57 protein-coding genes and 2 tRNA genes are annotated in these 56,270 nt (G+C 59.6%); 40 read left to right on the top strand and 19 right to left on the bottom strand.

The window, feature by feature from the left end:
* Positions 1–185 precede the first annotated feature (185 nt).
* Complete coding sequence (locus Q7C33_RS22815; RefSeq protein WP_030141460.1) at positions 186–2,636, bottom strand: glycogen/starch/alpha-glucan phosphorylase; 2,451 nt, start codon at positions 2,634–2,636, stop codon at positions 186–188.
* Positions 2,637–2,890: 254 nt separating this feature from the next.
* Here Q7C33_RS22815 and Q7C33_RS22810 point away from each other — a divergent pair, with 254 nt between their 5' ends.
* Entirely contained in the window at positions 2,891–3,328 is a 438-nt protein-coding gene (locus tag Q7C33_RS22810; RefSeq protein WP_024778075.1) for a YkgJ family cysteine cluster protein, read from the top strand.
* 219 nt (positions 3,329–3,547) lie between these two features.
* On the opposite strand, the gene typA is transcribed toward Q7C33_RS22810, so the two are convergent.
* Both typA and thiI read right to left on the bottom strand, forming a co-directional pair.
* Positions 3,548–5,368 carry a translational GTPase TypA gene (gene typA, locus Q7C33_RS22805; RefSeq protein WP_030141461.1) on the bottom strand — a complete coding sequence of 607 codons (1,821 nt, stop codon included), beginning with the start codon at positions 5,366–5,368 and terminating at the stop codon, positions 3,548–3,550.
* A 134-nt stretch (positions 5,369–5,502) separates the two neighbouring features.
* A complete protein-coding gene (gene thiI, locus Q7C33_RS22800) occupies positions 5,503–6,957 on the bottom strand; it encodes a tRNA uracil 4-sulfurtransferase ThiI (protein ID WP_407684207.1) in 1,455 nt (484 codons plus the stop codon).
* Positions 6,958–7,285: 328 nt separating this feature from the next.
* Here thiI and glnA point away from each other — a divergent pair, with 328 nt between their 5' ends.
* The 6 genes from glnA (at position 7,286) to ntrC (ending at position 13,480) form a co-directional block, all read left to right on the top strand.
* On the top strand, positions 7,286–8,692 hold the full coding sequence (gene glnA, locus Q7C33_RS22795; RefSeq protein ID WP_030141463.1) for a type I glutamate--ammonia ligase: 1,407 nt from the start codon (positions 7,286–7,288) through the stop codon (positions 8,690–8,692).
* 121 nt (positions 8,693–8,813) lie between these two features.
* Positions 8,814–9,371, top strand: coding sequence for a chorismate mutase (locus tag Q7C33_RS22790; protein ID WP_217861054.1), 558 nt, complete (start codon positions 8,814–8,816; stop codon positions 9,369–9,371).
* 194 nt (positions 9,372–9,565) lie between these two features.
* The gene (locus tag Q7C33_RS22785) at positions 9,566–10,084 is read left to right on the top strand and encodes a DUF4124 domain-containing protein (RefSeq protein ID WP_407684206.1); all 519 of its coding nucleotides are present in this window, start codon (positions 9,566–9,568) and stop codon (positions 10,082–10,084) included.
* The gene (locus Q7C33_RS22780) at positions 10,081–10,707 is read left to right on the top strand and encodes a DUF4124 domain-containing protein (protein WP_407684205.1); all 627 of its coding nucleotides are present in this window, start codon (positions 10,081–10,083) and stop codon (positions 10,705–10,707) included. Before Q7C33_RS22785 ends, Q7C33_RS22780 begins: the two co-directional genes overlap by 4 nt.
* A gap of 254 nt (positions 10,708–10,961) precedes the next feature.
* The gene (gene glnL / locus Q7C33_RS22775; protein ID WP_030141467.1) at positions 10,962–12,047 is read left to right on the top strand and encodes a nitrogen regulation protein NR(II); all 1,086 of its coding nucleotides are present in this window, start codon (positions 10,962–10,964) and stop codon (positions 12,045–12,047) included.
* Positions 12,044–13,480 (top strand): nitrogen regulation protein NR(I), encoded by a 1,437-nt coding sequence (ntrC, locus tag Q7C33_RS22770; protein ID WP_030141468.1) that lies wholly within the window; start codon positions 12,044–12,046, stop codon positions 13,478–13,480. Before glnL ends, ntrC begins: the two co-directional genes overlap by 4 nt.
* Before the next feature lie 530 nt (positions 13,481–14,010).
* Here ntrC and Q7C33_RS22765 read toward each other — a convergent pair.
* Entirely contained in the window at positions 14,011–14,451 is a 441-nt protein-coding gene (locus Q7C33_RS22765; protein ID WP_030141469.1) for a hypothetical protein, read from the bottom strand.
* Between Q7C33_RS22765 and trmL the strand changes: the two genes are divergently transcribed.
* Positions 14,450–14,905 (top strand): tRNA (uridine(34)/cytosine(34)/5-carboxymethylaminomethyluridine(34)-2'-O)-methyltransferase TrmL, encoded by a 456-nt coding sequence (gene trmL, locus Q7C33_RS22760; RefSeq protein WP_030141470.1) that lies wholly within the window; start codon positions 14,450–14,452, stop codon positions 14,903–14,905. The genes Q7C33_RS22765 and trmL overlap by 2 nt on opposite strands.
* A 122-nt stretch (positions 14,906–15,027) precedes the next feature.
* Here the strand turns inward: trmL and secB are convergent, their stop codons facing one another.
* The 3 genes from secB to Q7C33_RS22745 are packed head-to-tail and all read right to left on the bottom strand — an operon-like array spanning position 15,028 to position 16,217.
* On the bottom strand, positions 15,028–15,510 hold the full coding sequence (gene secB / locus Q7C33_RS22755; protein WP_030141471.1) for a protein-export chaperone SecB: 483 nt from the start codon (positions 15,508–15,510) through the stop codon (positions 15,028–15,030).
* Positions 15,511–15,547: 37 nt separating this feature from the next.
* The gene (gene grxC, locus Q7C33_RS22750) at positions 15,548–15,802 is read right to left on the bottom strand and encodes a glutaredoxin 3 (protein ID WP_030141472.1); all 255 of its coding nucleotides are present in this window, start codon (positions 15,800–15,802) and stop codon (positions 15,548–15,550) included.
* 1 nt (position 15,803) lies between these two features.
* Positions 15,804–16,217 carry a rhodanese-like domain-containing protein gene (locus Q7C33_RS22745; protein ID WP_030141473.1) on the bottom strand — a complete coding sequence of 138 codons (414 nt, stop codon included), beginning with the start codon at positions 16,215–16,217 and terminating at the stop codon, positions 15,804–15,806.
* A 152-nt stretch (positions 16,218–16,369) separates the two neighbouring features.
* On the opposite strand from Q7C33_RS22745, the gene gpmI reads away from it, so the two are divergent.
* The 4 genes from gpmI (at position 16,370) to Q7C33_RS22725 (ending at position 21,576) form a co-directional block, all read left to right on the top strand.
* Positions 16,370–17,899 (top strand): 2,3-bisphosphoglycerate-independent phosphoglycerate mutase, encoded by a 1,530-nt coding sequence (gene gpmI, locus Q7C33_RS22740; RefSeq protein ID WP_198797374.1) that lies wholly within the window; start codon positions 16,370–16,372, stop codon positions 17,897–17,899.
* Positions 17,900–18,153: 254 nt separating this feature from the next.
* Positions 18,154–19,446, top strand: coding sequence for a murein hydrolase activator EnvC family protein (locus Q7C33_RS22735; protein WP_198797373.1), 1,293 nt, complete (start codon positions 18,154–18,156; stop codon positions 19,444–19,446).
* Positions 19,447–19,478: 32 nt separating this feature from the next.
* On the top strand, positions 19,479–20,795 hold the full coding sequence (locus Q7C33_RS22730; RefSeq protein WP_030141475.1) for a S41 family peptidase: 1,317 nt from the start codon (positions 19,479–19,481) through the stop codon (positions 20,793–20,795).
* 1 nt (position 20,796) lies between these two features.
* Complete coding sequence (locus Q7C33_RS22725; RefSeq protein WP_030141476.1) at positions 20,797–21,576, top strand: divergent polysaccharide deacetylase family protein; 780 nt, start codon at positions 20,797–20,799, stop codon at positions 21,574–21,576.
* 258 nt (positions 21,577–21,834) lie between these two features.
* Here the strand turns inward: Q7C33_RS22725 and Q7C33_RS22720 are convergent, their stop codons facing one another.
* From Q7C33_RS22720 to Q7C33_RS22690, 7 genes are all read right to left on the bottom strand, one after another.
* Positions 21,835–22,581 (bottom strand): substrate-binding periplasmic protein, encoded by a 747-nt coding sequence (locus Q7C33_RS22720; protein WP_030141477.1) that lies wholly within the window; start codon positions 22,579–22,581, stop codon positions 21,835–21,837.
* Positions 22,582–22,644: 63 nt separating this feature from the next.
* The gene (gene hisF / locus Q7C33_RS22715; protein WP_407684204.1) at positions 22,645–23,415 is read right to left on the bottom strand and encodes an imidazole glycerol phosphate synthase subunit HisF; all 771 of its coding nucleotides are present in this window, start codon (positions 23,413–23,415) and stop codon (positions 22,645–22,647) included.
* A 91-nt stretch (positions 23,416–23,506) separates the two neighbouring features.
* Positions 23,507–24,256 carry a 1-(5-phosphoribosyl)-5-[(5-phosphoribosylamino)methylideneamino]imidazole-4-carboxamide isomerase gene (hisA, locus tag Q7C33_RS22710; protein WP_030141478.1) on the bottom strand — a complete coding sequence of 250 codons (750 nt, stop codon included), beginning with the start codon at positions 24,254–24,256 and terminating at the stop codon, positions 23,507–23,509.
* A 99-nt stretch (positions 24,257–24,355) separates the two neighbouring features.
* Positions 24,356–24,610: a DUF2164 domain-containing protein gene (locus Q7C33_RS22705; RefSeq protein WP_030141479.1), complete on the bottom strand. Its 255-nt coding sequence runs from the start codon at positions 24,608–24,610 to the stop codon at positions 24,356–24,358.
* Positions 24,610–25,248: an imidazole glycerol phosphate synthase subunit HisH gene (hisH, locus tag Q7C33_RS22700; RefSeq protein WP_030141480.1), complete on the bottom strand. Its 639-nt coding sequence runs from the start codon at positions 25,246–25,248 to the stop codon at positions 24,610–24,612. The genes Q7C33_RS22705 and hisH overlap by 1 nt, the downstream gene beginning before the upstream one ends.
* Positions 25,248–25,841, bottom strand: coding sequence for an imidazoleglycerol-phosphate dehydratase HisB (gene hisB / locus Q7C33_RS22695; RefSeq protein WP_003186751.1), 594 nt, complete (start codon positions 25,839–25,841; stop codon positions 25,248–25,250). The genes hisH and hisB overlap by 1 nt, the downstream gene beginning before the upstream one ends.
* Positions 25,842–26,131: 290 nt before the next feature.
* Entirely contained in the window at positions 26,132–27,793 is a 1,662-nt protein-coding gene (locus tag Q7C33_RS22690; protein ID WP_323155106.1) for an OFA family MFS transporter, read from the bottom strand.
* A gap of 262 nt (positions 27,794–28,055) precedes the next feature.
* Here Q7C33_RS22690 and panM point away from each other — a divergent pair, with 262 nt between their 5' ends.
* From panM to Q7C33_RS22635, 11 genes are all read left to right on the top strand, one after another.
* Complete coding sequence (gene panM / locus Q7C33_RS22685; RefSeq protein WP_407684203.1) at positions 28,056–28,454, top strand: aspartate 1-decarboxylase autocleavage activator PanM; 399 nt, start codon at positions 28,056–28,058, stop codon at positions 28,452–28,454.
* Positions 28,455–28,704: 250 nt separating this feature from the next.
* Positions 28,705–30,930, top strand: a complete 2,226-nt coding sequence (locus Q7C33_RS22680) for an AsmA family protein (protein WP_198797087.1) — start codon at positions 28,705–28,707, stop codon at positions 30,928–30,930.
* Complete coding sequence (gene mutY / locus Q7C33_RS22675) at positions 30,927–31,994, top strand: A/G-specific adenine glycosylase (protein ID WP_407684202.1); 1,068 nt, start codon at positions 30,927–30,929, stop codon at positions 31,992–31,994. The genes Q7C33_RS22680 and mutY overlap by 4 nt, the downstream gene beginning before the upstream one ends.
* Entirely contained in the window at positions 31,991–32,263 is a 273-nt protein-coding gene (locus tag Q7C33_RS22670; RefSeq protein WP_030141485.1) for an oxidative damage protection protein, read from the top strand. Before mutY ends, Q7C33_RS22670 begins: the two co-directional genes overlap by 4 nt.
* Before the next feature lie 102 nt (positions 32,264–32,365).
* A tRNA-Phe gene (locus Q7C33_RS22665) sits at positions 32,366–32,441 on the top strand.
* Between the two features lie 118 nt (positions 32,442–32,559).
* A complete protein-coding gene (locus Q7C33_RS22660) occupies positions 32,560–32,889 on the top strand; it encodes a DHCW motif cupin fold protein (protein ID WP_030141486.1) in 330 nt (109 codons plus the stop codon).
* A gap of 61 nt (positions 32,890–32,950) precedes the next feature.
* Positions 32,951–33,358: a hypothetical protein gene (locus Q7C33_RS22655; RefSeq protein WP_030141487.1), complete on the top strand. Its 408-nt coding sequence runs from the start codon at positions 32,951–32,953 to the stop codon at positions 33,356–33,358.
* Positions 33,359–33,581: 223 nt separating this feature from the next.
* The gene (locus Q7C33_RS22650) at positions 33,582–34,631 is read left to right on the top strand and encodes a PDDEXK nuclease domain-containing protein (protein ID WP_407684201.1); all 1,050 of its coding nucleotides are present in this window, start codon (positions 33,582–33,584) and stop codon (positions 34,629–34,631) included.
* Between the two features lie 98 nt (positions 34,632–34,729).
* Positions 34,730–35,335 (top strand): biliverdin-producing heme oxygenase, encoded by a 606-nt coding sequence (locus Q7C33_RS22645; RefSeq protein ID WP_407684200.1) that lies wholly within the window; start codon positions 34,730–34,732, stop codon positions 35,333–35,335.
* Positions 35,332–37,566 (top strand): ATP-binding protein, encoded by a 2,235-nt coding sequence (locus tag Q7C33_RS22640; RefSeq protein ID WP_407684199.1) that lies wholly within the window; start codon positions 35,332–35,334, stop codon positions 37,564–37,566. The genes Q7C33_RS22645 and Q7C33_RS22640 overlap by 4 nt, the downstream gene beginning before the upstream one ends.
* A 40-nt stretch (positions 37,567–37,606) precedes the next feature.
* Positions 37,607–38,053, top strand: a complete 447-nt coding sequence (locus Q7C33_RS22635) for a hypothetical protein (protein ID WP_030141491.1) — start codon at positions 37,607–37,609, stop codon at positions 38,051–38,053.
* 9 nt (positions 38,054–38,062) lie between these two features.
* On the opposite strand, the gene Q7C33_RS22630 is transcribed toward Q7C33_RS22635, so the two are convergent.
* Positions 38,063–38,512: a carboxypeptidase regulatory-like domain-containing protein gene (locus Q7C33_RS22630; RefSeq protein WP_407684198.1), complete on the bottom strand. Its 450-nt coding sequence runs from the start codon at positions 38,510–38,512 to the stop codon at positions 38,063–38,065.
* Between the two features lie 175 nt (positions 38,513–38,687).
* Between Q7C33_RS22630 and vapB the strand changes: the two genes are divergently transcribed.
* The 8 genes from vapB to Q7C33_RS22590 all read left to right on the top strand — a co-directional run bounded on the left by vapB (position 38,688) and on the right by Q7C33_RS22590 (position 44,405).
* Positions 38,688–38,918, top strand: coding sequence for a type II toxin-antitoxin system VapB family antitoxin (gene vapB / locus Q7C33_RS22625; protein ID WP_217861042.1), 231 nt, complete (start codon positions 38,688–38,690; stop codon positions 38,916–38,918).
* Positions 38,918–39,334: a type II toxin-antitoxin system tRNA(fMet)-specific endonuclease VapC gene (vapC, locus tag Q7C33_RS22620; protein ID WP_249876528.1), complete on the top strand. Its 417-nt coding sequence runs from the start codon at positions 38,918–38,920 to the stop codon at positions 39,332–39,334. Before vapB ends, vapC begins: the two co-directional genes overlap by 1 nt.
* Positions 39,335–39,694: 360 nt before the next feature.
* Positions 39,695–40,468: an ABC transporter ATP-binding protein gene (locus tag Q7C33_RS22615; RefSeq protein WP_030141495.1), complete on the top strand. Its 774-nt coding sequence runs from the start codon at positions 39,695–39,697 to the stop codon at positions 40,466–40,468.
* 13 nt (positions 40,469–40,481) lie between these two features.
* Positions 40,482–41,237: an ABC transporter substrate-binding protein gene (locus tag Q7C33_RS22610; protein WP_030141496.1), complete on the top strand. Its 756-nt coding sequence runs from the start codon at positions 40,482–40,484 to the stop codon at positions 41,235–41,237.
* A 79-nt stretch (positions 41,238–41,316) separates the two neighbouring features.
* A complete protein-coding gene (locus Q7C33_RS22605) occupies positions 41,317–42,012 on the top strand; it encodes an ABC transporter permease (protein WP_198797081.1) in 696 nt (231 codons plus the stop codon).
* Positions 42,009–42,698, top strand: a complete 690-nt coding sequence (locus Q7C33_RS22600; protein ID WP_249876532.1) for an ABC transporter permease — start codon at positions 42,009–42,011, stop codon at positions 42,696–42,698. The genes Q7C33_RS22605 and Q7C33_RS22600 overlap by 4 nt, the downstream gene beginning before the upstream one ends.
* Positions 42,679–43,908 carry a methyltransferase gene (locus Q7C33_RS22595; protein WP_407684197.1) on the top strand — a complete coding sequence of 410 codons (1,230 nt, stop codon included), beginning with the start codon at positions 42,679–42,681 and terminating at the stop codon, positions 43,906–43,908. Before Q7C33_RS22600 ends, Q7C33_RS22595 begins: the two co-directional genes overlap by 20 nt.
* Before the next feature lie 421 nt (positions 43,909–44,329).
* Positions 44,330–44,405: transfer RNA gene (locus Q7C33_RS22590), tRNA-Thr, on the top strand.
* Positions 44,406–44,524: 119 nt separating this feature from the next.
* Here Q7C33_RS22590 and Q7C33_RS22585 read toward each other — a convergent pair.
* Positions 44,525–45,586, bottom strand: coding sequence for a phage integrase (locus Q7C33_RS22585; protein ID WP_407684196.1), 1,062 nt, complete (start codon positions 45,584–45,586; stop codon positions 44,525–44,527).
* Between the two features lie 749 nt (positions 45,587–46,335).
* Here Q7C33_RS22585 and Q7C33_RS22580 point away from each other — a divergent pair.
* From Q7C33_RS22580 to Q7C33_RS22545, 8 genes are all read left to right on the top strand, one after another.
* Complete coding sequence (locus Q7C33_RS22580; protein ID WP_407684195.1) at positions 46,336–46,572, top strand: hypothetical protein; 237 nt, start codon at positions 46,336–46,338, stop codon at positions 46,570–46,572.
* The gene (locus tag Q7C33_RS22575; protein ID WP_407684194.1) at positions 46,572–49,244 is read left to right on the top strand and encodes a toprim domain-containing protein; all 2,673 of its coding nucleotides are present in this window, start codon (positions 46,572–46,574) and stop codon (positions 49,242–49,244) included. The genes Q7C33_RS22580 and Q7C33_RS22575 overlap by 1 nt, the downstream gene beginning before the upstream one ends.
* Positions 49,245–49,682: 438 nt before the next feature.
* Positions 49,683–50,168 carry a hypothetical protein gene (locus tag Q7C33_RS22570; protein WP_407684193.1) on the top strand — a complete coding sequence of 162 codons (486 nt, stop codon included), beginning with the start codon at positions 49,683–49,685 and terminating at the stop codon, positions 50,166–50,168.
* Positions 50,169–50,192: 24 nt separating this feature from the next.
* A complete protein-coding gene (locus tag Q7C33_RS22565; protein ID WP_407684192.1) occupies positions 50,193–50,546 on the top strand; it encodes a DUF7673 family protein in 354 nt (117 codons plus the stop codon).
* Positions 50,543–50,794, top strand: a complete 252-nt coding sequence (locus Q7C33_RS22560; RefSeq protein ID WP_407684191.1) for a hypothetical protein — start codon at positions 50,543–50,545, stop codon at positions 50,792–50,794. The genes Q7C33_RS22565 and Q7C33_RS22560 overlap by 4 nt, the downstream gene beginning before the upstream one ends.
* A 61-nt stretch (positions 50,795–50,855) precedes the next feature.
* Complete coding sequence (locus Q7C33_RS22555; protein ID WP_407684190.1) at positions 50,856–51,149, top strand: hypothetical protein; 294 nt, start codon at positions 50,856–50,858, stop codon at positions 51,147–51,149.
* Entirely contained in the window at positions 51,139–51,495 is a 357-nt protein-coding gene (locus Q7C33_RS22550; protein ID WP_407684189.1) for a hypothetical protein, read from the top strand. The genes Q7C33_RS22555 and Q7C33_RS22550 overlap by 11 nt, the downstream gene beginning before the upstream one ends.
* A 39-nt stretch (positions 51,496–51,534) precedes the next feature.
* Positions 51,535–51,768 (top strand): hypothetical protein, encoded by a 234-nt coding sequence (locus Q7C33_RS22545; RefSeq protein WP_407684188.1) that lies wholly within the window; start codon positions 51,535–51,537, stop codon positions 51,766–51,768.
* Between the two features lie 614 nt (positions 51,769–52,382).
* Here Q7C33_RS22545 and Q7C33_RS22540 read toward each other — a convergent pair.
* The 3 genes from Q7C33_RS22540 to Q7C33_RS22530 all read right to left on the bottom strand — a co-directional run bounded on the left by Q7C33_RS22540 (position 52,383) and on the right by Q7C33_RS22530 (position 55,537).
* Entirely contained in the window at positions 52,383–52,640 is a 258-nt protein-coding gene (locus Q7C33_RS22540) for an ogr/Delta-like zinc finger family protein (RefSeq protein ID WP_407684187.1), read from the bottom strand.
* A gap of 100 nt (positions 52,641–52,740) precedes the next feature.
* Positions 52,741–53,580, bottom strand: coding sequence for a phage portal protein (locus tag Q7C33_RS22535; protein ID WP_407684222.1), 840 nt, complete (start codon positions 53,578–53,580; stop codon positions 52,741–52,743).
* Positions 53,507–55,537, bottom strand: coding sequence for a terminase large subunit domain-containing protein (locus Q7C33_RS22530; protein ID WP_407684186.1), 2,031 nt, complete (start codon positions 55,535–55,537; stop codon positions 53,507–53,509). The genes Q7C33_RS22535 and Q7C33_RS22530 overlap by 74 nt, the downstream gene beginning before the upstream one ends.
* Before the next feature lie 161 nt (positions 55,538–55,698).
* Between Q7C33_RS22530 and Q7C33_RS22525 the strand changes: the two genes are divergently transcribed.
* Positions 55,699–56,270, top strand: a 572-nt coding sequence (locus Q7C33_RS22525) for a GPO family capsid scaffolding protein (protein ID WP_407684185.1), incomplete at its 3' end; no start/stop codon positions are given.

The following is a 56,270-nucleotide window of genomic DNA, read 5'->3' as shown; positions in this document are numbered from 1 at the left end:
CGATACAGTGTGTCAGGCGACATTGATGTTGCCTGACAGGCTGCTATCGCGAGCAAGCTCGCTCCCACATGGAATGGTTGGCATTTCCAGTACCAAGTCCGGCCGCACAACCCCGGCGAATCTGACGCTTAGTATATCGACGAAGCCCAACCGCCGTTGGGCTTCGCTCACATTTCTTGCAACGTTTACTCCAGCGCCTTCCAGATGTCGGTGGCGTATTCGCGGATGGTCCGGTCCGAGGAGAACCAGCCCATGCGCGCGGTATTGAGCACTGCCGAGCGCCACCATTGCTTGGAGTCGTGCCACTTCTCTTCGACCTTGGCCTGGGCGTTCCAGTACGCGTCGAAATCGGCACAGACCAGGAAGCGGTCGTAATCCACCAGTGAATCCACCAGCCCGGTGTAGCGCATCGGGTCGTCCGGCGAGAAGACGCCACCACGAATCGCTTGCAATACATCGCCAAGGCGATGGGACGCGGCGATGTCCGGCGCGGCGCTGAATTCACCGTTGCGCTTGCGCGCTTCCACCTGCTCGGCGGTCAGGCCGAAGATGAACATATGGTCACCGCCGACACGCTCGTGCATTTCCACGTTGGCGCCGTCCATGGTGCCGATGGTCAGCGCGCCGTTGAGGCCGAACTTCATATTGCTGGTGCCCGAGGCTTCGAAACCGGCCGTGGAAATCTGCTCCGACAAGTCCGCCGCCGGGATGATGCTTTCGGCCAGGCTGACGTTGTAGTTGGGCAGGAACACGACTTTGAGCAAGCCGCGCACGGTCGGGTCGTTGTTCACCACCCGGGCGATGTCGTTGGTCAGCTTGATGATCAGCTTGGCTTGGTGGTAACTGGCGGCGGCCTTGCCGGCGAAGATTTTCACCCGCGGCACCCAATCCACTTCCGGCTCGGCACGAATCGCCTGGTACAGCGCCACGGTGTGCATCAGGTTGAGCAACTGACGCTTGTATTCGTGGATCCGCTTGACCTGCACGTCGAACATCGCCGCCGGGTTGACGGCGATGCCCAGCCGCTCGTGGATCAGGTAGGCCAGGGCTTTCTTGCTGTGCAGGCGCTGTTCGGCGAACTGCTTGCGAAACGCCGGTTTGTCGGCGAACGGCTCCAGCTCGATCAGGCGCTCCTCGGGATTGTCGAGCACGCTCGGGCCAAGGGCATCGACCATCATCGACGTCAATTCGGCGTTGGCCTGGAACAACCAACGGCGGAAGGTGATGCCGTTGGTCTTGTTGTTGATTCGCTCCGGATAGAGCTTGTGCAGCTCGGAGAACACCGTGCTGCGCATCAGTTGCGTGTGCAGCCCGGACACCCCGTTGACGCTGTGGGAACCGAGGAACGCCAGGTTGCCCATGCGCACCCGGCGGCCGTTGTCTTCTTCGATCAACGACACCGAGCGCAGCACGTCGAAATCGTGCACGCCCTTGGCCCGCAGCGAATCGATGTGCTGGGCGTTGATCAGGTAGATGATCTGCATGTGCCGGGGCAACATCCGCTCCATCAGCCCCACCGGCCAGGTTTCCAGGGCTTCGGGCAGCAGCGTGTGGTTGGTGTAGGACAACGTGTCCTGGGTGATCTGCCAGGCCGCGTCCCACGCGACGTCGTAGACGTCCACCAATTGGCGCATCAGCTCGGCCACGGCAATGGACGGGTGCGTATCGTTGAGCTGGATCGCCGCGTGATCGCCCAGGGTCAGCACCGAGGTGTGCATGTTGCGATGGCGGCGCAGCAAATCCTGCAGCGAGGCGGCGACGAAGAAATACTCCTGGCGAAGGCGCAATTCCTGGCCGGCCTCGGTGCTGTCGGCCGGGTACAAGACGCGGGAAATACTCTCGGCCCGGGCCACTTCCGCCACGGCGCCGAGGTGGTCGCCGGCATTGAAGCGCTCCAGGTGCAGGTCTTCCACGGCCCGGGCGCGCCACAAGCGCAGGGTGTTGACACTGGCACCGCGCCAGCCCACCACCGGCGTGTCATAGGCAATGGCGCGCACGGTTTCGGCCGGAGACCAGACCTGGCGAGTCTTGCCGTTGTCGTCCGTCACGGTTTCGACGCTGCCACCAAAGCCGATCGGGTAGACCACTTCCGGCCGCTCGAACTCCCACGGGTTGCCGAAATCCAGCCAATGCTCGGTCTGCTCCTGCTGCCAGCCATCGACAATCGCCTGGCGGAACAAGCCGTGCTCATACCGAATACCGTAGCCATGGCCGGCGATGCCCAGCGTCGACATGCTCTCCATGAAGCACGCCGCCAGGCGACCGAGGCCACCGTTGCCCAAGGCCGCGTCGGGCTCCAGCAGGCGGATGCGCTCCAGGTCGACACCCAACTCGGTCAACGCTTCGCGAGCGGTGTCCAGCAGGCCCAGATTGCTCAGGCTGTCGTACAGCAGGCGACCAATGAGGAATTCCAGGGAGAGGTAGTAGACGCGCTTCTGGCCCTTGCGGTAGATCTGCCGCGTGTGGTCCATCCAGTGTTCGACCATGTGGTCGCGGGCGGCAAGGGCTATGGCTTCGAACCAATCGTGATCAAACGCATGATCGGGGTCCTTGCCGACGGCATAAGTGAGTTTGGTCAACACGGCGTCGCGAAATGCCGCAACCTCAGCTTCGCGAACAAGTGGTTCTTGAGTCATTGATGAGACCTCGAACGAGCATGGAATTGTCTGAGCCTAGTCGGTCTGACAGACGGTACAGGCTCTTGGTTCGGTGGTTTTTCCTCTGGTTCCGGAGAATCGTCGCCAAGGAATTGCCGATGGACGAATGAATGCAGGGGCCGTGCCGGTACAGGCGGGTTTTGTCGGGACGCAAAAAAAACCGGCAGATGGTCGTTCAAAATTTCACCAGTCCCGGTATGATCGCGCGCCCTGATGCATGCTGGTAAACCGTGATGATGAAGCCCAACCTGATCGCCGCCGCGGAGATCGACCGACTCGATACCTGGGCCAAGTACTCCGCCCCGATGTGCGGTTCCTGCGTGTCGAGCTGCTGCACCCTGCCGGTGGAGGTCAAGATCAAGGACCTGATCCGGATTGGCATCGTCGATGAGTTCGAACTGGGCGACCCGCCGAAGAACATCGCCAAGCGCCTGCAAAAGGAAGGGATCGTCGAGCGCTACAACCAGAAGTCGGAAATCTTCACGTTGCAACGCATGAGCAACAACGACTGCCTGTATCTGGACCGCAAGAGCCGGTTGTGCACCATTTACGAGAAGCGCCCGGACACCTGCCGCAACCATCCTCGGGTCGGGCCACGGCCGGGCTATTGCGCCTATAAGCCCAAGGAAGTGGAGCGCGAGCGGAATCCGCGGACGTTGGATCGGTTTTGATCTATTGCTGATTCAGCAACGCCTGAACCGTCGCCATCGCGAGCAAGCTCGCTCCCACAGTTGATTTTCAGCGGATACAGATTTTGTGTCCGACATAAATCCACTGTGGGAGCTTGCTCGCGATGGGGCCCCAACAGGCGCCGCATAACTTCCAGGCACAAAAAAACGCCCCCGGTCTCACAACCGGGGGCGTTTTTCATTCAGCCGAGGCTAAAGCAATCAGGCCTTGGCTTTCTTGGCGGCGCGGGTACGCTCGCTTTCGTCCAGGATCTTCTTGCGCAGGCGGATCGACTTCGGCGTCACTTCGCACAGCTCGTCGTCCTGGATGAATTCCAGGGCCTGTTCCAGGGTGAAGCGAACAGGTGGAACCAGGGCGATGGTTTCGTCTTTACCCGAAGCACGCATGTTGTCGAGCTTCTTGCCCTTGGTAGGGTTCACGCCCAGGTCGTTGTCACGGCTGTTCAGACCAACGATCTGGCCACCGTAGATTTCCTGGCCGTGTTCAACGAACAGCTTGCCACGCGCCTGGAGGGTTTCCAGGGAGTAGGTCAGCGCCTTGCCGGTTTCAACCGAAACCAGAACGCCGTTCTGGCGGCCGGACATGTCGCCCGACTTCATCACGTCGTAACGGTCGAAGATCGAGGTCAGGATGCCAGCACCGTTGGTCAGGGTCAGGAACTGGTTACGGAAACCGATCAGACCGCGAGCAGGGATGTTGTATTCCAGACGTACACGGCCCTTGCCATCCGGCACCATGTTGGTCAGGTCGCCCTTACGCAGGCCCATCTCTTCCATCACCTTGCCCTGGGATTCTTCCGGCAGGTCGATGGTGACGTTTTCGAACGGTTCGTGCTTCACGCCGTCAACCAGGCGGATGATCACTTCCGGACGGCCTACAGCCATTTCGAAGCCTTCGCGACGCATGGTTTCGATCAGTACCGAGAGGTGCAGTTCGCCACGGCCGGAGACCTTGAACTTGTCAGCCGAGTCGCCTTCTTCAACGCGCAGTGCAACGTTGTACAGCAGCTCCTTGTCCAGACGCTCCTTGATGTTACGGGACGTCACAAACTTGCCTTCTTTACCGCAGAATGGCGAGTCGTTTACCTGGAAGGTCATGGAAACGGTTGGCTCGTCGACGGTCAACGGCTTCATCGCTTCAACGGTGTCCGGGTGGCACAGGGTGTCGGAGATGAACAGCGAGTCCATGCCGCTGATGCAGACGATGTCGCCGGCAGCCGCTTCTTCGACGTCTACACGGTGCAGACCGTGGTGACCCATCAGCTTCAGGATACGACCGTTGCGACGCTTGCCATCGGCGCCGATAGCCACGACTGGAGTGTTCGGCTTGACGCGACCACGGGCGATACGGCCAACACCGATAACACCCAGGAAGCTGTTGTAGTCCAGTGCGGAGATTTGCATCTGGAACGGACCGTCACGGTCGACTTTCGGCGCAGGTACGTTGTCGACGATCGACTGGTACAGCGGGGTCATGTCTTCAGCCATGTCGGTGTGGTCCAGACCGGCAATACCGTTCAGGGCCGAGGCGTAGACGACTTTGAAGTCCAGCTGTTCTTCGGTGGCGCCCAGGTTGTCGAACAGGTCGAAGATCTGGTCCAGGACCCAGTCCGGACGCGCGCCTGGACGGTCAACCTTGTTGATGCACACGATCGGACGCAGGCCGGCTTCGAAAGCCTTCTTGGTCACGAAACGGGTTTGCGGCATCGGGCCGTCCTGGGCGTCGACCAGCAGCAGCACGGAGTCGACCATCGACATCACGCGCTCTACTTCACCACCGAAGTCGGCGTGGCCCGGGGTGTCCACGATGTTGATGTGGTAGCCGTTCCAGTTGATGGCGGTGTTTTTCGCCAGGATGGTAATACCGCGCTCTTTTTCCTGGTCGTTGGAGTCCATCACGCGCTCGTCGTTGAGCTCGTTGCGCTCCAGGGTGCCGGATTGACGCAAGAGTTTGTCTACCAGGGTGGTCTTACCATGGTCAACGTGAGCAATGATGGCGATGTTGCGTAGATTTTCGATCACTTGTGTATCTCGATCAGAGGATTCGGTGTGCTGACAGGTCGTGGCAGCGATTTACAGTAGAGTCCGACAGTTACAGCGTGTCGGCGGCGTCGGGGGGCCGGTGACGCAGGCCACAGGCAAACAGCCCCGGGCACTTAGCTCGGTCGATAAACGCGCACATTGGCATGCCCCTCACTGAGCAAATGGTGGGCATGCAGGCGACTCATCACGCCTTTGTCGCAATACAGCAGGTACTGGCGAGTAGGGTCCAGTTCCTTGAAACGCGCGTTCACTGCATAGAACGGCATCGTTTGTACCTCGACGCCGGCGACGCTCAGCGGGTCGTCTTCAGCATCGTCCGGATGACGGATGTCGATGATGATCTGACCGGCCAGCGCTTCGCCGACTTCTTCAATCTGGATGTCCTGGCCCAATTCGTCGATGACCCGATCGATCGGTACCAGCCTGGCGTTCTCGATCGCGCGTTCGAGTACCGCCATGTCGAATTCTTTCTCTTCGTGTTCCACACGCCCGCGCTTGGCCGCCGTCTTCGGGTTGACCGAGATGACGCCGCAATACTCCGGCATGTGCCGGGCAAAATCGGCGGTGCCGATCTCGTTGGCCGTGTCGATGATGTCCTGCTTGTGGCTGGCGATCAGCGGACGCAGCACGAGTTTCTCGGTCACGCAGTCGATCACCGACAGGTTCGGCAGCGTCTGGCTCGATACCTGGGAAATCGCCTCGCCGGTCACCAGCGCGTCGATGTGCAGGCGGTCGGCGATGCTCGTCGCGGCACGCAACATCATACGCTTCAAAATGACGCCCATATGACTGTTATCGACTTTGCCGAGAATCTCGCCCAGGACTTCTTCGAACGGCACGCTCACAAATAACACGCGTTGGGAGCTGCCGTACTTCTTCCAGATGAAGTGCGCCACTTCCATTACGCCCAATTCGTGAGCACGCCCGCCGAGATTGAAGAAGCAGAAATGGCTCATCAGGCCGCGACGCATGATCTGGTAGGCGGCGACGGTGGAGTCGAAACCACCGGACATCAACACCAGCGTCTGCTCCAACGAGCCCAGCGGATATCCGCCGATGCTGTCGTGCTGGCTGTGGATCACGAACAACCGCTGGTCGCGAATCTCGATGCGCACTTCAATTTCAGGACCCTTCAAGGAGATCCCGGCGGCGCCGCACTGCCGGCGCAACTGGCTGCCGACATAACGTTCCACGTCCATCGAACTGAACGGGTGCTTGCCGGCGCGCTTGCAGCGAACCGAAAAGATCTTGCCGGCCAGCGCATCACCATAATGGAGCATGCATTTGGCGAGGATGTCGTCGAAGTCACCCAGCGGGTATTCGTCGACCTGCAGGAAATGCGCGATGCCTGGCATGCAGCTCAGGCGCTCGGTCATTTCCTTCAGCAGCTTGGGTTCGCTGACGCGGGTTTCCAGTTCGAGGTTGTCCCACACGCCGTTCACCACCACGGCCGGGTCCAGGTCACGGAGCACGGCACGGATGTTCTTGGCCAACTGGCGGATGAAACGCATCCGTACCGGGCGGCTCTTGATGGTGATCTCGGGGAAGACTTTTACGATTAGTTTCATGAAAACAGCGCGCGAACGGCCAGCCGAAAAAGGGGGGCGCGGATTATAGCGGAAATTGCTCAAGGTTTAACCAGTTAATGTGCAGATGGTTTTACATGCACCAAAACAGGTCATTATCGATTGACGGCGCCACATTGCAGTGCGTTATTGTCCGACAATCTTGGATTTACGCCTTTAAAAGCGTGGATTTGGTGCAAAAAACCCATGGTGGGGCACTGGCATGCAATTTGCTCCCTTGTGAGGCAGGTTGCCTTGGCAGAGTATTCGCGCCGGCATCACCCATATCTAAGGGCACTCCACTACCCGCCCGAAGCCACCCGGAGGACATATGTCGAAGTCGGTTCAACTCATCAAAGATCATGACGTCAAGTGGATTGATCTGCGCTTCACTGACACCAAAGGCACTCAACATCACGTGACCATGCCGGCCCGTGATGCACTGGACGACGAATTCTTCGAAATCGGCAAGATGTTCGACGGTTCCTCCATCTCCGGCTGGAAAGGCATCGAAGCCTCCGACATGATCCTGATGCCGGACGACAGCACTGCCGTCCTGGACCCGTTCACCGAAGAGCCGACCCTGATCCTGGTCTGCGACATCATCGAACCTTCGACCATGCAAGGCTATGACCGCGACCCACGCGCCATCGCCCACCGTGCCGAGGAATACCTGAAGTCCACCGGTATCGGCGACACCGCTTTCTTCGGTCCGGAGCCCGAATTCTTCATCTTCGACTCGGTCAAGTTCAAGTCCGACATCTCCGGCTCCATGTTCAAGATCTTCTCCGAACAAGGTTCGTGGATGTCCGACCAGGACGTGGAAGGCGGCAACAAAGGCCACCGTCCAGGCATCAAGGGTGGCTACTTCCCGGTTCCACCGTTCGACTTCGACCACGAAATCCGTACCTCCATGTGCAACGCACTGGAAGAAATGGGCCAGACCGTCGAAGTTCACCACCACGAAGTGGCGACTGCCGGCCAGAACGAAATCGGCGTGAAATTCAACACGCTGGTGAAGAAGGCTGACGAAGTACAGACCCTGAAGTACTGCGTACACAACGTTGCCGACGCCTACGGCCGCACCGCGACCTTCATGCCGAAGCCTCTGTACGGCGACAACGGTTCGGGCATGCACGTGCACATGTCGATCTCCAAGGACGGCAAGAACACCTTTGCTGGCGAAGGTTATGCCGGCCTGTCGGACACCGCCCTGTACTTCATCGGCGGCATCATCAAGCACGGCAAGGCCCTGAACGGCTTCACCAACCCGTCGACCAACTCCTACAAGCGTCTGGTGCCAGGCTTCGAAGCCCCGGTGATGCTGGCCTACTCGGCTCGCAACCGTTCCGCCTCGATCCGTATTCCTTACGTGAACAGCCCGAAAGCCCGCCGCATCGAAGCGCGCTTCCCGGATCCGGCTGCCAACCCATACCTGGCCTTCGCTGCACTGATGATGGCTGGCCTGGACGGTATCCAGAACAAGATCCACCCTGGCGATGCCGCTGACAAGAACCTGTATGACCTGCCGCCTGAAGAGGCCAAGGAAATCCCACAGGTTTGTGGCAGCCTGAAAGAAGCCCTGGAAGAGCTGGACAAGGGCCGTGCGTTCCTGACCAAGGGCGGCGTATTCAGCGATGACTTCATCGACGCTTACATCGCACTGAAAAGCGAAGAAGAAATCAAGGTTCGCACCTTCGTACACCCACTGGAATACGAGCTGTACTACAGCTGCTGATCCAGCACGCGCCGCCACGCACGGCGTGAGTTAAAGAGAGGCCTCCTTCGGGAGGCCTTTTTCATGGGCGCTGGTTACGTGCATGATGATGCGCCGCTCCCCTCACAAGACGAGATTGCCAATGACTTCCCGCTTGAAGATTTGCCTCGCCCTGTCTGCAGCACTGCTGTGTTCCACAGCCGAGGCCAACAACGCCCCCGAAGCCCTGACCCCGCTGCTCAATGCCATCGGCGAACGCCTGCTGATCGCCGATCAAGTGGCGCTGAGCAAGTGGGACAGCGGCAAACCCGTGGAAGACCGACAGCGCGAACGCGAAGTCATTGCCGCCGCCGTGGCCCAGGCGCCGATCTACAAGCTGAGCGGCGAAACCGTGGAAACGTTTTTCGCCGCCCAGATAGAGGCCAACAAATTTATCCAATACGTCAACTTGTCCGACTGGGCCCTGGAGGGCAAGGCGCCGGATCTGCCGCGCCCGGACCTGGTGGGCGAGATCCGCCCCAAACTCGACCGCCTGCAAAAGCGCCTGCTGCAGCAACTGGCCGACTTCGCGCCCTACCGCACCGACCCGCAGTGCCCGCAATGGCTGGCCCGTGCCACTCACCACAACAAGCAGCACCCGATACACCGGCTGGCCCTGATCCGGGCAACCGCCGGGCTCTGTATCTCCCCGAAATCCTGAGCCACCTCCCTTCCCCTGTGGGAGCGGGCTTGCTCGCGAAAGCGGTGTGTCAGCTTGCATCAATATCGACTGCGCCGCCGCCTTCGCGAGCAAGCCCGCTCCCACAGAGGATGTAAGCAGCACAACAATTTGGGCCAGCCATCCACCCTGGCCTATGCTGCACCCATCACTTTTAGTTTTCGGTCGATTTTCCCATGGGTCGCAGTTTTTCAATCCTGCTCTTGTTGCTGCTGACGCTGCCCGCCGCCGCGCAGATCTACAAATACACCGACGCCGACGGCAACACCGCCTACAGCAACCAGCCGCCTGACGGGGTACCGGCTCAAGCCGTGGAATTACCACCGCTCAACAGCGTTGAAACCCAGGCCCCGATCAACCCCGACACACCCCCAACGCCAGAAAACACCAACGCGCCGCGCAAAGCCTACGAGCTGTTGGAGCTGACCGACATCCCCACCGAAGAGGCCCTGCGTGCCAACAACGGCACTTTCACCGTGGGCGTTCGCTCGCAACCGCGCCTGCAGAGCCCACACTTGTTCAGGTTGCTGCTCGACGGCCAGCCTTACGGCCAGCCGAGCAACGTGCCGCGCCTGCAACTGGTGAATATCGATCGCGGCGAGCACAGCCTGGCGGTCCAGGTAATCGACGGGGAACGTCTCGTGCAGCAGAGCGAAACCGTCACCTTCACCGTGCAGCGAGTGCACCTGCCATGATTCGCCCGCTGGTCGCCCTTGGCCTGTTGCTGATCGCAATGCCTGGCCTGGCGCAGGTCTACACCTACATCGACGCCCAGGGCAATCGCGTCTTCACCGACCAGCCACGCCCCGGCAATGCCAGGAAAGTACAACTGCCGCCCGGTAATCGCATGCCGACACCCGCCGCCGGCATCAACTCGACAACGCCGGTCGAGCCGCCACAAGCCAAGCCCTTGTTCCGTTACGAGATGCTCCGGCTGTTGATTCCCGAACCGGACGCCACGATACGCAGCACCGCCGGGGAGCTGATCGTCACCGCGACCAGCGAACCTGGCCTGCAAAGGGGCCACCGCTACCGTCTGCTGCTGGACGGCAAGCCCACCGCAGAGCCAGGGCCCAGTCCGGTATTTGCCTTGAAAAACATCGACCGGGGCACTCACCATCTGGCAGTCGAAATCCTGGATGAGCAAGGCCGTATCGTCGAACGCACCGCCAACCAACCCTTCCACATGCAACGCATGTCCCTGGCGCAGAAGCGCCGCGTCAAGCCCTGCGCCATAGCCGACTATGGCCAGCGTCCCGAATGCCCCCTTGCTGAAAAACCCGAAGAAGAAAAACCCAGCATCCTGCCGTTCTTCTAAAGCCGCCCAGGGTCGCGCACTATATTGGTGCAATACGCTGCACGCTACCCAGTTTCAAATCCCATTTTGGTTCGAAAGTACCCGAAAAAGCTGGCAGAACGCCACGCAACTGGGCGAAAAATGGCCTTTTGAGGCTCTAAACGCTTCTTTTCGGAGCCTTGGTTTGGTTTTTGCATTTTGCTGGTATCAGCGCATTAACCGCGCGCGCGATTTGGGGGCCTGCCCTCGATCGCTACGCTTTAAAAGAGGTCCTGATGACCATTAGCGACGCACTACACCGCTTGCTGCTCGACAATCTCACCACCGCGACCATCCTGCTCGACGCCGAACTGCGCCTTGAGTACATGAACCCGGCGGCGGAGATGCTCCTGGCCGTCAGCGGCCAGCGCAGCCATGGGCAGTTCATCAGCGAACTGTTTACCGAGTCCGCCGAAGCGCTCAATTCCCTGCGCCAGGCCGTGGAACAGGCGCATCCGTTCACCAAGCGCGAAGCGATGCTGACCGCCCTGACCGGCCAGACCCTGACCGTCGACTACGCCGTAACGCCAATCCTGAACAACCACGCGACGCTGCTGTTGTTGGAAGTCCATCCCCGTGATCGCCTGCTGCGCATCACCAAGGAAGAGGCGCAGATCTCCAAGCAGGAAACCAGCAAGATGCTGGTGCGCGGCCTCGCCCACGAGATCAAGAATCCGCTCGGCGGCATTCGCGGCGCGGCACAGCTGCTTGCCCGGGAACTCCCGGAAGAGAGCCTCAAGGACTACACCAACGTCATCATCGAAGAAGCCGACCGCCTGCGAAACCTGGTGGACCGCATGCTCGGCTCGAACAAGCTGCCGTCGCTGGCGTTGTGCAACGTCCACGAAGTCTTGGAACGCGTCAGCAGCCTGGTCGAAGCCGAAAGCCAGGGCTGCATCACGTTGGTGCGCGACTATGACCCGAGCATTCCCGACGTCTTGATCGACCGCGAACAGATGATCCAGGCGGTGCTGAACATCGTGCGCAACGCCATGCAGGCCATCAGCAGCCAGAACGAGCTGCGCCTGGGTCGCATCAGCCTGCGCACCCGAGCCATGCGCCAGTTCACCATCGGCCACGTGCGCCATCGCCTGGTGACCAAGATCGAGATCATCGACAACGGCCCGGGCATTCCCCAGGAACTGCAGGAAACCATCTTCTTTCCCATGGTCAGCGGCCGCCCGGACGGTACCGGGCTGGGGCTGTCCATCACCCAGAACATCATCAGTCAGCATCAGGGCTTGATCGAATGTGAAAGCCACCCCGGCCACACCACTTTCTCGATCTTCCTGCCACTGGAACAAGGAGCCACATCGACATGAGCCGTAGTGAAACCGTGTGGATCGTCGATGACGACCGTTCTATCCGCTGGGTCCTGGAAAAAGCCTTGCAACAGGAAGGCATGACCACCCAGAGCTTCGACAGCGCCGACGGGGTGATGAGCCGCCTGGCCCGTCAGCAGCCGGACGTCATCATCTCCGACATCCGCATGCCCGGCGCCAGTGGCCTGGACCTGCTGGCGCGGATTCGCGAGCAGCACCCACGGCTTCCGGTGATCATCATGACCGCCCATTCCGACCTGGACAGCGCCGTCGCGTCCTACCAGGGCGGTGCGTTCGAATACTTGCCCAAGCCGTTCGATGTCGACGAAGCCGTGTCCCTGGTCAAGCGCGCCAACCAGCACGCCCAGGAACAACAAGGCCTGGAAGAAGTGCCGGCCCTGGCCCGCACGCCGGAAATCATCGGCGAAGCGCCGGCGATGCAGGAAGTGTTTCGCGCCATCGGCCGCCTGAGCCATTCCAATATCACCGTGTTGATCAACGGCGAGTCGGGCACTGGTAAGGAATTGGTTGCCCACGCCCTGCACCGCCACAGCCCGCGGGCGGCGTCGCCGTTTATTGCGTTGAACATGGCGGCGATCCCGAAGGACCTGATGGAATCCGAGCTGTTCGGCCATGAGAAAGGCGCCTTCACTGGTGCCGCCAACCTGCGACGCGGACGTTTCGAGCAAGCCGACGGTGGCACGCTGTTCCTCGATGAAATCGGCGACATGCCCGCTGACACCCAGACTCGCTTGCTGCGCGTACTGGCCGATGGCGAGTTCTATCGAGTTGGCGGACATACACCGGTCAAGGTCGATGTACGGATCATCGCCGCGACCCACCAGAACCTGGAAACCCTGGTCCACGCCGGCAAGTTCCGGGAAGACTTGTTCCATCGCCTGAACGTGATCCGTATCCATATTCCGCGCCTGGCGGACCGTCGCGAAGACATCCCGACCCTCGCCCGGCACTTCCTCGGCCGCGCGGCCCAGGAATTGGCGGTCGAGCCCAAGCTGCTCAAGAACGAAACCGAGGAATACCTCAAGAACCTGCCGTGGCCCGGCAACGTCCGTCAGCTGGAGAACACCTGCCGTTGGATCACGGTGATGGCGTCGGGTCGCGAAGTGCATATCAGCGACCTGCCACCGGAACTGTTGAGCCTGCCACAGGATTCGGCGCCGGTGACCAACTGGGAACAGGCCCTGCGCCAGTGGGCTGACCAGGCGCTGGCCCGCGGCCAATCGAGCCTTCTGGACAGCGCCGTGCCGAGCTTCGAACGCATCATGATCGAAACCGCTCTCAAGCACACCGCCGGCCGCCGCCGCGACGCCGCCGTGCTGCTGGGCTGGGGCCGCAATACCTTGACCCGCAAGATCAAGGAATTGGGGATGAAGGTTGATGGCGGGGATGATGACGAGGGGGATGAGGGCTGATCAGCCTTTAACCCTTCGCTGAATTTGAAGGCCCAATCGCGAGCAAGCTCGCTCCCACAAGGTTTTGCGGTGTTGCGACTATCACCGCCGTCCTGTGGGAGCGAGCTTGCTCCGGGCGGCGATCCGACGATGCTTTTAAAAGCTTCGTGCACCGCATCAATGCACTACGAACCGCAATTGCACATGCACCTCTAGCCAAAACCAATCGACCCAGTTCGAAAAAAACCGCACAAACAAAAGCAAAAGCCCCGGATTACGGGGCTTTGCGCATCTACAACAATGTTTTTGTGACAAGCCATTTAAAACTGGCACGCCCCCTGCAATAGCTAGATCACTACCCAGTTTTGGGGACCTTGGTACAGGCAGGCCGGGGATTCCCCTCTTTTATACCGGGCTCATCTAGCCCACTGTTTTGGGGGCCTTGATACAGGCAGGTCAAGGTTTCCCTTCTTTACACCCAGGGCCCTGCGCCGAGCGCGAGCCCTCCCGTTTTGGGGACCTTGGTACAGGCAGGCCGGGGATTCCCTCTTTTATTGCTCCTGGAGACGGATCTCCAGCCGCCAGCGGTCATCGACTTCGCTGCCGGCCCACTCCCCTCGCAACGAACGCGCCGCCACCAGCGTCAGCAACAAGCCCTTGTCACTCAACCGCACCCGCCAATTCACGTCCTTGCCGTTGAGCTTGAGCTGGCCCTTCTGCGGTGACCCCTCTGCGTCGAACAACAGCGCCACCGAGCCGTCGATGATTTCCCCGTGCAACTTGGGTTCGTTGTTGAACCAGGCTACCAGCCCGCCGTTGGTGACCTCGACCTGCTGCAGCACGCTCGGCTCGGGTGTGGTCAGGCGGCCGATCATCAACCCGATCATCATGCCGAAAATCGCCAACGAGCCCATCACCCGAGGCATTAGCTTCGAACGTCGATCAGTTTGCGGCGTAGAATGCCGCTCATCTTCATCTGCGGAGCCGTGCATGTTTCACGTCATCCTTTTTCAACCGGAAATCCCGCCGAATACCGGCAACGTCATCAGGCTGTGCGCCAACAGTGGCTGCCACCTGCATTTGATCGAACCGCTGGGCTTCGACATGGACGACAAGCGCCTGCGCCGCGCCGGCCTCGACTATCACGAGTATGCCACTTTGCAGCGGCACGCCGACCTGGCCAGTTGCCTGGAGAGCCTGGGGCATCCACGCCTGTTCGCTTTCACTACCAAGGGCTCGCGGCCGTTCCATGACGCCAGCTTCGTCGCCGGTGATGCGTTCCTGTTCGGCCCCGAGAGCCGCGGCCTGCCGGCCGAAGTGCTCGACGCCCTGCCGGCGGAGCAACGCTTGCGCCTGCCGATGCGCGAAGGCTGTCGCAGCCTGAACCTGTCCAACACCGTGGCGGTAGCGGTTTACGAGGCGTGGCGGCAGAACGGCTTTCAATAACACCGCATAACAAATGTGGGAGCGGGCTTGCTCGCGAAGACGGAGTGTCAGTTGGCATCAATGTCACTGACCCATAGCCTTCGCGAGCAAGCCCGCTCCCACATTGGACTTGCGTCGACCGTTTACTGAACGGTCGCGCCGCCTTCCTCTTGCATGCGCTGCAGCTCTTGCGCGTACAGGGCATCGAAGTTCACCGGGGCCAGCATCAGGGCCGGGAACGAACCGCGGGTCACCAGGCTGTCCAGGGTTTCGCGAGCGTACGGGAACAGGATGTTGGGGCAGAACGCGCCCAGGGTGTGGCTCATCGAAGCGGCATCGAGGTTCTTGATCAGGAAGATCCCGGCCTGTTGCACTTCGGCGATAAAAGCCACTTCGTCACCGTTTTTCACGGTAACCGACAGGGTCAGCACCACTTCGTGGAAATCGTCTTCCAGGGCTTTCTGACGGGTGTTCAGGTCCAGGCCTACGCTCGGCTCCCACTGCTGGCGAAAGATCGCCGGGCTTTTCGGGGCCTCGAAGGACAGGTCGCGGACATAAATGCGCTGCAAGGAGAATTGCGGTGCGGCTTCTTCTTCAGTGGCAGCAGTGTTCTGTTGGTCAGTCATCGCAGATCCTTCTTACTTCAGTTCTGTTGATAGGAATTCAGGCCTTGAGCAGCGCGTCGAGCTTGCCGGCGCGCTCCAGGGCGTACAGATCATCGCAACCGCCCACGTGGGTGTCGCCGATCCAGATCTGCGGCACGGAGGTACGCCGGGCCTTCTGGGTCATTTCGGCGCGCAGTTGCGGCTTGCCGTCGACCTTGATCTCTTCGAAAGCCACGCCTTTGCTCTGGAGCAAGTGCTTGGCTCGGGAGCAATAGGGGCAGTAATCGCTGGAGTAGACAACTACGTGGGGCATTTCACTTCACCAGGGGCAGATTGTCGGCTTTCCAGCTCGCAACGCCACCGGACAGTTTGGCGGCAGTGAAGCCGGACTTCATCAGTTCGCGGGCAAGGGTACCGGCCTGCTGGCCTTGGGCGTCCACCAGGATCAGCGTCTTGGCCTTGTGCTTTTCCAGTTCGCCAACGCGCGCGATCAGTTTGTCCTGCGGAATGTTCAGCGCGCCGACAATGTGACCGGCGGCGTATTCCTTGCTCGGGCGGATATCGACCACCACGCCGGCATCCTTGTTGACCAGCGCGGTCAGTTCGCCAGTGCTCAGGCTGCGTCCGCCGCCCTGCATCGTATGGGCCAACAGCAACGCCAACAGTACGACGAAGATACCGACGAGAATGTAGTGGTTAGTGGCAAATTGAATCAGGTGAGCAACCATCGAAGGAGGTTCCAGGGCGTTAAAATGTCGGCCAGTATACACAGCACACAAGGCCGGCCAAACCCCGCCCGGCGGTGACGGCACCGGAACTTACCTTTAAACTGCCCGTCCCTTTTCCATCGTCTTCTTTCAACCAGCCACGAGTGGATTCCATGACTACCACGCCTAAACCTTTGGTCCTGATGATTCTGGACGGCTTCGGTCACAGTGACAGCCACGAATCCAACGCCGTATACGCGGCCAGCAAGCCTGTACTGGATCGCCTGTGGGCCACCGTGCCGAACGGCTTGATCTCCGGCAGCGGCATGGATGTAGGCCTGCCCGACGGGCAGATGGGCAACTCCGAAGTCGGCCACATGAACCTTGGCGCGGGCCGCGTGGTGTATCAGGACTTCACCCGGGTGACCAAGTCGATCCGCGATGGCGAATTCTTCGAGAACCCGACCATCTGCGCCGCGGTGGATAAAGCCGTGGCCGCCGGCAAGGCCGTGCATTTCATGGGCCTGCTGTCCGATGGCGGTGTGCACAGCCACCAGGATCACCTGGTCGCCATGGCCGAATTGGCCGCCAAGCGCGGCGCCCAAAACATCTACCTGCACGCCTTCCTCGACGGTCGCGACACGCCGCCGAAGAGCGCCGAGTCGTCGATCACGTTGCTGGACGACACCTTCAAGGCGCTGGGCAAGGGCCGGATTGCCAGCCTGATCGGCCGCTACTTCGCCATGGACCGTGACAATCGCTGGGACCGCGTCGCCCAGGCCTACAACCTGATCGTCGACGGCAATGCCGAATTCCACGCCGCCACCGCCCAAGAAGGCCTGCAAGCCGCCTATGAACGCGGCGAAAGCGACGAATTCGTCAAGGCCACCACTATCGGCGAGCCGGTAAAAGTCGAGGACGGCGACGCCGTGGTGTTCATGAACTTCCGCGCCGACCGAGCCCGCGAATTGACCCGTGTATTCGTCGAAGACGATTTCAAGGAGTTCGAGCGCGCCCGCCAGCCGAAACTAGCCGGCTTCGTGATGCTGACCCAATACGCCGCCAGCATTCCCGCGCCATCGGCCTTCGCCGCCGGCAGCCTGGAAAACGTGCTGGGCGATTACCTGGCGAAAAACGGCAAGACCCAGCTGCGCATCGCCGAGACCGAAAAGTACGCCCACGTGACATTCTTCTTCTCCGGCGGCCGTGAAGAACCCTTCCCGGGCGAAGAGCGCATCCTGATCCCGTCGCCGAAAGTCGCCACCTATGACCTGCAGCCGGAAATGAGCGCGCCGGAAGTGACCGACCGCATCGTCGATGCCATCGAGAACCAGCGCTACGACGTGATCGTGGTGAACTACGCCAACGGCGACATGGTCGGCCACAGCGGCGTGTTCGACGCAGCGGTCAAGGCGGTGGAATGCCTGGACACTTGCGTGGGGCGCATCGTCGACGCCCTGGAGAAAGTCGGTGGCGAAGCCCTGATCACGGCGGACCATGGCAACGTCGAGCAGATGTCCGACGAGTCCACCGGCCAGGCCCACACCGCCCATACCACCGAGCCGGTGCCGTTCATCTATGTCGGCAAGCGCGATTTCAAGGTCCGTGACGGCGGCGTGCTGGCTGACGTGGCCCCGACCATGCTGATGTTGCTGGGCATGGAAAAGCCGGCGGAGATGACCGGGACCTCGATCCTGGTCTGACCAGGCGTCGCAGCATTGAGCAGGGCTTTTGTGGCGAGGGAGCTTGCTCCCGTCGCAGATGCTTCTGGCTTGATCTTGTCGAGGGGCTGCTTCGCAGCCCAGCGGGAGCAAGCTCCCTCGCCACAGCAAGCTCGCTCCCACAATGGTTTTTGGTGTTTTTTCGGCCAGTTATCACACAGCCCCAAATGGGCGTTTTTTTTGCAGCGTGGGGCGGGCATACTAGGCCGTCCCTTTCCCTGGTGTCGCCCGCCTCTATGCTTCGCGTCCTGATAGCCCTTGCCCTGACCTGCCTGCTCCAACCGGCCTTCGCCGACGAGCGCGCGCAAACCCAACAACAGTTGGAAGCCACGCGCCAGGACATTGCCGAGCTGAAAAAGCTGCTGAACAAGCTGCAGGAAGAAAAATCCAGCGTGCAGAAAGACCTGCGCGGCACCGAGACCGAGATGGGCAAGCTGGAAAAGCAGGTCGACGCCCTGCAGAAAGAACTGAAGAAAAGCGAATCCGAGCTGCAGCGACTCGATGGTGAGAAAAAAAAACTCCAGAGCGCGCGCACTGAACAGCAAAAGCTGATCGCCATCCAGGCTCGGGCGGCCTACCAGAACGGGCGCCAGGAATACCTCAAGCTGCTGCTCAACCAGCAGAACCCCGAGAAATTCGCCCGCACCCTCACTTATTACGACTACCTGAGCCAGGCCCGCCTGGAGCAGCTCAAGAACTTCAACGAAACCCTGCGCCAGCTGGCCAATGTCGAAAAAGACATCGAGTTGCAGCAAGCCCAGTTGCTGGTGCAGAAAAGCAGCCTCGACACCCAGCGCGAAGAACTCGAAAAGGTCCGCAAGGAGCGCCAGGTGGCCCTGGCCAAGCTCAACGATGACGTAAAGGCCCGAGACAGCAAGCTCAAGGCCCGCGAGCAAGACCAGGCCGAACTGGCCAATGTGTTGAAAACCATCGAAGAAACCCTGGCTCGCCAGGCCCGTGAGGCAGAAGAAGCGCGCCAGAAAGCGCTGATCGCCCAGCAGGAAGCCGAAAAAAAGCGGTTACGTGAAGCCCAGGCCGACGCGGACGCCGGCGACGCACCGCGCAAATCTGCAAAATCCAGCCCCGGCGCACTGGTTTCCAGTGACGGTGAAACCTTCGGCGGCGCTTTTGCTTCGGCCCGAGGCAAACTTCCATGGCCGGTCAATGGTCGATTACTTGCGCGCTTCGGTGAAACCCGCGGCGACGATACCCGCACCAAGTGGGACGGCGTGATGATCAGCGCCTCCGCCGGAAGCCAGGTGCATGCCGTACATGGCGGGCGTGTGGTGTTTGCCGATTGGCTGCGCGGCGCCGGCTTGCTGGTGATCCTCGATCACGGCAATGGATACCTGAGCCTTTACGGCCACAACCAGACCCTGCTCAAATCGGCGGGGGATGTGGTCAAGGCCGGCGAGTCCATCTCAACGGTCGGCAACAGTGGCGGACAGGATACGCCAGCACTGTATTTCGCTATTCGCCAGCAGGGTCGCCCCAGTGACCCGGCCCAATGGTGTCGTGCGCAAGGATAAGCGCGCCCATCCAACTCAGGAGTTCGTTCGACATGCTGCATTTGTCCCGCCTCACCTCGCTGGCCCTGACGATCGCCCTCGTGATCGGCGCGCCCCTGGCTTTCGCCGCCGAGCCGGCCCCGTCGGCACCCGCCGCCACGGCCGCGACTACCAAGGCACCGTTGCCGCTGGACGAACTGCGCACCTTTGCCGAGGTCATGGACCGGATCAAAGCCGCCTACGTCGAACCGGTGGACGACAAGATGCTGCTGGAAAACGCCATCAAGGGCATGCTCAGCAACCTTGACCCGCACTCCGCCTACCTGGGGCCGGACGACTTTGCCGAGCTGCAGGAAAGCACCAGCGGCGAATTCGGCGGCCTGGGTATCGAGGTCGGCAGCGAAGACGGCTTCGTCAAAGTCGTCTCGCCCATCGACGACACCCCTGCTTCCAAGGCCGGCATCCAGGCCGGTGACTTCATCGTCAAGATCAACGGCCAACCGACACGCGGCCAGAGCATGACCGAAGCCGTGGACAAGATGCGCGGCAAGATCGGCCAGAAGATCACCCTGACCCTGGTACGCGACGGTGGCACGCCGTTCGACGTGACGCTCACGCGGGCGGTCATCCAGGTCAAGAGCGTGAAGAGCCAACTGCTGGAATCAGGCTACGGCTACATCCGCATCACCCAATTCCAGGTCAAGACCGGCGAAGAAGTCGCCAAGGCCCTGGCGAAGCTGCGCAAGGACAACGGCAAGAAACTCAACGGCCTGGTCCTGGACCTGCGCAACAACCCCGGCGGCGTGCTGCAATCAGCGGTGGAAGTGGTGGACCACTTCATCACCAAGGGCTTGATCGTCTACACCAAGGGTCGCATCGCCAATTCCGAACTGCGCTTCTCGGCCACCGGCAACGACCTGAGCGAAGCCGTGCCGTTGGTGGTGCTGATCAATGGCGGCAGCGCCTCGGCTTCGGAAATCGTCGCCGGCGCCCTGCAGGATCAGAAACGCGGCGTGGTCATGGGCACCACCAGCTTCGGCAAGGGCTCGGTGCAGACCGTGTTGCCGCTGAACAACGACCGCGCCCTGAAGATCACCACCGCGCTGTACTTCACACCGAATGGCCGCTCCATCCAGGCCCAGGGCATCGTCCCAGACATCGAAGTGCGCAAGGCCAAGATCACCAGCGAGGCGGACAGCGAGTACTTCAAGGAAGCCGACCTGCAAGGTCACCTGGGCAATGGCAACGGCGGCGCCGACAAACCGACCGGTTCCGGCACCAAGGCCAAGCCGATGCCGCAGGACGACGATTATCAGTTGGCACAGGCCTTGAGCCTGCTCAAAGGATTGAACATCACGTCCGGCCGCTGAGATGGGCCTGCGTTGCCTCTTCATCCTGCTGTGCCTGCTGGCGGGGGCCGTTGACGCGGCCCCCGCCACACCCTCCTCGCCGCACAAGGCTTACCTGAGCCTGATCATCGACGACCTGGGGCAAAACCTGCCTCGGGATCGCCAGGTCCTGGCCCTCCCCGGCCCGGTCACCGCCGCGATCATGCCTGACACGCCCCACGCCGCCGAATTCGCCCGCGAGGCCCATCGCGCCGGCAAGCTGGTCATGCTGCATATGCCCATGGACCCGGCCACCGGGCCGTTCGCCTGGCATCCGGATTTGCCCATCGAAGAACTGGGCAAGCGCCTCGACGCCGCGTTTGCCGCCGTACCCTACACCTCCGGCATCAACAACCACATGGGCAGCCGCATGACCGCCCAGCCCCAAGCCATGGCGTGGTTGATGGCGAATCTGCAGCAGCGGCACAAGTTTTTCGTCGACAGCCGCACCAGCGCCCAGACCGTCGCTGCCGCCGAAGCGCAGAAGATCGGCCTGGCCAGCGTGTCGCGGGATGTGTTCCTCGATGACGAGCGTACCGAAGCGGCCATCGCCCACCAGCTCCAGACCGCCATCGACCTGGCCCACCGACAGGGCTCGGCCGTGATGATCGGCCATCCCTACCCGCAGACATTGGCGGTACTCGAACGCGAACTGCCCCGGCTCAAGGCGCAGGGCATCGAATGGATCGACATCAAGTCGATGATCAGCCTGCGCAGCAATCGGGCGATGGCCGGGCATGGGAAGGATGGGGTTTATCGGTAGCGACGAGCGCGTTGCCTTCATCGCGAGCAGGCTCGCTCCCACATCAAATCTGTGGCGGCCACCGCATCTGTGAATACCCTGGCAACTTTGTGGGAGCGAGCTTGCTCGCGAAGGGGCCAGCACATTCAACATTCATGCAAGCTGACCCACCGCTTTCGCGAGCAAGCTCGCTCCCACAGGGGACCTGAGGTGGGCACCGCATCGGTGAACACCCTGGCAACCTTGCTCGCGATGGCGGCCGCACGGCGAGTGCAACCCTTAGAGATACCGCGCCATGATCGCGTCCACCGCGCCTTCCTTGCGCAATTCATCCAAGGCCTTTTGCAACCGGGCAACCACGTCGTCAGGCACGTCCTTGTTCAAGGCCAGGTACAGCTCGGCACTGTTGAAGCGCAGCACGGTCCTGAGATCGCTGACGCCTTCCTGGCGCGCCAGGTAACGTCCAGCGGGGTCGCCGGTAGCCCACAGGTCAATCTGGCCATTGACCAGTTTCCTGGCGTTGTCCTGATCCCGTAATACGACAATCGGCTTGAGCCCTTGCTTGGCCAACGTCTCGGCAATCGCGTCGCCCTTGTAGGCACCAATCCGGTATTGGCGCGCCTGCTCCAGCGAGCCGAGGGCAATCTTGCTATCAGCCTTGGCGAGCATCACCCAGTCGTCTGGCCCGATGGGACCGACCCATTTGAAGAGTTTTTCACGCTCCGGCAGCCGCGCCATCACGAACACACCGTAACCCGGTTTTTCCAACGCGAGTTTGTAGATTCGCTCCCAGGGAAAACGCAGTGTCAGGCTGTAGGTAATGTCGGCGCGCTTGAAAATCTCTCGGACGATGTCCACGGCAATGCCATGGATGTTTTCGTCCTGGGCGAAGTTCTTGCCGTTCTTGGCCATGTTGTACGGGGGGAAGTTTTCCGTCAGCAACACCAGCGATGTTTCAGCGGCGCGGACAGTGCCGGCGAGCAGCAACGTGGCACCGGCAAAGGCAAGAACGAGGCGTTTGAGCATGTCGGGCTACCGCAATCCATGGTGTGCCCAAGAGTGCCTTGGGCCCGCCATGGTGTCCAGCGGTCAGCGAATGCAGATACCACGATGCGCCATGTAGGCCTTGGCTTCCGGCACGGTGTACTCACCGAAGTGAAAGATGCTCGCCGCCAGCACTGCACTGGCATGCCCTTCGAGAATACCGTCGGCCAAGTGCTGCAGGTTGCCGACGCCGCCGGAAGCGATCACCGGGATGCCCAAGGCATCGCTGATCGCGCGCGTGACGCCGAGGTCGAAGCCGTTTTTCATGCCGTCCTGATCCATGCTGGTCAGCAGGATTTCACCGGCACCCAGGCCTTCCATCTTCTTTGCCCACTCGACAGCGTCCAGGCCCGTAGGTTTGCGCCCACCGTGGGTAAAGATTTCCCAGCGTGGGGTTTCGCCCGGGCCGGAGACTTTCTTCGCATCGATGGCCACGACGATGCACTGCGAGCCGAAATGCTGGGCCGCTTCACCGACGAACTCCGGGTTGAACACCGCCGCAGTGTTGATCGACACCTTGTCCGCGCCGGCATTGAGCAGGTTGCGGATGTCCTGCACGGCGCGCACTCCGCCGCCCACGGTCAGCGGGATGAACACCTGGCTGGCCATGCGCTCGACGGTATGCAGCGTGGTATCGCGGCCATCGACGCTGGCCGTGATATCCAGGAAGGTAATCTCGTCGGCACCCTGCTCGTCGTAGCGACGGGCGATTTCCACCGGGTCGCCGGCGTCACGGATGTTCTCGAACTTGACGCCCTTGACCACCCGGCCGTTGTCCACGTCCAGGCAAGGGATGATGCGTTTGGCCAGCGCCATGGGCTTAATCTCCGATTAAGAGTTGCAAGCTTTAAGCTATAAGCTGCAAGTCAAGCAGATCGCGATCGTGCTTTAACTTGCAGCTTGTGGCTTACAGCTTGGAGCTGTTCGCGTACGAATCGCAGAAGGCCTGGGCCTCGGCGACGTCCAGGGTGCCTTCGTAGATCGCGCGGCCGGTGATTGCGCCGATGATGCCCGGCGCCTTGGCGTCGAGCAGCGACTTGATGTCACCCAGGTTATGGATACCACCGGAAGCGATCACCGGGATCTTGGTGGCAGCGGCCAGTGCAGCGGTGAACGGCACGTTGCAGCCCTGCATCATGCCGTCTTTGGCGATATCGGTATAAACGATTGAGGACACGCCGTCGGCTTCAAACTGCTTGGCCAGATCGATGACCTGCACGGTGCTGATTTCAGCCCAGCCATCGGTGGCGACGAAACCGTCCTTGGCATCCAGGCCAACGATGATTTTGCCAGGGAACGCGCGACAGGCTTCGGCAACGAAAGCCGGGTCTTTCACAGCCTTGGTGCCGATGATCACGTAGCTCACGCCAGCCTTGACGTAGTGCTCGATGGTTTCCAGCGAGCGAATGCCGCCCCCGATCTGGATCGGCAGGTTCGGGTAGCGCTTGGCGATGGCCGTGACCACTTCGCCATTGACCGGTTGGCCTTCGAAGGCGCCGTTGAGGTCGACCAGATGCAGACGACGGCAGCCGCCCTCCACCCACTTGGCGGCCATGCTCACCGGGTCATCGGAAAACACCGTGGAGTCTTCCATGCGGCCCTGACGCAGACGGACGCAAGCGCCGTCCTTGAGATCGATAGCGGGGATAATTAGCATGCTTTTCCTTCGTCAAAGAGCTGCAAGCTGCAAGCCATAAGCTGCGAGCAGGCACGCGTTCCAATACTTGCAGCTTCAAGCTTGAAGCTTGCCGCTGCTCTAATTCTTCTCAAGCGCCCACAAGTCGCTTTCAATGCTTTCGAACCTTTCTTTAAGGTGCGCCTGCACATCGAAAATCGCCCTGTTGTAATAGTGCGGAGCAATTTCGCGGGTAAACAGGTCAAGAATTTCCGCCGCTTCGAACGAACCCAGGTCCAGTTCGAAACGTTCCTCCATGAACCGCTGGATCTTGCGGTTCGCTTCACTTTCCTGTTCAGGCGTGAGGGTGAGGATCGGCGGTTTCTTGCGGGCCATTACCAGCGACCGTCCCACGCCGCGAAGTTCTGCAGCAATTGCAGGCCATGGGTATGGCTCTTCTCCGGATGGAACTGCACGGCGAAGCGCGAGCCATCGGCCAGGGCCGCGGCGAAATCGACGCCATAGTGACCGCTGCCCACCACCTGCCGCGCATTGCCGGCGGCGATGTAGTAGCTGTGCACGAAGTAGAAGCGCGCCAGGTCCGGGATGTTGTGCCACAGCGGATGATCGACCGTCTGTTTCACTTCGTTCCAGCCCATGTGCGGGACCTTCAAGTGTTCGCCGTCTTCATGCAGGCCCTTGCCAAAGAACTTCACCTGGCCGGGAAACATCGAGATGCAATCGACACCGTCGTTTTCTTCGCTGCGCTCGAGCAAGGCTTGCATGCCCACGCAGATGCCGAGGAACGGTCGGTCCTGGCTGACTTCGTGCACCAGCTTGTCGAAGCCCAGGCGACGAATCTCGGCCATGCAATCACGAATCGCACCGACGCCGGGGAACACCACCCGGTCGGCTTCGCGAATAACCTCGGCATCGCTGGTGATCAGCACCTTGCCGGCGCCCACGTGCTCGAGGGCCTTGGCCACCGAGTGCAGGTTGCCCATACCGTAATCGATAACCGCAACCGTCTGCATTACAGCACGCCCTTGGTGGAAGGCATCTGGCCGGCCATGCGGTCGTCGAGCTCGACGGCCATGCGCAGCGCGCGGCCGAAAGCCTTGAACACGGTTTCGATCTGGTGGTGGGTGTTGTGCCCGCGCAGGTTGTCGATATGCAGGGTCACGTTGGCGTGGTTGACGAAGCCCTGGAAGAATTCCTGGAACAGGTCGACATCGAAGCCGCCGACGGTAGCGCGGGTGTACGGCACGTGCATCTGCAGGCCAGGGCGGCCGGAGAAATCGATGACCACGCGCGACAACGCTTCATCGAGCGGCACGTAGGCATGGCCGTAGCGACGGATACCCTTCTTGTCGCCGATGGCTTTGGTAAAGGCCTGGCCCAGGGTGATCCCGACATCTTCCACCGTGTGGTGGTCGTCGATATGCAGGTCGCCCTTGCTGACGATATCCAGGTCGATCAGCCCGTGACGGGCGATCTGGTCCAGCATGTGCTCAAGAAAAGGCACGCCGATATCAAACCGGGCCTTTCCGGTGCCATCCAGGTTGATCGAGGCTTTGATCTGGGTTTCCAGAGTGTCGCGCTCGACAGACGCCTTACGTTCGGCCATCACCAGCTCCGCAAAATCATTGGGCGAAAAAGGCAGCCATTATAGGGGCGTGAGCGGCAAACAGAAACAAAAGAGGTGACATCACTGACGGGCTGAAGCCCGTGTCGTCGGGGATAGACATGTGCATACAAGCCTTTGCCCTCACCCAAAACGACTGTGGGAGCGAGCTTGCTCGCGATAGCGGTGGGTCAGCAGACAATGATGTCGACTGACACGCCCCCATCGCGAGCAAGCTCGCTCCCACAAGGCTGGCCCCTCTCCAATGGATTCGGGCCTATTCACATCGTCGCTTAGTGGAACAACACCGCCGTCTTCTGCAGGGTCACCCACACGCCCCACGCCAACGGAATGCCCACCACCAGCCAGGCGGCGATCGCCAGGGGCTTGGTGCCCGGTGCGGCTTTCCATTCCAGCGAAGTGGTGCTGTCGGCGCCCTTGTCATGGCCCAGCGCCTGTTCGGCGGCCAGTTCGGCGTCGGTCATGAAGTACTTGTCGGCGACCGGACGAACCATCAGGTTGCACAGGAAGCCCAGCACCAGCAGGCCGGCGAGGATGTACAAGGTGATGTCATAGGCCGCGGCGCGTTCAACGCCAATGCTCAGCTGATATTCACGCAGGTAGTTCACCAGCACCGGACCCAGCACGCCTGCTGCCGCCCAGGCCGTCAGCAGACGACCGTGGATCGCGCCAACCATTTGCGTACCGAACAGGTCCGCCAGGTAGGCCGGCACGGTGGCAAAGCCGCCGCCGTACATCGACAGGATGATGCAGAACGCCGCCACGAACAGCGCGACACTGCCCAGGTGACCCAGGTTCGGGATCAGCGAGTACAGGGCAACACCCAGGGCGAAGAACACGAAGTAGGTATTTTTGCGGCCCAGGTAGTCCGAGAAGGACGCCCAGAAGAACCGGCCACCGATGTTGAACAAGCTCAGCAGCCCGGTGAAACCGGCCGCAATGGCGGCGATCTGGCCCAGTTGCGCAGCGTCCAGTTGACCAAAAGGCAGGTCGTTGCCGAGCAGTTTGCCGCCGAACACTTCCTGCAACAGTGGCGAAGCCATGCCGAGGATGCCGATACCGGCGGATACGTTCAGGCACAGCACCAGCCATACCAGGCGGAATTGCGGGGTTTTCCAGGCAACGTTCACGTGAACGTGGCGATGAGTGATCATCGCGTTCGCGGCTTTCTTCGGTGCCGGGGTCCAGCCTTCAGGCTTCCAGCCGGTTGGCGGGACGCGGTACGACAGGGCGCCACCGATCATGAACACGAAGTAGATCGCAGCCATGACCAGGAAGCTTTGCCATACACCGACTTCGGTCGGCGAAGCGAAATGGCTCATCAACGCGGCAGCCAGTGGAGCACCGACCATCGCGCCGCCACCGAAGCCCATGATTGCCATGCCGGTCGCCATGCCGCGCTTGTCCGGGAACCACTTGATCAGCGTGGACACTGGCGAGATATAGCCCAGGCCCAGGCCGATACCACCGATCACACCGGAGCCGACCCACATCAGCCAGATCTGGTGGGTATAGATACCCAGCGCGGAAATCAGCAGGCCACCGCACCAGCACAAGGCCGAGACAACGCCAGCCTTGCGCGGACCGGCGTGTTCCAGCCAGCCACCCCAGATCGCTGCCGAGCAACCCAGGAAGATGAAGAACAGGGTGTAGATCCAGCCGAGCATCGAGATCGGCCAGTCGCATTGGGATGAAAAGACTTGCGAGATGAAGCTCATGTCCGGCGCGCAGGCGACTGGCTTGGTGATACCCAAGGCCTTCGACAGTGGCAACCAGAACACCGAGAAGCCATAGGCCATGCCGATGCAGAGGTGAATGGCCAGCGCGGCCGGTGGAACCAGCCAGCGGTTGAAGCCGGGCTTGGCGATAATGCGTTCCTTGGAGAGGAACGCAGGCTGGTCGGCGACGCCGCCGGCCGTAATGCTCGTGCTCATTGTGTATCCCCCAGTTATTAGAATGGTTCGCCAGCCACACCTCACCCTCAGCCTTCATTGCACGCAGGCATGACTGTATTTTGCAGTGAAGCTCCATTTTAGTGCGACATCACGTCGCAGAAGGACGGACGAACTGACAAAGGTTACCATTTGCTCGTGACAGAAAAACCAAAGTGCTATCACCTTTTTCCTGTCATTCGTCTTATCGCACCTCTGTCCGCTTTCTGTAGGGCGCCATGCGTTTATTTTTTCAGGAATTCCCATGCCCATCGTTGTCGAGCACCTGGAACAAGCCACTCATCAGGATCAGCAGGACCTGCAGAAAATCTATCGGGACGCGCCCGCCTGGTTGTTCGAGCCGTTCAACGACGCCACGCAACTGATCGGAGAATGCCTGGCGGAAGGTTCGTTGATCGCGGCACGCTTCAATGATCGCCTGCTCGGTGCCGCACGGCTGCAACGGCACCAGAACGCCTGGCGCTTGTCCCACCTATGCGTACGAAATATCACGCGCCGTCGTGGCGTGGCTGAACGGCTGGTGAGCGAAGCCCGGAGGATGGCCCAGCAAGATAATGCCGAGCTTCGACTTCAGGCGCCGGCCGGGCATCTGGAAGCCCAGGCACTGGCGGCGAAGTTGAAATTGCCGCTGGATATTTGCTAGCGCCCCCGTGGCGAGGGAGCTTGCTCCCGCTGGGAGCGCAGCGCCCCAAAAACTGAATCCACGGTGCGCCAGGCATACCGCTTCGCCTGGTTTGGGGCCACTTCGCAGCCCAGCGGGAGCAAGCTCCCTCGCCACGGGGCCGCATCTGGCCGGTTGACGGCAGATCGAAAAATCGATCACCCAACGCTCCACCAACCCGGGACGTTATACTCCCAGGCAAAATTTGAACTCAACCTACAAGGATTCGCCCATGAAAGCGTTCGGCAAAATCCTGGGTCTGGTACTTCTCGGGCTGTTGCTGATCATTGTGGCCCTGGGCTTTGCCCTGACCCACCTCTTCGATCCCAACGACTACAAGGAAGAAATTCGCCAGATAGCCCGCGACAAAGCCCACATCGAGCTGACGCTCAATGGGGATATTGGCTGGAGTCTGTTCCCATGGCTGGGCCTGGAACTGCACGAAGCCAGCGTCGCCACCCTGGCCAATCCGACGCAGCCTTTCGCCGACTTGCAGATGCTCGGCCTGTCGGTGCGGGTCATGCCGTTGCTGCGCCGCGAAGTGCAGATGAGCGATGTCCGGGTCGAAGGCCTGAACCTGCGCCTCAACCGTGACAAGAATGGCCACGGTAACTGGCAGGACATCGGCAAGGCGCCCGCGTCCGCGCCAACCAAGGACGCGCCGACGCCGGTCGAGCAGCCCGCCCCACCGGCCAACGCACCTGCAGAAAAACCCGCGCAGCCAACGCGCCTGGACATCGACAGCCTGACCGTCAACAACGCCCGGGTCGAGTACACCGACGAACAGACGGGTAAACAGTTCACTGCCGAAAGTATCCAGTTGAGCACCGGCCCGGTCCATGACTCGACCAACATCCCGGTCACCCTCACGGCGTTCCTGTCGAGCAACCAGCCCGCCGTGCGCGTGCGCACCGAAATGACCGGCGAGCTGCGCTTCGAACGCGCCGTGCAGCGCTATCGATTCGAAGACCTGAAGTTGTCCGGCGAAGCCACCGGCGATCCGCTGCAGGGCAAGACAGTCAGTTTCGCAGCCCAAGGCCAATTGTCCCTGGACCGAGCGGCAAATGTCGCGGAATGGACCGGCATCAAGCTTTCCCTTAACCAGTTGCGCGCGTTGGGCGAGCTGAAAGTCAACGATCTCGACAAGACGCCGCAACTGAACGGCGGCATTTCGATCGCCCAGTTCGACCTCGCAAGTTTCGTCGACAGTGTCGGTCAGAAACTCCCGGCCATGGCGGAAGGCAGCCTGACCAAGGTCGAACTGGCGAGCCGCGTTGCAGCCACGCCAACCAGCGTCGAATTCAACGACATCAATCTCAAACTGGATGAAAGCAACTTCAGCGGCCGTATCGCCGTGGAGGATTTCGCCAAGCAGTCGCTTCGCGCGCAGCTCAAGGCCGACACCTTCAATGTCGATCGCTACTTGCCACCCAAGTCCGCCGAAGCCGACAGCGCCAAGGCAGCCCGTGAAGCGGAAGTCAGCAACACCGAGGCCAGCGCCATGGCCGGTGCTGGCAGCACCCCGCTGCCCAGCGCCCCGACCCAGGGCGCCTGGAGCAATGACCGGCTGTTCCCGGTGGAGCGCCTGAGCAAGCTGGATATCGATGCCGACCTGACCTTCGGCCAGCTGACCCTCGACAAGCTGCCGATCCAGAATGCCGCCCTCAAGGCCTCTGGCCAAGGCGGTCTGCTGACCCTGGAGAATCTGCGGGGCGACCTGTACAGCGGCAACTTCGAGGCCAAGGGCACGTTGGACGTCCGCCAGCCCACGCCACAGCTGGGCCTGCAAACCAAGATCAACCGGGTGCCGGCTGAAAAGATCATCGAAAGCCAGGGCAAGAATCCACCCGTCAAGGGACTGGTCACGCTCAACAGCGCAATAACCGCCAATGGCAACAGTCAGAAGGCCCTGATCGACAGCCTCAACGGCAACGCCGGATTCGTCATCAACGACGGCGTGCTGCTCAACGCCAACCTTGAGCAGCAATTGTGCAAAGGCATCGCCACGCTGAACCGCAAGACGCTCAGCGGCGAACCGCGAGGCAAGGACACGCCGTTCCGGCAGCTCAACGGTAACCTCACGTTCAACAACGGCGTTGCCAGCAACCCGGACCTGAAAGTGCGCATCCCCGGCATGACCGTCAACGGCAATGGCGACATCGACCTGCGCGTGCTGGGCATGGACTACCGCGTCGGGGTAATCGTCGAAGGCGACAAGAGCGACATGCCCGACCCGGCCTGCCAGGTCAACGAACGCTACGTCGACGTCGAATGGCCGTTGCGCTGCCGTGGCCCACTGGAGCTGGGTGCGAAGGCGTGCCGCCTGGACAACGACGGGCTGGGCAAGGTCGCGGCGAAACTGGCCGGCGATCGTCTCGGCGACAAGATCGATGAGAAGCTGGGCGACAAGGTCAGTCCCGAGCTGAAAGACGCGCTCAAGGGGCTGTTCAAGCGATGACATCCGAGCAGTTTTCCACCGCCGTACTGGATTGGTTCGACCATCACGGACGCCATGACCTGCCTTGGCAACAAGGCATCAACCCCTATCGGGTGTGGGTCTCGGAGATCATGTTGCAGCAGACCCAGGTCAGCACCGTGCTCGGTTATTTCGATCGTTTCATGGCCGCGCTGCCCACCGTCGAAGCCCTCGCCGCCGCGCCGGAGGATGAAGTGCTGCACCTGTGGACCGGACTGGGTTATTACACTCGTGCACGCAACCTGCAGAAATCCGCGAAAATCGTTGTCGAGCAATACGGTGGCGAATTCCCCCGGGACGTGGAAAAACTCACCGAACTGCCGGGAATCGGCCTGTCCACCGCAGGCGCTATCGCCAGCATCAGCATGGGCCTGCGGGCGCCGATCCTCGATGGCAACGTCAAGCGGGTGCTAGCGCGCTTCACCGCCCAGGAAGGCTACCCGGGCGAGCCCAAGGTGGCGAAACAGCTATGGGCGACTGCCGAGCGCTTCACCCCACAGGATCGCGTCAACGCCTACACCCAGGCGATGATGGACCTGGGCGCCACACTCTGCACCCGCAGCAAGCCCAGTTGCCTGCTCTGCCCGCTGAAACAGGGCTGTGAAGCACACATGCTGGGCCTGGAAACCCGTTATCCGATTCCCAAGCCGCGCAAGGAAGTGCCGAAGAAGCGCACCTTGATGCCCATGCTGGCTAACCGCGAGGGCGCCATCTTGCTTTATCGCCGTCCTTCCACCGGTTTGTGGGGTGGATTGTGGAGCCTGCCGGAGCTCGACGACCTGGATGATCTGCAACATCTGGCCTCGCAACATGCCTTGGAGCTGGGCCAGCAACAGGCAATGCCGAGCCTGATACACACTTTCAGCCATTTCCAGCTGGCCATCGAACCCTGGCTGGTCCGGGTCCGGGAAACCGGCCATCACGTGGCCGAGGCCGACTGGCTCTGGTATAACCTCGCCACCCCGCCGCGCCTGGGCCTCGCTGCCCCGGTCAAGACGTTGCTTGAACGCGCGGCCGCCGTATTGAACGCAGGAGAGTTGCAATGACCCGCACCATCATGTGCCGCAAGTACAAAGAACAACTGGAAGGCCTGGAGCGCGCACCATTCCCCGGCGCCAAGGGCCAGGACATCTACGACAACGTTTCGGCCAAGGCCTGGGGCGACTGGCAGAAACACCAGACACTGCTGATCAACGAAAAACGCCTGAACATGATGAACGCCGAAGACCGCAAGTACCTTCAAGGCGAGATGGAAAAGTTCTTTTCCGGCGAAGAATACGCCAAGGCGGAAGGCTACGTGCCGCCGTCCGAATAAGCCGTCCAGCGCGGGGGCGAATCGTAAGCGACGGTAATAATTAAATATTTTTTGATAACTCGCTTGACGCCCCCCTGAAAAACCCGTTTAATGCGCCCCGTTGCCCAGATAGCTCAGTCGGTAGAGCAGGGGATTGAAAATCCCCGTGTCGGCGGTTCGATTCCGTCTCTGGGCACCAAATACCGAAAACCCCGATCAAGAAATTGATCGGGGTTTTTTATTGCCTGTGATTTTCTTTCCTGTGGCCGGGCGACTCCGCTACATTCGTCCGCTCCCCTCCTCGCAAGCGAGTCGCCATGGATATCACCGGCATCCCCTTCGGCACCACCGATTGGTCAACGATCGAGCCCACCGAACATAAAGGCATCACCGGGACCGCCTATTGGCGCACGCAGCAATTCGGGAACATCCGGGTGCGGATGGTGGAGTACACGGCGGGTTACTTGGCCGATCATTGGTGCACCAAGGGCCACATCCTGTTTTGCCTCAAGGGTGAGTTGAACACCGAGCTCGAAGATGGCCGGCAATTTCTGCTCAAGCCAGGCATGAGCTACCAAGTGGCCGACCAGGCCGAGCCCCATCGCTCCTCGACCTCACCTGGGGCCACGCTCTTCATAGTCGATTGAGATTCGAAGCGTTCGCCATGAAGCTGTAGGATAAGCAGCCTTATTCATCAGGAATCCGACCATGTCATCGGCGAACAAGCAGCAGAAACGCAACCAGCGCGCCAAGGCGAAAGCCAAGAAGAACCGCATTCAGCGAGCTGCTGCGCCGAACGATTTCCTGGACCCGAACGATGAACGCATCGATCTGGAAACCGTGGACTTGTCAGATTTGTTCCGAATCATGAGCGCCGCCGAAAAGGTCAGTCAGCAGGCGATGTGCGAAGCATTCCTGGCGCACCCACTGCTGGCGCTCGTGCTGGAACAGGAAGGTGAGGAAGAAGCGACCGACTTCATCATTACCGCATTGATCGAATACCGTCGCCTGACCACCGGAGTCGACGAACAGGCCGCGCTGGATTGGGTGGAAAGCAAGCCATTCCAGGCCGATTACGTGGCTGCGTCCCAGGCGCTTACTCTAGGCCAGGACTGATCATCACGCCGCCAGCGCTTTCGCAATGAAAGCGTTGGCGGTGGATGACAATCTCTAAGGATCTTTTCCCACACGCCGGGTTAACCGATCTCAGGTCGCGTCAAAACCGTCCTGCACGAATCCGCGTCTTTTCCACCTAAGCAATCAGCCTCGTCTGGCATCATCGAAACTTGCTTTGAAGCATCCTTCTGGTCCGCCCCCCTCTCGATGGCTGGACACCTCGATGACCTCGTCACTGCCCCAGGAAGACCCGCAGCTCGCCCCCTTGATCAACGAACTCGGCGAGCTGATTCGCCAGGCACGCCAGAAAGTCCTGCGAGCCGTGGATACCCTCCAGGTCCAGACCTGCTGGCAGATCGGCCGGCACATCATCGAATTCGAGCAAGGAGGAGCCGAACGAGCGGTCTACGGAGCAAAGTTGCTGCCGTCTTTGGCGAAGGTGCTGACGGCGCGGTTTGGGAAAGGGTTTGATGAACGCAACCTGCGCCACATGCGGGACTTTTATCAAAAGTTTCCAATTTGGAACGCAGTGCGTACCGAATTGAGCTGGACTCATTACCGGACGCTTCTACGCATAGAACGCGACAGCACCCGCCATTGGTACATGAACGAAACCGCCACCAAAAACTGGTCCACCCGCGCCCTGGAACGCCAGATTGGCACGTTCTATTACGAGCGCCTCCTGGCAAGCCGCGACCGACGCGCGGTGGAGCAGGAAGCAATCACCAATATAGGGAAACTGGATTTTGGCCCCAGGGACATCGTCAGGGATCCGGTGGTCCTGGAATTCCTCGGCCTGCCCAACGCCGGCATGCTTCAGGAAACCGATCTGGAACAAGCCTTGATCGATCAACTCCAGGGCTTCCTTCTGGAGCTTGGCAAAGGTTTCGCCTTCGTTGCCCGTCAACAGCGCATCAGTACCGAAAGCAAGGATTTCTATCTCGACCTGGTTTTCTACAACTACGTGCTCAAATGTTTTGTCATCGTCGACCTCAAGCGCGGCGAACTTACCCACCAGGACATTGGCCAGATGGACATGTATGTCCGGCTTTACGATGACCTCAGGCGCGGCCCCGACGACAAACCCACCGTCGGCATCATTCTTTGCGCCCAGAAGGATGAGTCGGTGGTGCGCTATTCCGTACTGCAGGGAAACGAGCAATTGTTTGCCAGCCAGTACCAAACAGTGCTCCCCACCGAAGAAGAACTACGCCAGGCGCTGGATCGCGAAAGGGTGCGATTGGTGCAAGGACCATCGGACGCGGCGACCTGAAAAATCAGAACGATGCTGATGACCGCAGACTCGAAAAACCCATGTAACATTGATGCGTTTTTTTTCAGCAACGCGCCATTCAACGAGCTTCGTCCTGCATGCCACCGGTCACCCCTAACCCTTCGTTGATCCTGGCATTGCGGACTGAAACCGCTGAATTGCATGTTGCCCTGGAGAAACGCCTGCCGTTTTTCTCGCGCCAGCTGAACCTGGATCTGTACCGACGCCTGATGGCGGCCTATTACGGTTTTTATCAGCCATTGGAGCAACGGCTTCAGATGTTGGCGCTGATTCCGAGCGGGCTGGATCAATCCCAGCGCATCAAGCTCCCGGTGTTACGCGCCGACCTCATCGCGCTGGGCATGGACGCTGCCGCTATCGAGGCGCTTCCTGTTTGCCGGGAGCTGCCGCAGATCGACTCCCGGGCAGCCGCCCTTGGCGTTTCCTATGTGCTGGAAGGGGCGACCCTCGGCGGGCAGATCCTGCGGCGCAGGGTGGCCGAGCAACTGGGTCTTGATGCGTCCAGCGGGGCGGCCTTTCTCAACGTCTATGGCGAACTCACCGGCCGGCGCTGGAAGGATTTCCTGCAGTACCTGGACGACAGGAACCTTGGCGAGGCGCAGACGCTCGAAGTCACACATGCCGCCAAGGCGACCTTTACTTATTTCGAACGCTGGCTGGACAGCCAAAAGGTATTGTCATGACCCCGGAAAACAAGGAAGTCTTCGAAGAACTGCTGGCCAATTGCGCAGACGAACCGATCCGCTTCCCCGGGGCCATCCAGCCTCATGGCGTGTTGTTGATGCTGTCGGAGCCCGACTTCACGATCCGCCAGGTCAGCGCCAACGTATTGCAGTTGATGGGCCACGATCCCCACAGGCTGTTGGGCCAGACGCTGGATGCGTTGTTGGGCCTGGAGCAGGCAGAGGCGATCCTCGCTGCCTGTCGCACCGCCCCGGAAAGCGACAGCGCGCCGGTGGCCATCGTCGCAAACCAGCAGCGCTTTGATGCCCTGGTGCACCGCCATCAGGGCGCCCTGATCGTTGAACTTGAGCAACACCTGAGCGACTACGGCCCCGAGGGAGTCAGCGGCGAGGCCAACCTGGGCCGCATGCTGCAGCGCCTGCAAAGCGCAAAGAACCTCCAGGCCCTCTACGAAATCAGCGTGCGCGAAATCCAGGCCATGACCGGCTACGACCGCGTGCTGATCTATCGCTTCGAGGAAGAAGGCCACGGCCAAGTCATCGCCGAGGCCAGCGCGCCGTCGATGGAACTCTACAAGGGCTTGTTTTTTCCTGCGTCGGACATTCCGGAACAGGCCCGTGAGCTGTACCGGACCAACTGGCTGCGCATCATCCCCAACGCCGACTATGCGCCGGTACCGCTGGTGCCCGAGCTGCGCCCCGATACCCAGGCGCCACTGGACCTGAGCTTTTCCACCTTGCGCAGCGTCTCGCCGATCCACCGTCAATACATGAAGAACATGGGCGTGCTGTCATCCATGAGCATCTCGCTGATGAAAGGCGAGCGTTTGTGGGGGCTGATCAGTTGCGGTAATCGCCAGCCGCTGCTTGTGCCCCACGAAATGCGCATGGCGTGCCAGACCATCGGCCAGATCCTGTCGCTGCAGATCAGCGCCATGGAAGCCCTTGAGCTGACCCGCCAACGGGACGCCAAGCTCGAAGATCTACAGGCGCTTGCCACCGTCATGGCCGAGTCCAGCGAAAACGTTTTCGACGGTTTGTGCCGCGAACCGCAACGACTGATGAACCTTACAGGTGCCCACGGCGTAGCGATTCTCGAAGACAACAAGCTGCATCGCCACGGCCAATGCCCGGAACCGGAGCAAATCCGCGAGTTGCACAAGTGGATCATGGAAACAGGCCAGCCGACCTTCTCCCACCACAAACTGGGCAGTGTTTTCGCACCAGCCAAGGCCTATCAGGATGTGGCAAGCGGCGTACTGGCGATTCATTTGCCCAAGCCCGTGGAAAATGGCGTGCTTTGGTTCCGCCCCGAAGTGAAGCAGACCATCAATTGGAGCGGCGACCCACAAAAACCCCTCGACCTGGAAACCAGCGAGGCCGGTATGCGCCTGCGACCGCGCACGTCATTCGAGATATGGAAAGTCGAGATGGACGGCATCAGCGCCAAATGGAGCCACGGAGATCTGTTCGCCGCCAACGACCTGCGTCGCTCGGCCCTGGAAAACGACCTGGCCCGACAAGTGCGCAAGGAGCGCCAGGCGGTGCAAGCGCGCGATGACCTGGTGGCCGTCGTCTCCCATGACCTGCGCAGCCCGATGACGGTCATTTCCATGCTCTGCGGCATGATGCAAAAGGCCTTCAGTTCCGACGGTTCCCACAGTTCAAAGCGAATTGCCTCGGCCATCGACACCATGCAACAGGCCACCAGTCGCATGAACGCGTTGCTGGAGGATCTGCTCGACACCTCGCGCATCGACGCCGGGCGCTACACCATCCGTCCCAAGCCAACGGACGTCAGCCAGATATTCGAGGACGCGTGTTCATTGCTCTCGCCGCTGGCCTCCGCCAAGGCCATCGACATCTCTTTCCAGGCCGAACCCAACCTGAAGATCAACGCCGACCCGGAGCGGCTGTTCCAGGTGCTGTCCAATCTCATCGGCAATGCGATCAAATTCACGCCGCAACAAGGTCGCGTGGGCGTCAGCGCAATGTCGGTGGGCAATGAAATCGTGTTCAGCGTTCGCGACACCGGGGAAGGCATCGCGCCAGAACAGCTGCCTCATGTTTTCGATCGCTACTGGACCACCAAGGAAGGCAACCCCAACGGTACCGGGCTGGGGTTGTACATTTCCAAGGGGATTGTCCAGGCGCATGGCGGTAAACTGCATGCCGAAAGCCAGCCAGGCAAGGGCAGCGAATTCCGCTTCACCGTGCCGAAAATCGATTGAGCCGGGCACCGTCCCTTAACGAATTGGAAACCGAAGCCCAATGGCCTCACTGAACAAACAGCAGAAACGCGCCAAGCGTGCCAAAGACAAAGCCAAGCAGATCCGCATGACCGGGCGCAAGTCCATCCCCATGTATGGCGATCCGGCTCACGCCACCGCCCAGCCCCCCGTCTACGTGTTGGAGCTGTTTGCCAAGCTGCGCGAAGCCGAGGCCATCAGCCGTAGCGAAATGCTCGACACGTTGCTGGCAAACGTCAGCGAAATGATCATCGAGCGGCCAGGCCTGTTGGACCTGAAGAACGCCGAAAACGAAAGCATGGCCGCCACCAACCTGGCCGCCGACATGCTCGTCGACTACCGCATGTGGGCCGACGACATGGACCGTGAGACAGCACAGCGCTGGCTCAGCACGCCGGAGTTCATCAAGGATTTCAGCGAGGCGCTGGACCGTTATCGCCAATCGATGGAAACATCGGCCAGCGAATAAACCGGCCTGCTATTCGCTGCTGTTCCAATGGAACACCAGATTGCGCGCGGCCCCGCTGCCTACCTCGGCGGTGTCGCGACGCTCTTCGCCGTTACGCGTCGCCACGACGCTGTATTTGCCCGGCGGCAGTTGCACATACACCAGCGGCCCTGCATCGCTGAGCGTCAGCAATGTCTGTCCCGATGCGCTCTGCACGGTCACGTCCACGTCCGGGACGTACTTGTTCTCCGGGCCGATTGCAAAAGTCATGTGCAGGTTGTAACCCTGGGCCTGCCCGATGGCTCGGGCTTCGTCCTCGCCGATACCGCCGGACAGGTAGGTGATACCGTTCTGCTGCATGGGCTGGACCTGGACGCCCGTGTTGTCGATAGGCGTGAGGTTGGTGGCGTCTAGCGCGAGGGGGAACAGCAGGACGCTGATGGCGATGAATGGCATTACAAAATATTGAATGAGCTTCATGGCGAGAACTCCAGGTCCTGGAAACAACTCACATGAGTCCTTCTTGGAGCATAGCCAGGCGTTAACGTTTAGATCGATTGGGACTAGCGATTAGGACGGATCGCAACAGGTATATCCCGTTGACATATCCCTTGATTCACCTATGCTTCCAATAGATTCATTGAAGGATCTTCAAATGGAACAAACTACCATTTTCATGAGCAACCGCAGCCAAGCGGTCCGGCTACCCAAGGCAGTGGCGATGCCAAGCGACGTCAAACGGGTAGATGTAATCGCCATAGGCAGAGCCCGGATCATCACTCCAGCCGGCGAAGCGTGGGACAGCTGGTTCGATGGCGACAGTGCGACAGCAGACTTTATGGCAGAGCGTGAACAGCCTGCCGATCAGGAGCGTGAGTCTTTCTGATGATCAAGTTCATGCTCGATACCAACATTTGTATTTTCACCATCAAGAACAAGCCCCAGGTCGTTAGAGAAGCGTTCATTCGTCATCACGGCCAGCTTTGCATCAGCGCCGTCACGCTTATGGAATTGATATACGGTGCAGAAAAATCATCCGCACCAGAGAAAAACCTCAGCGTCATTGAAGGGTTCTGTGCACGACTTGAGGTCTTACCTTTTGGTTATGACGCCGCCGCACACACCGGAATGATCCGGGCGGAATTGGCCAAAATAGGCAAACCAATCGGCCCCTACGACCAAATGATTGCCGGCCACGCCCGTTCCCTCGGGCTGATCGTAGTCACCAATAATCTGAAAGAGTTTGAAAGAGTGCCCGGACTGCGTGTCGAGGATTGGACTCCCTTGGCTTTAAAGCCTTGATACGATCCAGCTCCAACGAGACTCTTGGAAATCATGGGATGTTCCAATGCGCTCTTGGATAACCTAATAGCGTTCTTGCAGGCGACGCTCATCCGGTTAACCCTTCCCACCCCCGCCCAAAGCTGGCAACATCGCGCCTTTTTTTACGCGACTCCCCGGGCATTTCGCCGGTGTGCATGGTTCAAACAGCCGTTCGGTTGTTGATGGCGCGACAGTCTTCTGTGTCGATGCGACAACCTGCCACACATCACCGGCTTACCGTCCGAAGCGCTGTTGGCTGTCATTCGGACGCATGCTAGCTTGGCCGCCTCGCCAGGAAGGCTGCCAATAGCCAGGGAGCACATATCATGAGGACCGCACATGGCCCAGGCCACGCCCGCGCTTGAAATCCGCAACCTGCATAAACGCTACGGACAGTTGGAGGTGCTCAAAGGCGTCTCGCTGACCGCCCGCGACGGCGACGTGATCTCGATCCTGGGTTCCTCCGGCTCCGGCAAATCCACGTTCCTGCGTTGCATCAACCTATTGGAAAATCCCAACCAGGGCCAGATTCTCGTGGCAGGTGAAGAGCTCAAGCTCAAGGCTGCGAAAAACGGTGAACTGATGGCCGCCGACGGCAAGCAGATCAATCGCATGCGCAGCGAGATTGGTTTTGTATTTCAAAACTTTAATCTCTGGCCGCACATGAGCGTACTCGACAACATCATCGAAGCCCCGCGCCGAGTGCTTGGCCAGAGCAAGGCCGAAGCCATCGAAGTCGCCGAAGCCTTGCTGGCCAAGGTCGGCATCGCCGACAAGCGCCATGCCTACCCTGCCGAACTGTCCGGCGGCCAGCAGCAACGCGCCGCCATCGCCCGCACACTGGCGATGCAGCCCAAAGTGATTCTGTTCGACGAGCCCACTTCCGCCCTTGACCCGGAAATGGTCCAGGAAGTACTTAGTGTGATCCGCGCCCTGGCCGAAGAGGGTCGCACGATGCTGCTGGTGACCCACGAAATGGGTTTCGCCCGTCAGGTTTCCAGCGAAGTCGTGTTCCTGCACCAGGGCCTGGTCGAGGAGCAAGGATCGCCACAGCAGGTGTTCGAGAACCCGCTTTCGGCGCGCTGCAAACAATTCATGTCCAGCAACCGCTAACGGAGCCGTACCTATGCAGACCTACAGGAAATTTTTATTGGCTGCTGCCGCCAGCCTGGTCTTCTCGGCCAGCGCCATGGCGGCCGACAAACTGAAAATGGGCATCGAAGCGGCCTACCCGCCGTTCAACAACAAGGACGCCAGCGGCCAGGTCGTGGGCTTCGACAAAGACATCGGTGACGCGCTGTGCGCCAAGATGAAAGTCGAGTGCGAAGTGGTGACGTCCGACTGGGACGGCATCATTCCGGCCTTGATGGCCAAGAAATTCGATTTCCTGATTTCTTCGCTGTCGGTCAACGATGAACGCAAGCAAGCCGTGGACTTCACCGACCCGTACTACTCCAACAAGCTGCAATTCATCGCGCCGAAAAACGTCGAATTCAAAACCGATAAAGAGTCCCTCAAAGGCAAGATCATCGGTGCACAGCGCTCGACCCTCGCCGGCACCTGGCTGGAAGATGAGCTGGGCAGCGATATCACCGTCAAGCTCTATGACACCCAGGAAAACGCCTACCTGGACCTGACGTCCGGCCGCCTCGACGCCATCCTGGCGGACAAATACGTGAACTACGACTGGCTGAAAACCGACGCGGGTCGTGCCTACGAGTTCAAGGGTGACCCGGTGGTGGAGGGCGACAAGATCGCCATCGCCGTGCGCAAGGGTGACAACGAACTGCGCAACAAGCTGAACGCAGCGCTCAAGGAAATCGTTGCCGACGGCACCTATAAAAAGATCAACGACAAGTACTTCCCGTTCAGCATCTATTGATACTGACGTGCCTGGCCGGTGCCCGCTCCTGCGCGGCGCCGGTCCTTAGCCAAGCCTGCCGCGATATGAACAAATACCCATGATGATCGACCTTTACGGATTCGGCCCGGCGCTTGCCGCCGGCGCGCTGATGACGGTCAAGTTGGCCCTGTCGGCCCTTTGCCTGGGGCTCGTGCTCGGCCTGCTCGGCGCCTTGGCCAAGACTTCCCCGTACAAGCCGCTGCAATGGCTCGGCGGCACCTATTCGACGCTGGTTCGCGGCATTCCGGAATTGCTCTGGGTGCTGCTGATCTACTTCGGCACCGTCAACCTGATGCGTGCCCTGGGTGAATATTTCGGCAACCCCGACCTTGCCCTCAGCGCCTTCGCCGCCGGCGTCATCGCCCTCGGCCTGTGCTTTGGCGCCTACGCGACTGAGGTGTTTCGCGGTGCGATCCTGGCGATACCCAAGGGGCACCGTGAAGCCGGCGTGGCGTTGGGCCTGTCGAAATGGCGGATCTTTACCCGGTTGATCCTGCCGCAGATGTGGCGCATCGCCCTGCCCGGCCTGGGCAACCTGTTCATGATCCTCATGAAGGACACCGCGCTGGTCTCGGTGATCGGCCTGGAAGAAATCATGCGTCACGCGCAAATCGGCGTGACCATTTCCAAGCAACCGTTCACTTTTTATATGGTCGCCGCGCTTATGTACCTGGGCCTGACGGTAATCGCCATGATCGGCATGCACCTGCTGGAACAACGCGCCGCCCGCGGCTTTGCCAGGAGCAACCAATGAACTGGGAAGTCATCATCAAATGGCTGCCGAAACTGGCCCAGGGCGCCACGCTGACCCTGGAGCTGGTGGCCATCGCCGTGATCGCTGGCTTGCTGCTGGCGATCCCATTGGGCATCGCCCGTTCATCGCGCCTGTGGTACGTGCGGGCATTGCCCTACGCCTACATATTCTTTTTCCGTGGCACGCCGCTGTTGGTGCAGTTGTTCCTGGTTTACTACGGCCTGGCGCAGTTCGATGCCGTGCGCAGCAGCGCATTGTGGCCATACCTGCGGGATCCGTTCTGGTGCACCACGGCCACCATGACCCTGCACACCGCCGCCTATATCGCCGAGATCCTGCGCGGCGCCATCCAGGCCATCCCCCGTGGCGAAATCGAAGCCGCACGGGCCCTGGGCATGTCGCGGCCCAAGGCGCTGTTCTACATCATGCTGCCCCGCGCCGCGCGCATCGGCCTCCCGGCCTACAGCAACGAAGTGATCCTGATGCTCAAGGCCAGTGCCCTGGCAAGTACGGTGACCTTGCTGGAGCTCACCGGCATGGCCCGCACCATCATTGCCCGGACCTACCTGCCGGTAGAAATCTTCTTCGCGGCCGGCATGTTCTACCTGCTGATGTCCTTCGTATTGGTGCAAGGCTTCAAGCAGCTGGAACGCTGGTTGCGCGTCGATGCCTGCCAAGGACGCTGAAGGTGACGTGCTGACGGGCGAGGCATTGCTCGCCCGCTTCACCGCGCTAGACGTTTTTCTCACCGCTCATCAGGCATTGTGGAAACCGCGTCCGTTCACCCATCTGCAATTGCCTTGGGAAACGTCCCACCCGCAATTGTCCCGATGGCTACGCCAGCGTTCGCTGGAAGCTGCGGAAAACGACCATCATCAGCCGGGGTTGATTGAGGGCGCGCCAGCGCCATTCCCGGAGTTGGCCGCTATCTCCCGCACACTGAGCGCGGTCGCACAATTACCAGCCCGTGTATTGGAAGCGCCAAGCCATCGCCTCAATGTCGATGTACCCGGGCGCAAATGGCAGCAGATCGAAGCCTTCGCCAGCTGCCTGCACTTCACCACCCAACCGACCCATTGGCTCGATTGGTGCGCCGGCAAAGGCCACCTCGGTCGACGTCTACTGCGCGGCGAGCAGCAACTGACCTGCCTGGAATACGACCCAGCCTTGGTCGCCAGCGGCCAGCAACTGAGCCAACGCCACCACCTGCCCGCCACACACTTGCAACAGGACGTGTTGGCGGCGGACGCAGACCAGGCGCTCCACTGCGAACACACACCTGTCGCCCTGCATGCTTGCGGCGACCTGCATGTACGCTTGATGCACCTGGCTAGTCGTGCGGGCTGTGCACAACTGGCTATCGCTCCGTGCTGCTACAACCGCATCAGCACCTCGGAATATCAGCCTCTGTCCGACGCCGCCAAAGGCTCTGCCCTACACCTGTCGCTCGATGATCTCAGCCTACCGCTGACCGAAACCGTCACCGCTGGCGCCCGTGTAAGAAAACAGCGGGACCAATCCATGGCCTGGCGCCTGGGCTTCGACCTGCTGCAACGACAAATCAGAGGGCACGACGACTACCTGCCCACCCCCTCCTTGCCCAGCGCCTGGCTGGAAAAATCCTTCGCCCAATACTGCACCGACCTGGCGGCCCTGAAAGACTTATCCACAGTCGGCACGCCTGATTGGACCGCTCTGGAAGCAGCCGGCCATCAGCGTTTGGCCGAGGTGCGTAACCTGGAATTGGTGCGAGGTCTTTTCCGTCGGCCGCTGGAGCTTTGGCTGGTATTGGACCGGGCGCTTCTCCTCAATCAGAACGACTACGACGTCCGCCTTGGCACCTTCTGCGAAACACCTCTGACACCGCGCAATCTGCTGTTGCTGGCAGAGCGTTAATGAGGCGAAACAGCCTGTGGATAACTCTGTTGATGAATTAAACCTGGATCCAAGAAAACCGCAATTTCTGGATCGAATCTTAGCTGGTCATTTTTTGTTCACATGGATAAAAAACCATGAAAACAGCAGCTTGCAAGCAAACGGGAAAGCGGTCACAAAACAGAAAGATAACCCTCGCAGCGTCCTTTCGATTGTGCATAAGCGGCTGAGCAAACCAGCATAAAGGTTGGGTCTGGCGCCTTTTGCGCGCGGGCATCAAGTGCTTTGGCTTGCCTCGATTCAAGTCAGGCAACCGCACGCTACCAAGCCCCTCGCGCCCCGCCCAGCGGCGCCACATCCACCAGAACTGCAGCTCGTCTAAAAATAGTCAGAATTCAGGGGTTTACAGAAACTTCCCAATCGCTATAATCGTCGCCCACACGCCGGTATAGCTCAGTTGGTAGAGCAACTGACTTGTAATCAGTAGGTCCCGGGTTCGACTCCTGGTGCCGGCACCATATCTCAAAGCCCCGCAGTGCGGGGCTTTGTGGTTTCTGGGGTTCTGAAAACTCCCCCGGCTAAAACTTCAAATAACCGGCGTCCGTCCAAGATTCGTCCAATTCCATTTTTGGACCTGTCACTTCTCCACCACTTCCTCTTTCTTTTCAAAGATCCCAGCCAGCGGGTTCAACGAAATGACCTCAGCCATGTGTCCAGGGCTGAAATGCGCGTACCTCTGAGTCATGGCCAAGCTGGAATGACCAAGCACCCGCTGCAATGTCAGGATGTCACCGCCGTTGATCATGTAATGCGTGGCGAAGGTATGCCGCAGGACGTGGGTCATTTGCCCGTCCGGCAATTCCAAACCGATGGCCTCTACTCCACGTCGAAAAGTATTGTAGGCAGGCGTAAACGGCAACGCCGCTTTAAGTCGATCCTCTAACCGCTTCGAGATAGGAACCGATCGGTTTTTGCCAGACTTGGTCTTGTTGTAATGAATGAGCCCTTGTCTCACCTGCCGGGGCAAAAGTTTCTCAGCCTCTCCCCACCTCGCCCCCGTAGCCAGGCACACCTCAGCAATCAGGCCTGCGTGCGATTCACGCTCCGCGAGATCGGCCAGCAGCGCTTCGATTTGCTCGGTCAGAAGGTAGACCATCTCAGTTTCGTCGAACTTGAGTTTGCGAACCTTACCCAGGGGATTATCGCCCTCCCATTCCCCCAGTCTTTGCAGCTCGTTAAAAACCGCCGTCAGGTAAACCAATTCATGGTTGAGGGTATTGGCACTGACGGGTTTTGGGACCTCGTCGGTTTTACCGAATCCCGAGCCGCGCGTAGTCCTGGCATGCTTTCCTTCAGCACGTTCTGAGCGGTACTGGGCAAAGTGCGCGGAGGTGAACTTGGACGCCTTGGGGTTCCCCATCCGGTTAACCATTGCGGTCAGCATGGACAGACGCTCTTTACCGGTCTTGAGGTTTTTTCCATGAATCGCATACCAACGATTCACCAGGTCCAGCAAAGTCCGGGGATCGTGCTTGGCTGGCTTGGCTACTTCGCCCAGCGCAGCCTTTCCCATGACCTGGCTGTGATAATGCTGGGCCTCGTTCTTCGTTTTGAATATCCGCCGGGTCCGATAACCCCAGCTACCGTCGGGGCGTGCATCCACTTCATAGCGCCCGTCAGGTAATTTCTTGATTGGCATCACTCTCACAGGGCGTACCTGCCCTGCCTCCAAAATGGTTTGGCCGCAACATCAGCCGTAGGCTGTGCCTGCGCGATCTCTACAGGCTCAGCCGCGTTAATTCACTACCCTATGATCGGGCTAATTTGGCCGCATTCAGGCGCCGTACGGTCAGTCACCAGCCAGAGCGCGTACTTCGTGAACCTGGGGTGCATGGTGATTTTCAAGAGCTCAGCAGAGCTCACTGTCTTGCTACGTCCGTATTCGTACCCCTTCCACGTCGCCAGGTTAATGCCCGCCATCTCACAGATTTCAGACTGTGTCAGACGCTCGGTCAGGCGCACCTCCTTGAGCTTGATTCCCAAATCCACGGCAAAACCCCTTGACAGTAGGCTGTGCCTTCGCGATCTCTACAGGCACAGCCGCGTTAAATCACTGCCCTACGATCGGGCTTATTTGGCCGCACTCTGGGGCTGTCTCGTCGGTTACCAACCACAGTGCGTAGCGTTTAAATTGCGGATGCTTGGTTATTTTCAGCAACTCAATAGAGCTTACAGATGCTCGTCGGCCGTACTCATATCCCTTCCATGTTTCAAGCTTGATCCCTGCCATCTCGCAAATTTCTGACTGAGTCAAACGCTCAGTCAGTCGCACCTCCTTAAGCTTTTGACCCAGTTCCAATGCGCAGCTCCTATTGACATGTGCGTTCGCACATTTTAATGTGTGCATATGCCAACTTATTCGGCATATATAGACATGGAGCTTATCAAATGCAGATCCTCCTCGACACGCCGTACACCACCGTCCGGGAACTGGCCCGCCGCTCAGGTCAGTCAGAACGCGCCATCCGTAACGATATTCAATGCGGGCGAATCCTTATCCGCGAAAAAACTGACGGGTCCAGGGAGGCGGTACTGGTCAACATGGTCGCGCTGGCCGCCGAGGCTGCAGAGCAGCTTGAACGGACCAGTAGCACCAAAAGCAACAGCAAAATCGGAGCTCGTTAATGGCCCCGCGCAAAAAACTCGACCAGAAGGTCTTCGACGACATCTACCTAAAAGAAGTCGTCGAAGCGCTGGAACAAGACAGTCAGCTCGACTTCGAAGACATCGGAACCAAGTACCTGCAGAAGGGCAAGTGTCCCAACCCTAAGTGCGGCGAGCGCACGGTGTACATCGCCCGGGATAAGCCCTTTCAGCTCAAGTGCAACCGCCTCAATCAATGCCAATACGAGGAAAAAACCCGGGAGCGCTACAGCTACCTGTTCGAGAACCTCAGCGAGCGCTTCCCCAAAACAGAGGAAAACCCCAACGCCACGGCCGACGCCTACCTGCAGCGCAACCGCGGATTCGACATCAGCCGGTTAAAGGGTTGGTACACCCAAGGCAGGCGCAAGCTCAAGGACGGCCAGTGGGCCGACACCGTGCGTTTCCCCCTGTGCAACGGGCACTGGGAGCGCCTTATTGATGCTTCAGCGGTGAAAGCCAACGGCGGTGTAAAGGCAGGTATCAAAAAGGACATGAGCTACTTGGCTAACGGCTGGGTGCCGCCTGGCATGAAGATCAACAAGAGCGATCGCATCTACATCGTCGAGGGCATCTTCCACGCCATTGCGCTGTACCTGGCAGGCTTCAAGGCCGTCGCCTCTATCTCAGCCAACAACTTCCCCTGGGAGCTGATCGGGGCCAACAAGGGCAAGTTCATCACCTGGGTCATTGCCCTGGACGACGATAAGGCCGGGCACCAGGTGATTCCGAAGTACCTGCGCCGGGTACGCGAACAGAAAGAAATCGGCTGGGTAGCTCTGGCGGGTGAGCGAGACTGGGATGACGTGTACCGCGATGGCCAGCTGGACGAGGCATTCATGGACGACGCCTGTTACCAGGGGCGCCTGTTCACCGCCAGCAATCCCATGCACAAAGCTTATCTGCTCTACCTACGCCGACCGCGCACGTTTTACCTGCTTGAGTTCGGCAGCAGGCTGTATTCCGCCAAGGTGAACACGGGCGAACTCAATGAGGCGCTGGGTGATGACACAGTGGACGGCAACAAAACCCTATTCACCAAACACACCGACACCAAGCAAATCGCCAATTGTGTCCCTCGCTTTGAATACATCGAGAAGGACGCCATCACCGGTGAGCAGCGCTACTTCTTTCGCTTTGAGTTTCCCAACACTCGACAGACCTGCAAAGAACCACTGAGCCCCAGTGCCATTTCCGAGCCTCGAGGCTTTACCAAAGCCCTGCTCGAGCGCACGCCGGGGGGCATCTTCGAAGGTGGGGAAAAAGTCCTAGCCATGCTCAAGAGCGATTGGTTCACCAACGTGCGCACGGTACGCACCTTGCCCTTTGTCGGTTACGACGAGATTACCCAAACCTACTGTTTTCCGCAGTTCGGCTTTCATAAAGGCGTGCAATTCATGACCAATGAACATGGCTTCCTTGACATCGGCAGTGACGGTCTCAAAACCTCGTCGCGCAACTTTGTGGTTTACCACAGCAATGACTTCAACCCCGATTGGTTCACCGACTTCCGCGCCGTCAATAGCCTGAATGGTCTGGCCGCACTGGCCTGGTGGACCGGCTCGCTGTTCGCCCAGCAGATCCGCGCCAAACAGAGTTCCTGGCCGTTTATGGAGCTGACCGGTGAAGCGAACGCCGGTAAATCCACCATCTTGCGTTTTCTCTGGCGTCTGGCCGGGCGCAAGGATGAAGAAGGCATCAAGCCCAGTGGCAGCGGTGCCAGTGCTATCGGCCTGCTGCGCGCGCTGGCCGGTGTGAGCAATCTGCCAGTCGTGCTGCTGGAGTCTGACAAAGAAAGCGTCGACGGCCTCGGCCGTACGATCAGTACCCAATACAACTGGGACGAAATCAAAGCACTGTTCGACCATAACGCCAAGCTGCGCGTAACCGGCGTAAAGAGTGCTAACAACGACACCGACAGCCTGATTTTTCGCGGGTCTGTGATGATGTCGCAGAACACCAGCATTGACGGCTCGGAAGCGATTCTGACGCGTATCGTCCACCTGCACGCCACCCGCGACCACCATACCGCCGAACTCAAGCCCCTGGCCGATCGCCTCAAGGGCCGCGAAGTTGAATCCCTGTGCGGCTTCCTGGGCGCATGCCTGAGCCAGGAACAAGCGTGGTTGCAGCGCTACTTCGAAGCCTTCCCAATCTACGAGCAGCGCTTCCAGGCCCTAGGCGGTATCAACAACAGCCGGATCGTGCTGTGCCATGCCCAGGTTATGGCGGCGGCAAAAGCAACCCAGGCCCTCCTGCCGGAGTGGACCGACAGGGACGTGGAACTTCTGGCCAAACACCTGGAAAGCCGCGCGCTCGATAGGCAACAACGCTGCACTGCCGAGGACTCAATCGCCGCCCAGTTCTGGCAGATCTACCACTACCTCAATGAACGGGTAGTCACGATCTCAGACGCCGACGGCACCCGGGAAGAAATCCAGGAAACCCTCAACCACAGCGCCGACAAGCACCTGATCGCCATCAACATCGAGCACTTCATACAGGCCTGCAAGATGGCCGGCCAAGAAGTCATTCCCAGCTCCCAACTGCGGCGGGCCTTTCCCAAAAGCCGCACACACACCTTCGTCGAAAGCGGAAAGCGCTACTCCCGGATAGAGCGCCGGGGGCTCAACTGCTGGGTCTTCAAACGGTAAAGCTAACCATCTGATTCATATGGCAATTCACCCCTGTGAGAGGGAAGGCGTGGCAGTTCTCTCGATTATCTGTGTCATCCAACACAGCATCTGGAATAAATGGAATATGAATAATTACTTAATAAATACAGTTAGTTACATGGGTACTACAAAGCTTGTGCCACTGGAATCTACTGGAACTTTTTTCATTCCAGAACATTCCAGCAACGTTCCACTTTTGAGCTTTTTCAGCAGCTTCGCTACAACCCCCGATAACCGTGGCCTACAGCTATCTATCCACAGGGCGGCATTCCAGTTCATTCCATTTCCACTGGAATGCTCTAACAATAATTTTACCCAGCAAAACCGGGGCTTTCAGGCGTGCCCGTCAGTGAGCATTCCAGACATTCCAGACGCTTGCCCTCTGACCCCGTCGCACTCCTTTTTTGGAGCCGCCCCATGCCCGAACTTTCAACCGAAGAAAGCCATCGGCGGGACTGTCTCGCCCGCCATCTACGGCGCCGCTGGTCACGGCAAGAAATCGTCGACTGGCTGAACGACCCGAAGAAGCCCGAGCGCTTTCGCGAAGACATGCGGGAGCGCCTGAATACTCAAGAAAGGCCATCAAGGCCAATAGAAAGGAGCGACACCATGCACGTACACGTCATCACCGGCGAGCAATCGACTGGGAAAACCACTCGGCTGGAGGCGATACAGAAGGACCTCAAAAATAAAGGGATCAGTACGCAGATCATCAGCGGCGAAGGCTATACCACGCCGTATTTTCTGAGGCTGCTCTCCGATCAGGCTATGGCGGGAGCCAGCCACTTCCTGGCCGACGACTGCACCCCATTCCAGATCAGGCGCGTCCAGGAGCTGAAAGCGCTGGGCATTCACTCCGGCATCCCATCCGACTTCACCGTGCACCTGGTGCGCCAGGCCTAAATCCACAGAGACAGGAGATCCTTTATGAGTGATTCACTGCGCAACGCCCTCACCGAACTTTGGGCCTATGAGCAACAGCGCCCCGCCATCGTCACCGCCGGTACCGAGGCGCTCACCCGGTTGTTGCCCATCGCCTTGCGCTTTACTGGCCAGGGAGAAGTCGTCGGCCGCTTTCTGCTCGGTTTGTACAACGGCCCGGAACATCGTTTCGATCTCACCGATCTGCGCCGGCTGGACCTGGCTGTGTTTGAAGACTGCATGAGCGTGCTCGCGATGGACTTCCTACCAGAGGTGGAAGTCCACAAACGCATCCCCAACACCGACAGCGTATGGCACCAGTTGCATCGTCAATGGGGCCAGCGGGAGGTGAGGCCATGAAGTTCTACTACTGGGCTAACACCTTACCTGGGGAGCTTTCCTTACCTCAGTGGTACTTCGACAACTGCCGTGCGGAAGACCTGGCCGAACTGGCCGCGGCGGATCATTGGGGGGCGCACCCCGACGACGCCCCCACGCCTGTGACCATCGTGCATCTACACAACGTGGAAGATCGAGATCTAGGGCTATTTGAAGTGCGCTGTGAACAGCGCCCTGTATTCACCGCCTGCGCTTTGTTGCAGGCGTGAAAGAGACGGTGTCGAGGAGTTGGCCCTCCCCGACACCTACTACCACAAGAGGAGCAACACCATGCAAGCACAGCACCCAAGCAGCAGCAGACGCAAGGCTATCACACCGCCGCAGCGCGGCAGCAGGCCCGTTAAGCCTGGCCGCCCGCTGCTGGCGACGGCCGTGATAGGCGCCGCATTGATCGCCTATCAGGTTCACAAAACGCCGGACGCCCGGTTACGTCTGGAGAGCCTGGCTGATATGGCGCTGGCCCTGGGCGACCTGTCGGCAGACGACGCAGCAGTGGTCAACGAGCTGCTGGCAAAGCCCACCTCTTTGATACACCTGCAGAGAGAGCTCAATTATGTGTTCTGAAAACAGCATCACTGCCCACCAACTGATCATTCGCCTCTGCACGGCTGCCCGAAAAGCGGGACTGGGGACTGAAACTCTGCCATTGCGTGCCTCGATCGGCGGGCAGTCTTTCCCTCTCACGATGAACAATTTTCAGGTCGACCGCGACGGAACTTTGCTTATCACACCGCCTCAGGACGAGACGCGCAGTAACCGGATAAACGCAGCACGGTACCGCTATCTACGGGAGTTTCATTTTCAGCCGTGGGTCAGCCAGATGGCTGGCCCAGACACCTGCAGTATCGACTTCGAAGGGGAAGGCCATGACCTTGATGCGGCCATTGATAAGGCCAGGGGGACGCTATGAAGCCAGACGGGCGCATACGCCAAGCGGAGATGTCATAGCATGTACATAGACGGTCAATTCATCCCGATATCGAATGAACAATCCTTGTTCGCACGCAAGCAGCTGGGGCTACCAACCGACTTTGAACTGGTGGAAGCGACCCGGTTCCTGTTGCACCAGAGCGGCAATGGACTCGTGCTGATCCCAATGCCGGCCGGCCAGGTGGTCGCAGCGTTTGAAAACTGGGAAGGACGGCGCCGATATGGTGTGGTCATGTTGAACCTGGACGGATAAACACGCTCGCCACACTTGAAACCATCATTCGGGGTGCTAAGGCGCCCCGAGTGTTATACACAATGTGTAAAGAATAAAATAATTAGCGGCAGGTATAACAACAGCCCAAGGCTTTCGCATAAACGGCTACAACCGCTCAAGCCGGCGGGATCAAGCCCCTCTGCACTTTCGGTTAAACCTTCTTCTTTGGCGGCATACACAAACACAAAAAGTACGCGAGAAATTTCCTACATGGCGAAATATTAAAAACATAGCTTGACGCTGTTTTTTTGTCACGCTTAAAGTTCGCCCGGCCTACACATGGAAACGCAGGAGAACTACGTTATGGAACAACGAACACGTTCATTGCTTACGACGCGAGACGTCCTTGATGAATTAGACGGTGTGCTCAGTTGCGTAGGCGTAGCCGTCTCAGCCCGCCCCTTGAGCGCCAGCGAAAGCGACGGAGTCGTCACAGTCTTGAGATGGACCACTGAAAAACTCAATGAATGCTCGCAGTCGCTGGGTAGGATCATTGGCCCAGCCCACGACAACACTTAGGATCGACTTAGGGAAAGTTGATCGATCTTGATAGGGCTTAAATGTTTTGAATCATTTTGAGGCTGCGCACCAAGCTACTTCACTGCACATCCTAACTGCTCGAATAATTGCAGCTGAGCACTTCGCGGCAGTTGCCGAAGTCGGTCGAATATCAATCGATCAACCCTTTGGGCAGACGGATTGAGAGTATGAGAAAACGCCAGTGTGGCCACCCAGGTGTGGCCGCATTGAGGCGACAGGCATTGACAATAGAGCTTAACGAATTCCAGAGACAACTCTTCGCGGGACGCTATTCGCGCCTTCCCAGCACATTCCTTACAGTAAATTCGCATCCCGTTACCCCGCACCCAGACCACGCTATTTTGCCACACTACATGGACCAAGACGTTTACGGCCCATCACACAAAGCAGCCCACTCGATGCAGCCAGGCCTCAACCCGCCGAGATCTCCTTCCACCCGATACGCCGATCCTTACGCAAGCTGTTGTTCACCTGCAGGAACAGTTGACTGATGGGTCTGATTTCGTTGTTGGTGTAGACGCGATCGATCTTTTCAATATCGCCGAATCCTGCCGCATTCTCCGGCATCACCCCAGCCAGGGCCGGATTCATCCGCCAGGCGGCTATCACATCGTTGCGGGTGATGTTCTTGATCCGCTCGAATTCATCCTTGGTCGAAATATCGCCAACGGGAATAATCTGGATCGCCTTGTCGCTGCCGTTCGGGATGTTGACGAATAGCGACCGAAAGTTGCCCACCCCCTTACTCGAACGGATCTCATTTTTCAGTTTTTCCTCGTCCTCTTCGGTCAGGTTCGGGTCACTTGTGTAGAACACATAACCGGCATGGGCGCCGTTGTTGTAATACCGACGGCGAAACAGCGTGGCCGACTCGTTGAGCAGCAAGGCATGCATACCGCCCAGGTAGTCGGGCACGCCGTAAATGTTCTGTTCCACGTCGTAGTCCATTACGTGCTCGATCTCGTCTTCCTCAAAATGCAGCTGCTTTCCGTCCGGAAGCAACATCACGAAGCCGCCGCCCACTTTGCGTCGCATGTTCAGCGCGGGTAGGTGCTCCAGCGCCAGGACCTGGCCGATGATGTTCTCGATGCGCTGGAAATACGCTTCGCCAAAGACCATGAAATCCAGCGCTGCGCGCCCCAAGGTCAACGCACTGCACCCCGCCGACGGCAGGAAATCACGCAACAGCAGGTTGCGCTTGAAGCGCGGAATTGTGCCGTGATGTGCATTGGCGCGCAGCAGCTTCGCCAGGCCGGTACGCGAAACGGGTGGCGTATAAATCTGACCGTCGTTGGTGGCGAACACGCCCAGGTATTCGCCGAGGTTGCCCGTCAGCACCGATTCGGCCGCGCCGAAGCTGAACGCCTGCACTTTGTGCGGCGCGCGTTGGTCCTGACCGACTGGCGGGGTCTGTGGTTTGGGATCGTTCATGGCTGCCTTCAAGGGTTGACCAGCGGCTGCGCCGCTTCTTGTTGATGTTGAGGGGTTCATTTGCCAGGGCATGCATGACCGCCCAGGCGATATCGGCGTGGCCGGTGGCCTCGGTGCGTGATGCGCTGTAGGTGATTTGGCCGCTGTTGGTTGCGCCGCGCTTGATGGTCAAGAACGCGGCAGCGATGTCGTGCCAACCCGCGTCCCATTCGATGCGCCGGCCCTGGATGGTGTCCTGCGCCTTGAGCACCAAGGTGTTCTTGGTCTCCAGGCTGTAATGGATCGGCGTGGCCCGTGGGAAGAAATCACGTACCGAGTCGAACACGCCATAGCCAACGCCAGTGACATCGATGCCGATGTGCTGCACGTTGAATCGCTCGCACAGTTTTTTGACCTGGGCCGCCTGGAAGGTGAACGAGTGGCCGCGCCAGGAGTGCTTTTCCAGGATCCTGAATTTTCCGCCCTTCTCCAGCGGCGGCGCCACCACCACACACGTCGCGTCGTCACGGGTGCGACTGGGGTCGTAGCCGATCCACACGGGTGCTTCGCCAAAGGGGCGCTCGGCTTTAGGGTCTGGGTTGTAGTCCTTCCACAGCGCCTGGTCGGAATAACACTTCTCCAGATCCGCCAGATTGAATGCGCTCTGGGAGCTGTCGATGAATTGGCACAGATACAGTTGATTGAACACCTCGTCCGAGGTTTCGAGGATCAACCGTTCGAGGTCGAACAGATCGCATCCGCCTGCGAGGGCATCATGGATGGTGATGACCTTGCGCCAATGACCATCCGGACACAGCGCGCCCTTGCGGAGCTCCGCCTCGCTCGGGAACGGCTGGTTCGCCGTTTTGTGTTTCCCCCGCTTGAAGGTATCGCCAGTCCAAAACGGATAGGCCTGGTGGCTTACAGCGCTCGGGGTAGAAAAGTAGGTCTTGCGCCATTTCTTATGGGTAGCGATCCCCCCAGCCAAGTTACTGAGCTTGTCGAAATCACGGATCCAGAAGTATTCATCGATATACAGATGACCGTGCGGTCCTTGAGCGGTGCTGCTATTGGTGCTCAGGAATCGCAGCTCTGCACCGTTGCTCAGGATGATGGGGTTGCCAGTCAGTTCCAGCCCAAACCACTCACGAGCAAACTTCGTGATGTAGCCCCTAAAGAGCTCCGACTGGGCCCGGCTGGCAGACAAGAAGCACTGGTTATCGCCGGTCAGCACGGCATCCATGAACGCTTCGCCGGCGAAGTAATACGTCAGGCCCGACTGACGACACTTCAGAATGTTACGGATACGCCGGGTCAGTGGGTTCTGTTTCGCCTCGAACAACTCTTTCTGATAGGCGAACAGCTTACTGACGAATTTATCTAGAAAGTCGACCTCGGTCAGCGCTGAGATGTCGTTCTTTACTGGCTTGGGCTTGCGCTTCTTCGACTCTCCCCCGTCGCCCTCCTTCCTCGACCTCTCCCGTCGCTCATCCGGTGCCGTTGCGACCAGCTTGCGGCATTGCTTCAACAGCCGCTCCCGCACCGTCGTAAGGCGGTCCAACTCGTCCAATTCGGCCTTGCCCAGTGTGCCGAGCTTCTCCAGGATCAAGGTGATTCGCCGGCTGACCGCGGTCAGCGGTTCTTCATCGGTCAGCAGCTCGTCCCAGCCGCCCTTGGCGATCCAGTAATAAACGATCCGGATGTTCGGTAGCTTGAGCTGGGCCTGAATTTCACGCGGCTTGCAGCGGCGCAGATACAAGCGCTTGGCCGCGTCTTTGACTTCAATTGGATAAGGCATGGACAGCAGTCTATGCAGCGAAACAGAGCCAAACCCGCCGATAAAATCCGCGATTCTCCTATTTCGCCGATCTAGGAACGGCGCGCAGTTGAATCGATTGTTCGCAGGGTTTGCGGTGCCTATCGTGGCGGCAACTGCAACCGAACCTGAGCAATTGGCCCATGCCCCGCACTTTCATTTCCGATTGGAAACGCGTCGCCACCAGCGGAAAAACCGCCGACGGTCGTGAGATCGATCCCCAGGATTTGCGAGACGTGGCGGCCGCCTACGACCCGGCTGTCTACACCGCCGCCATCTGGTTCGAGCACATTCGCTACATGGGCAACTTCGGCACCGTGACTGAGGTGAAAGCCGAGGACCAAGCGGACGGCAAAGTCGCGTTGTTTGCCAAATTGGCGCCGAACGACCGGCTGCTACAGCTGAACAAAGAAGCACAAAAAATATTCCCCAGCGTCGAGATCCAGCCGAACTTCGCCGACACCGGCAAAGCGTATCTACGCGGCCTGGCCGTCACGGATGAACCCGCCAGTCTGGGCACTGCATCACTGCACTTTTCCCGACGCGCCGGCACGGAACAATGCTTCGCCTCGACCGAGCCACTGGGCGACCTATCGTCCTCCGAGGTCAGCGAGGAATCGGCTCTCAATTTTTTTACCCGCCTCTATCACCAACTGAGCGGCCAAGACGCCCCGCCCCCACCCCAGCACGAGACGCCCCCTCTGGCACTGCAAAC

The organism is Pseudomonas sp. BP11-1-1 (assembly GCF_052112105.1).
GTDB lineage: Bacteria > Pseudomonadota > Gammaproteobacteria > Pseudomonadales > Pseudomonadaceae > Aquipseudomonas > Aquipseudomonas alvandae.
This window is presented reverse-complemented; position numbering and strand designations above follow the sequence as displayed.

Bases quoted from the DNA above. Each gene is read 5' to 3' on its own strand.
- Q7C33_RS22790 (WP_217861054.1), top strand. From the start codon at position 8,814: ATGACTTCCCGCTTGAAGATTTGCCTCGCCCTGTCTGCAGCACTGCTG.
- hisA (WP_030141478.1), bottom strand. From the start codon at position 24,256: ATGCTAATTATCCCCGCTATCGATCTCAAGGACGGCGCTTGCGTCCGT.
- Q7C33_RS22650 (WP_407684201.1), top strand. From the start codon at position 33,582: ATGACCTCGTCACTGCCCCAGGAAGACCCGCAGCTCGCCCCCTTGATC.
- Q7C33_RS22645 (WP_407684200.1), top strand. From the start codon at position 34,730: ATGCCACCGGTCACCCCTAACCCTTCGTTGATCCTGGCATTGCGGACT.
- Q7C33_RS22545 (WP_407684188.1), top strand. From the start codon at position 51,535: ATGTACATAGACGGTCAATTCATCCCGATATCGAATGAACAATCCTTG.
- Q7C33_RS22600 (WP_249876532.1), top strand. From the start codon at position 42,009: ATGAACTGGGAAGTCATCATCAAATGGCTGCCGAAACTGGCCCAGGGC.
- panM (WP_407684203.1), top strand. From the start codon at position 28,056: ATGCCCATCGTTGTCGAGCACCTGGAACAAGCCACTCATCAGGATCAG.
- Q7C33_RS22615 (WP_030141495.1), top strand. From the start codon at position 39,695: ATGGCCCAGGCCACGCCCGCGCTTGAAATCCGCAACCTGCATAAACGC.
- Q7C33_RS22635 (WP_030141491.1), top strand. From the start codon at position 37,607: ATGGCCTCACTGAACAAACAGCAGAAACGCGCCAAGCGTGCCAAAGAC.
- Q7C33_RS22640 (WP_407684199.1), top strand. From the start codon at position 35,332: ATGACCCCGGAAAACAAGGAAGTCTTCGAAGAACTGCTGGCCAATTGC.
- vapB (WP_217861042.1), top strand. From the start codon at position 38,688: ATGGAACAAACTACCATTTTCATGAGCAACCGCAGCCAAGCGGTCCGG.
- Q7C33_RS22585 (WP_407684196.1), bottom strand. From the start codon at position 45,586: ATGCCAATCAAGAAATTACCTGACGGGCGCTATGAAGTGGATGCACGC.
- Q7C33_RS22660 (WP_030141486.1), top strand. From the start codon at position 32,560: ATGGATATCACCGGCATCCCCTTCGGCACCACCGATTGGTCAACGATC.
- Q7C33_RS22565 (WP_407684192.1), top strand. From the start codon at position 50,193: ATGAGTGATTCACTGCGCAACGCCCTCACCGAACTTTGGGCCTATGAG.
- Q7C33_RS22725 (WP_030141476.1), top strand. From the start codon at position 20,797: ATGGGCCTGCGTTGCCTCTTCATCCTGCTGTGCCTGCTGGCGGGGGCC.
- Q7C33_RS22745 (WP_030141473.1), bottom strand. From the start codon at position 16,217: ATGGTTGCTCACCTGATTCAATTTGCCACTAACCACTACATTCTCGTC.
- Q7C33_RS22765 (WP_030141469.1), bottom strand. From the start codon at position 14,451: ATGCACGGCTCCGCAGATGAAGATGAGCGGCATTCTACGCCGCAAACT.
- Q7C33_RS22575 (WP_407684194.1), top strand. From the start codon at position 46,572: ATGGCCCCGCGCAAAAAACTCGACCAGAAGGTCTTCGACGACATCTAC.
- trmL (WP_030141470.1), top strand. From the start codon at position 14,450: ATGTTTCACGTCATCCTTTTTCAACCGGAAATCCCGCCGAATACCGGC.
- Q7C33_RS22570 (WP_407684193.1), top strand. From the start codon at position 49,683: ATGCCCGAACTTTCAACCGAAGAAAGCCATCGGCGGGACTGTCTCGCC.
- Q7C33_RS22560 (WP_407684191.1), top strand. From the start codon at position 50,543: ATGAAGTTCTACTACTGGGCTAACACCTTACCTGGGGAGCTTTCCTTA.
- Q7C33_RS22580 (WP_407684195.1), top strand. From the start codon at position 46,336: ATGCAGATCCTCCTCGACACGCCGTACACCACCGTCCGGGAACTGGCC.
- hisB (WP_003186751.1), bottom strand. From the start codon at position 25,841: ATGGCCGAACGTAAGGCGTCTGTCGAGCGCGACACTCTGGAAACCCAG.
- hisH (WP_030141480.1), bottom strand. From the start codon at position 25,248: ATGCAGACGGTTGCGGTTATCGATTACGGTATGGGCAACCTGCACTCG.
- Q7C33_RS22550 (WP_407684189.1), top strand. From the start codon at position 51,139: ATGTGTTCTGAAAACAGCATCACTGCCCACCAACTGATCATTCGCCTC.
- Q7C33_RS22810 (WP_024778075.1), top strand. From the start codon at position 2,891: ATGATGAAGCCCAACCTGATCGCCGCCGCGGAGATCGACCGACTCGAT.
- glnL (WP_030141467.1), top strand. From the start codon at position 10,962: ATGACCATTAGCGACGCACTACACCGCTTGCTGCTCGACAATCTCACC.
- Q7C33_RS22540 (WP_407684187.1), bottom strand. From the start codon at position 52,640: ATGCGAATTTACTGTAAGGAATGTGCTGGGAAGGCGCGAATAGCGTCC.
- Q7C33_RS22730 (WP_030141475.1), top strand. From the start codon at position 19,479: ATGCTGCATTTGTCCCGCCTCACCTCGCTGGCCCTGACGATCGCCCTC.
- vapC (WP_249876528.1), top strand. From the start codon at position 38,918: ATGATCAAGTTCATGCTCGATACCAACATTTGTATTTTCACCATCAAG.
- ntrC (WP_030141468.1), top strand. From the start codon at position 12,044: ATGAGCCGTAGTGAAACCGTGTGGATCGTCGATGACGACCGTTCTATC.
- Q7C33_RS22530 (WP_407684186.1), bottom strand. From the start codon at position 55,537: ATGCCTTATCCAATTGAAGTCAAAGACGCGGCCAAGCGCTTGTATCTG.
- Q7C33_RS22555 (WP_407684190.1), top strand. From the start codon at position 50,856: ATGCAAGCACAGCACCCAAGCAGCAGCAGACGCAAGGCTATCACACCG.
- hisF (WP_407684204.1), bottom strand. From the start codon at position 23,415: ATGGCGCTGGCCAAACGCATCATCCCTTGCCTGGACGTGGACAACGGC.
- Q7C33_RS22605 (WP_198797081.1), top strand. From the start codon at position 41,317: ATGATGATCGACCTTTACGGATTCGGCCCGGCGCTTGCCGCCGGCGCG.
- Q7C33_RS22705 (WP_030141479.1), bottom strand. From the start codon at position 24,610: ATGGCCCGCAAGAAACCGCCGATCCTCACCCTCACGCCTGAACAGGAA.
- grxC (WP_030141472.1), bottom strand. From the start codon at position 15,802: ATGCCCCACGTAGTTGTCTACTCCAGCGATTACTGCCCCTATTGCTCC.
- gpmI (WP_198797374.1), top strand. From the start codon at position 16,370: ATGACTACCACGCCTAAACCTTTGGTCCTGATGATTCTGGACGGCTTC.
- Q7C33_RS22655 (WP_030141487.1), top strand. From the start codon at position 32,951: ATGTCATCGGCGAACAAGCAGCAGAAACGCAACCAGCGCGCCAAGGCG.
- glnA (WP_030141463.1), top strand. From the start codon at position 7,286: ATGTCGAAGTCGGTTCAACTCATCAAAGATCATGACGTCAAGTGGATT.
- Q7C33_RS22680 (WP_198797087.1), top strand. From the start codon at position 28,705: ATGAAAGCGTTCGGCAAAATCCTGGGTCTGGTACTTCTCGGGCTGTTG.
- mutY (WP_407684202.1), top strand. From the start codon at position 30,927: ATGACATCCGAGCAGTTTTCCACCGCCGTACTGGATTGGTTCGACCAT.
- Q7C33_RS22595 (WP_407684197.1), top strand. From the start codon at position 42,679: ATGCCTGCCAAGGACGCTGAAGGTGACGTGCTGACGGGCGAGGCATTG.
- Q7C33_RS22690 (WP_323155106.1), bottom strand. From the start codon at position 27,793: ATGAGCACGAGCATTACGGCCGGCGGCGTCGCCGACCAGCCTGCGTTC.
- thiI (WP_407684207.1), bottom strand. From the start codon at position 6,957: ATGAAACTAATCGTAAAAGTCTTCCCCGAGATCACCATCAAGAGCCGC.
- Q7C33_RS22630 (WP_407684198.1), bottom strand. From the start codon at position 38,512: ATGAAGCTCATTCAATATTTTGTAATGCCATTCATCGCCATCAGCGTC.
- Q7C33_RS22785 (WP_407684206.1), top strand. From the start codon at position 9,566: ATGGGTCGCAGTTTTTCAATCCTGCTCTTGTTGCTGCTGACGCTGCCC.
- Q7C33_RS22780 (WP_407684205.1), top strand. From the start codon at position 10,081: ATGATTCGCCCGCTGGTCGCCCTTGGCCTGTTGCTGATCGCAATGCCT.
- Q7C33_RS22720 (WP_030141477.1), bottom strand. From the start codon at position 22,581: ATGCTCAAACGCCTCGTTCTTGCCTTTGCCGGTGCCACGTTGCTGCTC.
- Q7C33_RS22735 (WP_198797373.1), top strand. From the start codon at position 18,154: ATGCTTCGCGTCCTGATAGCCCTTGCCCTGACCTGCCTGCTCCAACCG.
- Q7C33_RS22815 (WP_030141460.1), bottom strand. From the start codon at position 2,636: ATGACTCAAGAACCACTTGTTCGCGAAGCTGAGGTTGCGGCATTTCGC.
- secB (WP_030141471.1), bottom strand. From the start codon at position 15,510: ATGACTGACCAACAGAACACTGCTGCCACTGAAGAAGAAGCCGCACCG.
- Q7C33_RS22670 (WP_030141485.1), top strand. From the start codon at position 31,991: ATGACCCGCACCATCATGTGCCGCAAGTACAAAGAACAACTGGAAGGC.
- Q7C33_RS22610 (WP_030141496.1), top strand. From the start codon at position 40,482: ATGCAGACCTACAGGAAATTTTTATTGGCTGCTGCCGCCAGCCTGGTC.